This window comes from Streptomyces sp. NPDC017529 (assembly GCF_044329785.1).
GTDB lineage: Bacteria > Actinomycetota > Actinomycetes > Streptomycetales > Streptomycetaceae > Streptomyces.
The window spans coordinates 1-57,671 of record NZ_JBIRJY010000010.1; the positions used below are offsets into that span (position 1 = coordinate 1).

Here is a 57,671-nt window from a genome sequence, read left to right on the forward strand (position 1 = left end):
CATCGGTCAGTTCATGTCGCCGCACCATGCCCGACGCCTGCCCGACCCGAAACCTGATCCACCCCGCCCGACAAGAGCCGTCAGAAATGGCCTAGGTGACGGGTGACGCGCAGGGTGTCGATGCGGTGCGGCTCCAGAAGTCCGGCTGCCGGCAGCACAGGTCGCGGTGCAGTTGGGCCCAGCCCGAGCCGACCATGTCAGGGAGATGGAGATACCCGAGCCGGTTGCTAGATGCCTCGTGCACGTAGGCCCGCCGATCGGCGCCCCAGGGGTGGTAGCGCAGCGAACGTTCGTCGTCGATCGGGATGACGACGGGGTGGCGCGGGCCGCCGCCGCCCGCCGGTCGGACGGTGAGTTCCACGGGCTGTCCCGCCGAGCCGACCAGGAGCGGGCCCGGCCCGGTGGCGGGGGCGACGGGCCTGCCGCCTGCCCAGCGTGTTCCCGGGGGCAGGGCCGGACGCCGGTACGGCGGCGGCCAGCAGCTCCGGCGACCAGTACAGCCGCCGGGGCATCACGGGATGGACGGGCCTTGCTGTTCAGCAGCAGGTCACCGGCTCGACACGCCTACATTCACCAGCCGGGTATGTCGTGCCACCGCTGGCATGTGGCGCGGCAGGAGAGCCGCGATCGGGCATGGCGTCTGCGTGCGCGCCTTGGTGTGCGCTACAACCGGAATATGAATGATCCATTTGTGGTGGCTGAGGTGAATGCACTTTTGCCTCGGCTGGAGGACAAGCAGCTGCTGTCGTCTTCCGGGGCAGGCGATCGCGGTACGGGGACAGCGGTCGGGGCCGTGGTGAGGCCGAGGTTCCTCGGGGCAGCCACTGACCTGATCGGGGCATGCGGTACCTGTTCCCCTGATCGGTGAGCACCGGGGCACGGTGCATCGTTCGACAGCGGATGCGGTGGCCGGGTAACTGCACGGTGCTGGGCACGGCAGCGTCAGAGGGTTCATTGTGCTGCTGTGTGCAGCCCGTCGAGCAAGTGCGGCCATGCCTCGGGGGGAAAGTGGTGGCCCATGCCGGGGATGACCCGCAGCTGTGCTCCAGGGATGGCGCGTGCCGTTGCCCGGGCGCTGGCGACGGGTAGGAGGGGGTCGTGGGTGCCGTGCAGGACCAGGGCCGGCAGGCGCAGCTGTGCCAGGGCCCTGGTGCGGTCGGCCGCGGTCAGGACGGCTGCCATCTGGCGGTGGGTGCCGTCGGGGTCGATGCCTCGGGCGTGGCTGCGGTGCAGGAGGGTCCGCGTGCCGTTTTCGTCGAAGGGCAGGTGGGGGGAGGACAGCTTGCGCAGCATGGCCGTGCTGGTGCGGATGTAGCCGTCCAGGTCGGTGGGGTGGCGGCGCAGGAGGTAGGGCAGGAGGGTGGGGTCGGTGCGGCGGCCGATGGTCAGTGCGTGGGGTGTGGACATCATCGACGTCAGGGAGAGCACTCGGTGGGGGTGCCGGAGGGCGAGTTCCTGGGCGATCATGCCGCCCATGGACGCTCCGACGATGTGAGCCGCGGGGATGTGGAGGTGGTCGAGGAGCCCGAGGGCGTCTTCGGCCATGTCGGTGAGGGCGTAGGCCGGCCGGGTCAGGCGCAGCGCGGTGCGCAGGAGGTGTGGTGGGGTGGTCAGGTGCTGTGAGCGGCCGCTGTCGCGGTTGTCGAAGCGGATGACGAAGAAGCCTTCGGATGCCAGTTGGCGGCACAGGGCGTCGTCCCACCAGATCAGTTGTCCGTACATGCCGAAGATCAGGAGAAGGGGGCGGTTCCCCGGGCTTCCGATCGTCTCGTAGCAGAGGCTGATCCCGTTGCCGGTGGCGAAATGTTCAGTCATACAGGCTCCCGGGGTCTTTGGGGAATCGCCGCTGTCCGGGGGACGGGGAGCGGTCAGGTGCGGCCGGGGTGGTGTTCTGCGGTGGTGGCGAGGTCGCCGAGGCTGTCGTGGATGTGCTGGGCGAGCAGGTCGGGGTCGGCGATGACGTCGGGGTCGATGTTGACGGTGACGTGGCAGTGGTCGCGGTAGGACAGCAGGGTGACGGCTACGGCGAATCCCATGACCGGTGCGATGGCGTAGATTTCCTGGGCGCGGACGCCGCCGACGGACAGGGGGGTGCGGGGCCCGGGCATGTTGCTGATGCCGAAGTCGTGGGAGGCGCACAGGCGCAGGAAGCCGGTCTCGAACCAGCGCAGCGGCAGCAGGGGGCTGATGCGGGCGACGGCGCCCATCCAGTCGGCGGCGTCGCGGTGGTAGGCCCCCTGGACGGCGGTGCGTACTTCGCTGATGCGCCGGCGGGCGTCGGGCTGGTCGGCGCGCAGGGTGAAGCGGACGATGAACCAGTGGTTGCCCATCGGGGCGAAGGGACGCCGGCCGGTGAGCGGTGGCCGGGCGTACGGGGAGAAGACGCGCAGGCGGGGGCGTTGGATGCCGCGGGCCCGGTGGTATCGGTGGCAGCCGTGGGCGACCGCGGCGACGAGCGCGTCGTGCACGGTGCCGCCGCCGGCGACGGCGACGTCCTTGAACGGGGCGGTGGGCACCTTGGTGGTGTAGTAGCGGCGGGCGAAGCGGGTTTTCTTCGGCGGCACGGGGTAGGGCCGGTCGCGGATGTCGGTCAGGGCTTGGGCGGCGAACTGGGCGGCCTTGCGCAGACGGCGTGCCATACCGACCGGTCGGGCGATACGGCGTTCGGAGGCGGTGGCCGGGCCCGTGGCGGCCGGCGGAGCGGTGGGTGGGGCCGGCTGCTGGGCGGCGGCTTGGCGCAGGAACATCTCGCGCAGGCGGACGCCGTCGGCGATGCTGTGCGAGATCTTGAGCATGTAGGCGGAGCGTCCGTCGTCCAGGCCGTCGATCAGGTAGCCGTTCCAGGGCGGCCTGTTTTGGCAGAAGGGGATTTCGGCCAGCGTCGCGGCGGTGTCGAGGACGTCGCGGCGGGTGCCTTTACCGCCCACGGTGATGTGGTGCAGGTGGTGTTCGAGGCGGAAGTCGGGGTCCGGGGCCCAGTGGGGGCGGCGGAAGGCGGTGGGGGGTTCGTGGACGCGGGCTTGCATGCGGGGCATGCCCGCGCACAGGTGCCCGTGCCAGGCAACGAACTGCTCCCATGGCAGCCGGTCTTCCAGGAACATTACGGCCACGATGATCGGTTTTGCGCGGGTGCCGCTCTCCACGCGCCAGGTCAGGTGGTCTTTGCTGCTCATGATGTCCGTGCCGGACGCGGTGGCGCGGAGTCGGTGCGCGGTGGTCGTGGTCATGATGTCTCCTCGTGTCTCGGTGTGCGGTGAGGCAGCGGTGCGCAGGGAAGGCGCTGTGCCGGACGCTGTCTGCTCTTGCCGGTGCAGGCGGGGCGCGGCTACGGGGTTCAGGTTCTTCGGCGGATGCGGTTGCGGGTCAGGGCGGCGGCCGCTGCGGCCGTCAGGCCGGTGGTGAGCACCGAGCGGGATGTGGGGTGCGGCAGCGGCTGTTTTCCTTTGGGGACACCGAGGTTGGTGCGGGACTGCACGGTGAATTGCCGTGCGGCCAGGTCACCGAGCAGTGCCTGCATTTGGGTGGGGGCCTTCGCGACGGCGGTGAGTCCGTCGATGACCGCCCGTGCGACCTGCTCGGTGCTGAGCACTTCGCTCAGCAGGTCCCGCAGAATGTCGCGCAGTGCCTCATGCAGGGCCTGGGACAGCTTGATGTCGGGGCAGATGCAGCGCACCGAGCCTTCGATGTTGGCCACGGATTTGCCGACGACGGAGACGAGCGGGGTGACCTGGATGCCCCGGCTGGTGGAGTAGCGCAGGACCGCGGTGAGGGCGACGCCGAAGTTGAGCTCGTCGAGGGAGGCGTCGGCCCAGTGCGGCACAGCAGCGGACACATCGCTGATGAAGCCTGCGACGTCGCTCCAGGCAGTTGCCGATCCGAGGTTGATCCACTGTCGGGCCATGCCCGCCCCGTCGTTGTGTGCGAGGGCGAGAAAGGCCCCGAGGAAGGCGGTGCTGGTGTTGCGGTCGATTTTGCCGACCATGCCCCAGTCGATCAGATGTGCGGTGCCGGCCTCGCTGACGAGGATGTTGCCCGGGTGGGGGTCGGCGTGGAAGGTGCGCTGGACGAAGTAGGACCGCAGCATGAAGGTGATCAGGTCGCGTGCCAGTGCGGTGCGCTGTTTGCGGGTCAGGGTGTGGGGCTTGATCTTGTTGATGGGGACGCCGTCGGCGAAGGTCTGCACCAGGACGCGGGGCGTGGCTTCGAGGACTTTGGGCACCGATAGCCGTCTGAAGCGTTTGGCGGCTTTGCGGGCGGCTTTCATGTTCGTGGCTTCGCGGGTGAAGTCCAGCTCGGGCTGCATGACGGTGAACAGGGCTTCCAGCACGGCCTGGGGGTTGACGACTTCCTTGAGGCGGGGAGCGGCCGTGCCCAGGGCGCGGGCGGCCCGGCGCAGGACCTTCATGTCGGCTTCCACGGCCGCACGGGCGCCGGGGCGCTGGATCTTGATGACGCACGGGGTGCCGTCGGCGGTGGTGGCCTTGTAGACCTGGGCGAGCGAGGCCGCGCCCAGGGGCTCGCCGGTGCGGAGGCAGGGGTACCGGCGGCGCCAGTCGGGACCGAGCTCCTCGTCCAGGATCGGTTCGAAGGCGGCGAAGGGCTCTGCGGTGGCCTCGTCGTTGAGCTGGGCGAGCTCCTCGCGGACATGCTCCGGCACCAGGTCGGGCCGGGTGGCGAGGATCTGGCCCACCTTGACGTACAGCGGGCCCAGTTCCTCCAGAGTGGCCCGGATGGTGTGCGCCCGCTGTTGCTGTTGGGCGTGCGCCGTGCCCCGTGAGCTGCTGCCGGAACGCGCCCGTACGGCCCGGACGGCTTCCCCGTACAGGGACCGGGTGAGGATTCGGGCCGTACGGCGCGTGCGTCCCGGCGGCATGCGGTCCTCCTTCACTTCGCTGCGGGCGCTCGGGTCAGGTGCCGTCCGGCCGGCTGTCCGGCGCGGCGGCCCCGGGCTTCGGGCCCGTGCCAGGAGCCGAGATGTGCTGTGCCAGGTGGCGGATTTCCGCGGTCAGGGCGCTGAGGTCCTGGTGTTGCTGCTTGTCGGTCTTCTGGTTCGTCTGCCGCTTGCGGCTGCCGGTGACGGCGTCGAGGGCCGCTTTGGCGGCGTCCTTGCCGTAGTCGAGCACCTGGTCGACGACCATGCCTGCGGTGACTTTCTTCTTGGCCATCTGATTCTCCTCAGTGACGGGTCTGCCATGGAGGGATGCGGCTGTGCTGGTCAGTGCGCGGCAGCCGGTGTGCTGCTCTCATCGGCCTGGCCGCGCTCGCGGGATGCGGGGATGTCCGGAGCGGTGAATCCGCTGCCGGGGATCGACATGCCGCCGTCGACCGCGAGGGCCTGTCCGGTGATGAAGCCGGCCGCCGGGCAGGTCAGGAACAGCACGGCCTGGGCGACGTCGTGCACGCTGGCCCACCGGCCCAGCGGGGTGCGGCTGAGCAGCCAGTGGGACAGTTCCTCGTCGCCTTCGAGCGTTTCGAAGGCGCCGGTGTCCACGATGCCGGGGCATACGGCGTTGACGCGGATGTGTTGTGGCCCCCAGGCCACGGCCAGGCTGCGCACGAGCGAGACTTGCGCGGCCTTGGTCATGGCGTACGCCTCGCCGGCCGGTGCGCCCATCAGGCCCACGGCGGAGGACATCAGCAGCACGGAAGGCTGTGGGGATCGGATCAGGTGGGGGTGGGCGCTTCGGCACAGCTGCAGGGCCGCGGTGAAGTTGACGGCCAGGGCTGCCGACCAGTCCTCGTCTCGGCTGTGCAGCAGGGGGGCCATCCGGAATTGACCGGCGGCGTCGGCCGTGTAGGCCCCGGCGATGTGGATCAGGGCGTCGAGCCCTCCGAGGCTCGTGGTGGCGGCCTCGACCAGCCGCGCAGGTGCGCCGGGATCGCGGAGGTCGCCCGGGAGCAGGTGGGCACCGCGGCCTTCGGCGGCGACCTGTGCGGCCACGTCCTGGAGTCCTTCGGCGTGGCGGCCGTTGAGGGCGAGGTCGGCTCCGGCTTTGGCGAGGGCCTGGGCGGTGGCCTGGCCGATGCCGCAGGAGGCGCCGGTGAGCAGGATCCTGGCGCCGGCCAGTGCCGGGGACGGGGAGGAAGAAGTCATGATGCTCCTGGTGACGAGGCCGGGCGGCGCCTGCCGGGCCGCCCGGCGCGGTGGCGGTTACTCGGCGATGAAGGTGTGGTGGGTCCAGCGGAAGACCGGCACGGTGGCGCCGTCGGTGTCCTGGCGGGTGCCGGCGAAGGCGTAGTGCTCGTAGCGGTTGAGGTGGGGGATCTTCAGGTCGGTGCCGTGGTCGTCCTGGGGCACCGCGCGGCGTCCGGCGAGGTGGTCCGGTCCGCCTTCCAGCAGGGCTTCGGTGGTGTGGGGCATGTGCTTCATCCCTTCTGCGGCAGCGCGAGACGGTCGAGCAGGTCATTGGCCAGGGCGGTCAGGGTGGGTTTGGTCCACAGGGCCGTGCGCGGGATGTCGCAGCGCAGCGTGCGCTGGAGCCGGTTGCGCAGTTCGATGGTCAGCAGCGAGTCCAGGCCCAGGGAGACCAAGGAGGCGCCCGGGTCGATGCGTTCGGCGTCGCGGCTGAGCACGTCGGCGAGCTCGCCGATGATGTGGTCCTGCAGGCGTTCCAGGCGCTGGGTCTGTTCGGCGCGGGTGAGGTCTTCCAGCAGGTCGCCTGGTGACTCGGTGTCGTTGTGGGGCGTGATCAGCGGCTGGAAGAAGGGCGAAGAGGCGGTGGCCGGGTAGGCGGCCAGCCAGTCGTGCGGGTGCAAGGCGATGTAGGCCGTGCGGTGGCGGTCGTGGCGCAGCAGGTGCTCCAGGGCCGCGATGCCCTCCCCAGGGCTGATCATGTCGACGCCGCGGGCCCGCATCTGAGCGCCGCGCCCGACCTCGGCCCAGGGGCCCCAGTTGATCGCGGTGGCGGGCAGATTCTGGGCCCGGCGCCAGGAGGCGAATTCGTCCAGCCAGGCGTTGGCGGCGGCGTAGGCGCCCTGGCCGGGCGAGCCGACGGTGGAGGTGAAGGAGGAGAAGAGCACCCACCAGTCCAGTTCGCGGGCACCGGTGGCCTCGTGCAGCCGCCATGCCCCGTGGGCCTTGGGGCGCCAGACCTGCTCCAGCAGCTGTGCGTCGATACCCGTCGCGGTGGCGTCCTTGAGGTCCATGGCGGCGTGCACCACTCCGCGCAGCGGCATCCCGCCGGCCTCGGCCGCGTGCACCAGGTTCTCGGCGGTGCCGGGAGCGGCGATGTCGCCGCGCACCACCTCGATGCGGGTGCCCGCGCAGCGCAGCTCGTCCAGGACCTCGGCGGTCTCGGCGGACGGGGCCGAGCGGCTGTTGACGACGACGGTGCCCGCGCCGTGCCCGGCCAGCCAGCGGCACACCAGCATCCCCAGGCCACCCAGCCCGCCGGTGATCACATAGCTGGCGTCGGCGCGCACGACCGGCACCTCGGGCGGCGGGGTGACGGCGGTGACCGGTCCGGCGCCGGGCCAGGCCAGCGCCAGGGAGCCGGTGTGCCGGCTCTCGGGGGCGGCGCGCAGCGCCGTGGCGGCGTCGGTGACCGGGTAGACGGTGCACGGCCAGGCCGGCAGGTCACCGCGGGCCAAAGCCGGTCCGACCTCGGCCAGAACGCCGGCGACGGTTTCGGGGGCGCCGGTCAGCAGCTGGCGGGAGTCGAACGTGCTCACGGTGATGCCCTTGCCGAATGCCGTCCACGCCAGCCGCATCGCCTCCGCCCCGGCAGGGGTGACGGCGGCCACGAGGCGGCCGGCAGCGGCGAGCGCATCCAGACAGGCCCGCAGCGCCTGCGCGGTAAGGGCAGAGCCGGTGAAGATGACCTGGAACCCGGCCGTTCCCGCGGCATGCCGGGCTGCGTCGGCGAAGCCGTGCGCACCCGGGGACGGAAGGCAGGAGACGCCGATACCGTTCAGGTAGCGGCGCTGGGCCGCGGTGGCGGCGGTGGCCCAGACGGTGGCCTTGCGGGCACGGGCGATGTGCACGGCAGCCAGCCCGGCGCCGTGCCCGGCGTCATGGACCAGGACGTGCTCGCGGGGTTCGAGCCGGGCCAGGTGCCGCAGGCCGTACCAGGCGGTCAGGCAGGGCAGCGGCAGGCAGGCGGCCTCGGCGGGCCGCATCCCGTCGGGCAGGGGCAGCACCCAGTCGGCGCGGGCGAGCGCGTAGTTGCTCATCTCCGCGGGTTCCAGGACGGCGATCACCTGCTGTCCGGTGCGCACCGTGTGCACGTCGGGGCCCACGGCGCTGACCGTGCCCGCGCACTCCACAGCGTCCGGTCCGGGCTGTTCGCCCGCGGGTGCAGGGAGCGCGGTGCCGGTGGCCTGTACGCGGATCTGCACCTGCCCGGGGCCGGGGCTGCGCCGGGCCCCGCGCACCAGCTCCGCGGTGCTGACGTCGTGGGCCTGGCGGCAGCGCACCGTCAAGGTGTGCGTCTCGAAGCGGCAGTCGGTGTACCGCCGCTCGTGCGCCTCCAACGGAGCGTGGGTCAGGCGCGCGAGGTAGCGGGTGGCGCCGCGCCAGGCGACTTCGTCGGCGCGCTCTTCGGGCCCGGCCAGCACCTCGTCCGCCAGATGCGCCGCGGTGGTGGCACCGTCGGCGTCGATGAGGGTGGGCAGCAGTTCCGGGTGTTCGTAGGTCAGGACACGCAGCAGGCCGCGCACGCCGGCCTGGTCCAGGTGCGGACGGTCGTCGGGCCGGACCCACTGGGCGGCACGCGTGATCACCGTCAGGCGGGGCCGGGCGTCTTCTGCGTGCTCGGCCAGTGCCTTCAGGCTCTGCACGACGTGCGCGACGTGCTGCAGGGCGTGCTCGGCGCCCAGCGCGTCGGGCACCGGCCGCGGCGACGGCAGCCACACGATGATGCCGTCGAGGCAGCCGTCCGCCTGGCTCAGGAACGTGCCGAAAAGGCGGTGCGACGCGGGCGCCGGCGGTGGGGCCGCCAGACGATGGACGGTGGCGCCGCGGGTTTCGAGGGCGTGGGTGAAGGCGGCGGCCTGCGGATCGTCGGCGTCGCTGCTGACCAGCAGCCAGCTGCCACCGGCTTTCGTGTCGGCGGCCAGCGGGACCGGCTCCCACCGCTGCTGCAGCAGCGGCGCGTTGAAACGCTCCTGCGCCGGTGGCGGGGCGCCGTGCGCGAACCGTACGTCTTCGGCTTCGGCGAGGACGGCCCCGCTCTCGTCCAGCAGCTGGAAGCTGCCGGTGGCCGCCCGCGGCCGGGCGGCATCGAGCTGGACGTGGCACCAGCGGGCCCGCGTGGTGTCTGCGTAGGTGCGCAGCCGGCCGATACCGCGGGGGAAGGTGTGTCCGTCGTCGACGTCGGTGGCGTGGTGCCACAGGGCGAGCATCGCCTGCAGGCCGGCGTCCAGCAGCACCGGATGCCATCGGTAGGAGGCCGCGCCGGGCCGGGCCGCATCGGGCACCGTCACTTCGGCCAGGGCGCCGGCCGTGCCCTGCTGCGGGAGGTTGAGGGCCGTCAGGCTCTGGCAGCCGGGGCCGTACTGCAGACCGTGAGCTGTGTGCCAGCGGTCCCTGAGCGGGGCGAGGTCCGCCGGCCGCCGATACCTGGCCCACAGTCCGGCCAGGTCCGCCGGCTCCGGGGGCGGCGTTGTGTCGCAGGTGAGGTGGGCGGTGCTGTGGCGCTGCCAGGGCTCGTCCGCCGGGCGAGAGCGCATCTGCCAGTCGGCACGGTGTTCGTCGACGGGCTCGCAGGACACCGCGACCGGGACCTCGTGCTCCTCGACGGGCAGCATGAGCTGGAAGTCGATGTCGCAGACCTCGGCCCGTCCCGTCTTCCCGGGAAAGACGGTGTCGGCGGCGGCCAGGGCCATCTCGCAGTAGCAGGCGGCGGGCAGCACCGCGAGTCCCTCCAGCTGGTGGTCGGCCAGCCAGGGGATGCGGCCGGTACCCACGGCGCCCTGCCACAGATGGCGCCCGTCATCCTGCGGGTCCGCGACATGCTCTCCCAGCAGCGGGTGGGGCCGCTCGGGGGAGCCCTGCGTCAGCGTGGACGGCTCGACTCGATGGGGCCGGCGTTCGAAGGCGGTGGGTGGGACATCGGCCAGCTGCCCGGCTTCGAGCAGGCGCTGCCAGGGCACCGGGAATCCGGCGCAGTGCGCGGCCGCGAGGCGGGTGGCGAAGGTCAGGCACTCGTCCTCATCGCGCTGCAGGGCCGGCACAGTCCTGGCGTGGGTGTTGCCGGCGCCGGCCAGCGTCGCCTCGACCGCGCGGGCCAGCAGCGGGTGCGCGTTGACCTCCAGGAACAGGCCGTGGCCGTCGCCTGCGGCTGTGGTGATGGCGGAGGAGAAGAGCACCGGGCGGCGCTGGTTGGCGCACCAGTAGGCGGCGTCGAACGCGGCGTCGGCGCGCGGGTCGTCGAGCACCGTGCTGTAGAAGTGCAGCTTGGACGTACGGGGCGTCACCTCCCGCAGGGCCGTCCGCAGATCGTCGAGGACCGGGTCCATCTGCGCCGAGTGCGAGGCGACATCGACGCGTACGCGCGCAACGCCGACACCGCGCTCCTCCCACATCCGCAGCAGCTCACCGACCTGTCCGGCGTCACCGGAGACGACAGTGTTGTGCGGCGCGGCCACCACCGCCACCGAAACCGCATCCGCCCCGGCACGCCGCAGCTCTGCTTCCACCTCGGCCGCGCCGAGCTGGACGGACGCCATGGCACCGCGCCCGGCGGTGCGCTTGAGCAGCCGGGCCCGGCGGCAGATCACGCGCACACCGTCGGCCAGGCTCAGGCCCCCGGCGACGACCGCGGCGGCCACCTCGCCCATGGAATGCCCGACCACCGCGGCCGGCTGCACCCCGTGGGCCTGCCACAGCGCGGTCAGCGCGATCTGATACGCGAAGATCACCGGCTGGACGCGGTCCACCCCGCTGACCACCTCCGGCGCGGCCAGCACCTTGCGCAGGGAGAAGCCGCCCTCCGCCTGCAGCAGCGGCTCCAGTTCGTCGACCGCCGCGGCGAAGGGCGCACTGTGCTTCAACAGGCGCTGTCCCATACCGGCCCACTGGGAACCGTGGCCGGAGTAGACGAACACCGCACCGGCGCCCACATCCCCCACCTTGCCGTCAACCAGACCCGGCGCCGGCTGACCGGTGGCGTGCGCGCGCAGCCGCTCCACCAGAGTGCTGCGGTCGCCGGCCACCACGCCGAGCCGCTGCTCGAAGTGCGAGCGGCGCACCGCCAGCGTGTGCGCGACATCGCGCAGCGCCACCCGGGCCCCCTCGTCCTCCAGCCAGTCCGCCAGCCGGCCGGACGCGGCCCGCAGTGCTGTCCCGGAGCCGCCACTGAGCAAGAACGTAGGCTGCGCCACCGCCGCGGACCCTTCTCCGTGCGCCCGTGCTGCTGCCTTCCGTGACAAGGCGGCCGGTCCCGTGACCGGTGAGGAAGCGGGGGCCGGGGCCTGCTCGACGATGACGTGCGCGTTGGTGCCGCCCACGCCGTAGGAGGTCACCGCCGCCAGCCGGGGCCCGGTCTCGACCGGCCAGGACTGGCACCGGGTGGGGACGAACAGCCGGGAACCGTCGGCGTCGATCTGCGGGTTCCACCGCTGGAAGTGCAGTGTGGCCGGGACACGGCCGTGCTGCAGGCTGACGATGGTCTTCAGCAGGCCGGCGATGCCCGATGCCGGCTCGGTGTGCCCGATATTGGACTTCAGCGACCCCAGCGCACACCGCCCCGGACCAGGGCCGTAGACCGCATTCAGGGCCGCGAACTCGATGGGATCACCCACCGCGGTCCCGGCGCCGTGGGCCTCCACCATGCCCACCTGCCCCGGATCCACCCCGGACCGGACCAGCGCAGCCTCTCCCACCTGCTGTTGCGCCTGTTGTGAGGGGGCCGTGAGCCTCACCGAGCGGCCGTCCTGGTTGACGGCCGAGCCACGCACGACCGCCAGGATGCGGTCGCCGTCGCGCACCGCGTCCTGGAGGCGTTTGAGCAGCACCACGCCGCAGCCCTCGGCCCGCACGTAGCCGTCCGCGGCGGCGTCGAAGGAGTGGCAGTGGCCGGTGGGCGAGAACATGTCCCACCGGGCCTCGGAGATCATCGCTTCCGGACTGAGGACCACCGACGCCCCGGCGGCCAGCGCCGCATCGCACTCCCGCGCCCGCAGACTCTGGCACGCCAGATGCAGCGCCACCAGCGAGGAGGAACACGCCGTGTCCACCGCCAGGCTGGGCCCGTGCAGATCCATCAAGAACGACAGCCGGCCCGCCCCGACCCCGTGCATCGCACCGGTCATCCAGTACGGGCCGGTCTCCTGCGGCGTGCGGTGCGAACGCACCAGGTGATCCGGCACGTACATGCCGGTGAACACCCCGGTGGTCGTGCCCCGCAGCGCCTCCACGGGAATGCCGGCGTGCTCACATGCCTCCCAGGCGACCTCCAGCAACAACCGGTGCTGCGGATCCAGCCAGCGTGCCTCCGGCCCGCTGATCCCGAAAAAGTCCGGGTCGAACGCGGTGATGTCCTCCGTCAGGAAACCGCCACGGCGGATACGGTCCACCGTGTTCGGCGGCAGCTCGGCGTGCAGTCGACGGGTGTCCCAACGGCCCGGCGGCACCTCGATGACGGCTTCCCGCTCCGCCTCCAGCAGCCGCCACAACCCGGCCAGGGTCACCACCCCGCCGGGCAGTCGGCAGCCCGCCCCGACCACCGCCACCGGCTCATCCGGACCGGCCGCCTCATCGCGCTTGGGTATCACTGCGCTCACTGTCTCTCCTTGCTAGCCGTCGATGCCTTCGTCGCACCCACCACTGCCGCGCACCTGAGCTCTAGGTGCAGACCTGCACCCGTACGGCTTCTGGCGCCGCCACGTGCGTTCGGCAAGGTCGTAAGCCCCCGCGCACGGCGGCACCCCACGGGGCCCGGCCCGTACCCCGGCGCCCACGGTGTGCTGCACTGCCCCGCGGAAGGCTTCCGTTCCGGCCGCGCATCGGGACAGACAGCCGGCGGCGGCGGGTATGGGCTTACGACTCACCCACCACCGAAAGACCTAACGTGCGGGCACGCATCACACGGACAACGCTTGTGACCTTGTGAGCAGCCCGGTCGGCAGGGAGGTGACGTGTCGGCTACCGGATCCAACCCTCGCCTGACCGCGCTGCTGGCCGAGGCCGGCTGGTCCGACGCCGCCCTGGCCCGGGCCGTCAACGCCCTGGCCGCTGCACAGGGTCTGCAGCTGAACTACTCCCGCGCGTCCGTGGCCCACTGGCGCCGCGGATCCCGGCCTCCTGCCCCCGTACCAGCCCTGGCAGCACAAGCCTTCACCCGACGCATCGGCCGCCCCGTCAGCTCCCACGACACCGGCCTCGCCCAGCTCACCGCCCACGAAGCCGCTCAGTCACCACCCCAGGCAGACCACCGCTCACCCGTGCAGCAGCTGCTCACACTCACTCGCAGTGACATCGACCCCGTGCACCGCACCGACTTGCAGCGCGCCGTCTACACCCTGAACCCCACAGCACACACCGCTTTCGCGCGCCCGCTACCCCAGCACGCCAAGCCCAGCAGTGCCGACGACACCGCCGCTCCACAGGCGCTCTTGCAAACGTTCACCGACCTGACCCAGCGCCACGGCGGACGCTGCGCCCGCACCGCCCTGGCTGCCTACCTCGCCGACGACATCTGCACCCTGCTCACCCAGCGCGCCGACCGCCCTGAGCAATCCCGGCTCCTCACCTGCGCCGCCCAACTCACCCACCATCTCGCGGTCATGACCGACGACGCCGGCCACCACCGCCTGGCTCACCGCTACTTCACCCTGACGCTGGGCCTCGCCCACCACGCGGGGTGCCGAAAGACCTACGCCATCACCCTGCGCACCATGAGCGCCCAGGCGCTCCGGCTCGGCCACCTCCACCACGCCCGGGTCCTGGCCGAGAACTCTGCCCGCACCGCCGAATCCACCGGCCCCACCGCGCTGACCTCATTCATCCTTATCCAACAAGCCTTGATAGCCGCACACGGCCGACGCCCCTCACTTGCGCGCGAGCTGATGCAGGCGGCGGAAAACCACCACGAACAGTCTGCTGCGCCGCAGGATTTCTTCAACACCTATCCGCTCGCCGCTCTGCATTACCAACGAGCCGCCGTCCTCCGAGAACTGGGGCAATACACCGGCTCCCTGACAGCCCTGCAAGACTCGACGCGCCATCGAAACCCTGGCGACCATCGGTCCCTCGCGCTCTCTCATGCGCACTCCGCCGATACCCACTTGCGTCTCAGAGATGTGGACGCCGCCTGCACGCACTGGCACAGGTTCCTCACCTTCTACGGCTCCTTGCGCTCCTGGCGCGCCGACCAGTGCCTAAACCGCCTACACCAAAGTCTGCTGCCACACAGAAACAATCCATCTGCAAAAGACGTACTGGGACGTGCCCAGCACATATCCCGGAACGCCTCCTCGGAACGCTCCACGGTGTGAGAGCCGCTGAGACGCCACCGGGACATGAGTTGCAAAGTCGAACATGACTTCGCCGAGACTCTTTCGGTTGCCGGGGCGGAGGGTGCCATCACAAACCAGCGCCAACTTGGCTGCCCGGCACGGCCACAGCAGTCGAGGAGCCTGGCCTGGCTCCCTCGTTGCCCTGTGCAACGCCCTGGCGAAGACGACGCAGACCAAGATGCCGGGCAGCGGAGGCGAACCAGCGCGGAAGACCCACGCGCCGCCCGACACCGATGAATCATTCACCAGAGCCACGGCGCACAACAAGGGCGTACCGGCGCGAACGACGGCGGGACGCCAGCACGGGTGCGGCCCCGGCCGTACTCGTCCCGTTCACGGGCACCGGGGCCTGTCCCACACACTCCATACCGGTGCAGACTGGACGAATTGTAGTGCGCTCAGGAGGATGACGGTGCCAACTGCGACCTCGGCGCGCCGACCGCGGTCTCCAGTTCACGGAGCGCCCGTAGCGCCCGTACGTGGACCTGTCCTGTTGATTGCGGTGCGTCACGGAAGCAACAACACAGGCTTCAGACGGTATTCAGGATGCCCAGCGCGAAGGACGGCCGGCCCCCAGCGGGGACGCGTGCCGGCACAGTTCCCGGCGCACGATCTGCTGCCCTGAGCCCGACCCGTGTGCGGACCATGGAAACCCGGCGGAGCCAGCATCAGGGAGTCCCGTGATTGTCACGGTGACTCCGTGAGGCGAGAACCGCGACTGCGTCAACCCCTCGGTACGTACAGACGGGTGAGACACAACGCCCCGGAGACAGGTTGACTAACTACATAACGGGTGTGAGCGCCCGCAGCGGTTCCAGGTCGTCGAGCGGGGCTTCGGGATCGACGGTGTCGAGGACGGCGGCCCGTTCTCGGAGCCGGTCGGCGAACCGGTGCGCGGGGCCGTTCGGCTGGTCGGGGGCGTGGCTGGACATGCCGGAGGCTCGTTTCTCGTCGGCGTGGGCGGGAGCCGGGGTACACCACCATGTCGGCGGTCTCCTCCGGCTCGATGCGGCGTTGCAGCAGCGACTGCGGGCGGTGCACGCGCATGAATTCGCGCTGGGCAGCGTCCCACGGCGGATCGCGGTCGACCAACTGATATACGAAGTCCTCGACGCCACCGGCGTGCGTCGGCCCGGCGATCACGGAGTTGACCACGAGGATGTCGGCGTGCGGCACGGCCGCCAGGAGCCGCGCCGCGCCGGGCGCCGCCTCCCGCAGCCGCTCGGCCGCGTCGTCCAGCCGCGCGGGATTCGATGGGCGCGTGGTGCGTGTGATGCGTCTCTTTCACGAGGCGCATGAGGACTCGTGGGGCGGGTAGCCGCTGTTTTGCAGCGGAAGTACTGGTGTGACGGAAGGGGAAGAAGATGCTGTTGGCGCACCCGGTGGTGTTGGGTAACCTCGTCGAGCAGTACGAGACCTTGCGGGTGCTGCGCGCTGAGGACGGCAGTCCTGAGCTGCGCCAGCGGATGGACGATCTCGCTTACTCGTTGTGCATATCCACCGGAACGAAGGATGTTGATGCGGCACTGGTCGCGGCCAGGTACCGGCTGCCCGGCACGGGCGTGCGGGAGGACTCCCTCCTGACCGCCTGAAGCACAGCCCCCGCAGTTCCGGCCCCGTTGTAGTTTCCGCATCCGCTCCCGCCACGGGCGGGGGCGCTGCGGCTGAACCGTTCAAGGATTGACCCGAGATGACCGCTGCACGTCTGCCCGCAGGCCCCCCGATCTACGACAGTCTCATCGAGGAGCACGGCGACGTGCTGACTCAGGTCCGCCAGCTGGCCAAGGAGACCGAGCGCGAGGCGAACGAACTGCTGGACTGGAGCGAACTCCGCTCCGGCCGGGACTGACCCGGCCGCTCGTCTCGCGGGACGGCCGGGGTGCCGGCACAGGCTCTCAGCCCCGGCCGCTCTCGGGCGGCGGCACGAGCCGGGGCAGCAGATGGCGGGTCAGGTCGTTCAGCGCCTCCACGGTCGCCAGGCTGGTCTGCACGTGGTGCAGGGACTGTGCGAGACAGGTGTTGGCGCCGGACACGGTGTCGTGCGCGTTGTCGCGGATCTGGCCGATCAGGTTCTCCAGTATGTCCAGCGCGGCGAAGAGGTCGGCCAGCGCGGACCGGTTCGTCTCGGTGAGCTTGAGCGCGTACTGGTCCAGCGGCCGGCTCGGGTCGAGGGAGATCCGGCGTCCGTTCCAGCACAGCGTCACGGTCGGCTCCTGCGGCCTGGTCGGCATGGGCGGTCCTTGCGTGGAGTGGGGTGAATGTCTGTTCTGTCGGCGTGCCGCGCTCAGAATTACAGCATGTTCCCCGTCGGGCGTGATGTCTCACTCTGAGACGGTACGGCGGTAACTGCCCTGCGCTGGGCGGACTTTCGACGCCCCTACACGGAGGGCGGCGCCGGAGGAACGATTAAGCCCGGCCACGGGGATCGCGGTTCCGCGCCCGGGGCATGTCTGCACCATGGATTTCCGGGAGACCCCAGAACGGGCCGTCATGCGAGCGCGGGAGCGCATGCTCGGCGGCGCCCAGGAACCGGCGGCGCGCGGGCCGGAGGGGCACGGTACGGCAGGCGCCTTCGCTCCCGGCGTCCCGCGCCCGCGGGCCAGGGACTCGATCCTCTCCTCCTGGAAGCGCTGCCGGCTGCACGCGGTCGACGCCGACCGGCTGCACGTCCCGCTCGTGGAGAAGCACATCGACTGGGACAGCCGCTTCCTGGCCGCGGCGGCGCCGGTGCTCGACCGCTTCGAGCGCAACCTCGCCGACTGCACGGCCGGAGTGGTCCTCGCCGACGCCGAGGCCCGCGTCCTCGCGCGCCGGGGAGGGGACCCGGCGGTCACCCGTCTGATGGACCGGGTGCACCTGGCGCCCGGCTTCAGCTACGCCGAGGACGCCGTCGGCACGAACGGGATCGGCACCGCGCTGGCCGAGCGGCGCCTGAGCACCGTCTTCGGCCCCGAGCACTTCGCCGAACCGCTGCAGCGCGCCGCGTGCGCCGGCGTCCCCGTCCGCAACCCGTTCACCGGCCGGCAGGAAGGCGTGGTCAACCTGACGTGCCTGCGCCAGGACGCCTCACCGCTGATGGCCGCGCTGGTACGGCAGGCGGCCGCCGACATCGAGGAACGGCTGCTCGACCGCTACTCCGGCAACGAACGCGCGGCCCTCGACGCCTTCCTCACCGCCGGCCGGCGCTCCCGCGGCCCGGTGCTCATGGTGACCCCCACGCTGCGAACGGCCAACGCCGACGCGCTCCGCCTCCTGGAACCCCTGGACCTGCGCCAGTTGGGGGCGCTCGCCGCCGACCTGCTGGCCGCACCGCCCGGCAGCCGCCGGCAGCACCTCGACACCACGCTGCGCCTGGCCGGCGGCCCTGACGTACGGGCACGCTGCACGCTGGTCGGCCCCGCCGACCGGCCGATCGCCTGCCTCGTCGCCCTGGCGACGCGGGAGGACCGGGCCGCCGCGGGCCCGGCCGGCCGGGTGCCGGAACCGCGGACCGCGTCGCGCTCGTCCCCGCCGCCGCTGCCCGCGCTCCTGCCGGGGCTCGCCGGCGGCTCCCCGTCCTGGCGTGCCGCGAGCCGGGACGTCGCGGCCGCCTGCCGGCAACGGCTGCCGACGCGCGTGGTGGGCGAGGCGGGCGTGGGCAAACTGGCGCTCGTCCGCGCCGCCCACCAGTGGGTACGGCCCGAGGCCCGGCTGTGGATCCTCGACCTGTCCGCAGGCCGTCGGGTTCCGCACGTACTGGCCCGCGTGGAGGAGGTGCTCCGGGACGAGGACGGCACGGTGGTCCTCCAGCACCTCGAACTGGCGGGCCCCGAGCTGATGGCCCGGCTGGAGACGCTGCTCGCCGGCGCGCGCCGCGACCGCGGCACCGGCCCGTGGGTGGCCGGCCTGTACACGGTCACCGGCCAGGGCCCGCCGCCGCTGACCGCCTCGGCGGGCGCAGCCCTCCCGGCCCTGGACAGCTCCGTCTTTCCGTGCACGGTGTCGGTGGCGCCGCTGCGTTACCGTCCCGACGACATCCGCGACCTCGTTCCCGCGCTGCTGGCCCGGCACGGGCGCGGCGGCACCGTGTCCTGCTCGCCGGCCGCGATGCAGGTGCTCACCCGCTTCGACTGGCCGGAGAACGTACGGCATTTGAGCCGCGTGCTCCAGCAGGCGGCGCGCGGCCGCCGGCAAGCCGACCTGCGGCCGCACGACCTCGCGCCGGAGTGCCACAGTTCCTGCCGCCGTACGCTCACGCCCTGGGAAGCCGTCGAACGCGACGCGATCGTACGGGCGCTGCACGACGCCGAGGGCAACCGTGACGCGGCGGCCAGGCAACTCGGCATCTCCCGGGCCACCATCTACCGGAAGATCCGGCTTTACGGCGTGACCGTGGCCCCCACCAGAGCGCGCTGAGCGAGCCGGGCGCGGCGAACGGCAATTGCACAGTTGGACGACCCCGCTCGCGGCGCGGTGCCGGATAACATGGCCGTGCCGTGATGCTGTTCGAGCATTGAGCGGAGCGGGGGCCGCGTACATGCGAAAGCCCGGATTAACCGATGTCTGGCCGCTGACGGCCATGCAAATGGGTATGTTCTATCACGCGGGTTACGATCCGCAGGCAACCGACGTCTACCGCAGCCAGACGGTTCTGGATTTCGAGGGACCGGTCGACCTCTCTTTGCTGCGGTCCGCTTTCCAGCAGGTGACGCGCAGGCACGCACCCTTGCGGGCGGGCTTCCGTACGCTGGAATCCGGGGAGACCGTGCAGTTCGTGCTGCGCGAGGTGGAAATCCCGTGGACGGAAATCGACCTCACCGGAGCGGACGAAGCCGAATTGCAGCGGCTGCTGGACCGGGAATGGCTGCGCCGCTTCGATCTCGGCGCGGCGCCGCTGGCGCGAATCCTGGTGATCCGGCTGGCGGCGGACCGGCACCGGGTCGTGCTGGCGCTGCACCATATTCTCTGCGACGGCTGGTCGGTCGCCATTCTCCTGGACGAATGGGTGACGTTGTACAAACACGCGGGCGACGACGTTTCCCTGCCGCCCGTGACGCCGTATTCCACCTATGTTTCCTGGCTGGGCGACCGGGACCGGGACGCCGCCGTCGCGGCCTGGCGGCAGGCGCTCGCGGGGGCGCGGCCCACCTTGATCGCGCCGGGTGAGCCGGCCCGCACGCCCACGGATCCCGCCGGGGTCCCGGTCACCCTCGCCGAGTCGTCGGCCGCCGGGCTGGAGCGGCGGGCGCGCGCCCTCGGCGTGACCGTGAGCACCCTGGTGCGCGGCGCGTGGGGCATCCTGCTCGGCCGGCTGACCGGCCGCGACGACGTGGTGTTCGGCGCGACGACGTCCGGCCGGCCACCGGACGTCCCAGGCATCGAGAACATGGTCGGAATGTTCATCAACACCCTTCCCGTACGGGCCCGCTGGGACGAGCGGGAGCCGGTGGCGGGCTTCCTCCGGCGGCTGTTCGACGAGCAGGCCGCGCTCCTCGCCCACGAACACCTGGGCCTGCCGGAACTGCACCGGCTCACCGGAGAACCGGCCCTGTTCGACACGCTGATGGTCTACCAGAACTACCCGCTGGGCACGTCCGCCGCCGACCTCGGCAACGGGACCAGGGTCAATCAGTCCACCGGCCGGGCCGCGGCCCACTACCCCCTGGTCCTCAACGCGGAGCCCGGCGACTTCCGGCTGACCTACCGCACCGACCTGTTCGGCAGGACCGCGGCCGAGGCGCTGGCGGGCCGCCTGGCGCGGGTACTGGACCAGCTCGCGGCCGACGCCGCCCCGCGGGTGGGGGACATCGACCCCCTGCTGGACGGCGAACGGGACCGGCTGACGTCCGGGGTGAACCTGGGCCCGCGCGGCGCGGCGCGAGAGACGGTGACCGGCGCGTTCGCGCGGGTGGTGGAGAACTTCCGGGACCGGACGGCGGTCGTGTGCGGGGACACCGGCCTGACGTACGGAGAGCTGGGCGGCCGGGCGGACGCCGTCGCCCGCTTCCTGCGGTCCCGGGGGGTGGGGGAGGGGGACCGGGTGGCGGTGACGCTTGCCCGGTCCCTCGAACTTCCGGCGGTGCTGCTGGGGGTCGTCAAGGCCGGGGCGGCGTACGTGCCGGTCGACCCGGGCGGCCCGGCGGAGCGGACCAAGCTGCTGACCGGGAACGCCGCCCCGGTCTTCGAGGTGACCGCGGCCGTCGTGCGGGACGCCCTGTCCGGCGCGGCCCCGGAAGCGGAGCCCGTGCCGGTCCGGCCGGCGCCGGACTCGGTGTTCTGCGTGATGTACACCTCGGGTTCCACCGGGGTGCCGAAGGGGGTGACGGTGACCCACGGCGGCGTCGCCGCGCTGGCGGCGGACCCCTGCTGGGGCGGCTGCGCCACCGGCCGGATGCTCTTGCAGTCACCGCATACCTTCGACGCCTCCCTGCTGGAACTCTGGGTGCCGCTGCTGAACGGCGGCTGCGTCGTCGTGGCCCCCGAGGGCGTCCCCGACTCCGACCTGGTGACGTCTCTGGTCGCCGAGGCGGGCCTGACCTCCGTGCACCTGACGGCCGGCCTGTTCCGCGTGCTGGCGCAGGAGACCCCGGACTGTTTCGCGGGCCTGCGGCACGTACTGACCGGCGGTGACGTGGTGCCCGCCGAAGCGGTGGCGCACGTCGCCCGCGCCTGCCCGGACGTGGAGATCCGCCATCTGTACGGGCCCACCGAGACCACCATGTGCGCGACCGTCCACGTCCTGCCCGCGGGCGCGGCCCCACCGGACCCGCTGCCGCTGGGCGCCCCGCGCGCCGGTGCCGCCCTGTACGTCCTGGACGAGCTGCTGCGGCCGGTGCCCACCGGCGTACCCGGCGAGCTCTACATCTCCGGCCCCGGTGTCGCGCACGGTTACCTGAACAGGCCCGCGCTCACCGCCGAACGGTTCGTCGCCTGCCCTTACGGCGGGCGCATGTACCGCACCGGCGACCTCGTCCGCTGGAACGACGACGGGCTCCCGGAATTCCTCGGCCGCACCGACGACCAGGTCAAGATCCGCGGCTACCGCGTCGAACCGGACGAGACCGCCGCCGTCCTGGCGCGCTGCCCTGACCTCGCGCAGGCGACGGTGCTCGTACAGGAGGACACGCCGGGCCACAAGCGGCTCGTCGCGTACGTCGTGCCCGCGCTCCCGGGGGCGCCGGTGGCCGAGGCCGCCCGGCGGTTCGCCGCGGAACACCTGCCGGAGTACCTGCGGCCCGCGGCGACCGTCGTCATGGAACGGCTCCCGCTGACGCCGAACGGCAAGGTCGACCGGGCCGCGCTACCCGCCACGGGACCGGCGCCCGCGGCCCCCGGCGACCAGGAACTCACGCCGCAGGAGGAGCTCCTCTGCTCGCTGTTCGCCCAGGTGCTGGAGGCGCCCGGGGTCCGTGCCGACGACAGCTTCGTCCGGCTCGGCGGCGATTCCCTGCTCGCGACCCGGCTGGCGAGCCGTATCCGGTCGGTGCTGGGCGTCGAGGTGTCCAACCGGATGCTGTTCGAGTGCCCGACCCCGGCACTGCTGGCCCGGCGGCTGGACCGGCTCGGCGCGGCCCGCCCGCCGGTCGTCCCGGCGGCCGAGCGGCCGGCGCCGCTGCCGATGTCGTCCGTGCAGCAGCGAATGTGGTTCCTCGACCGGCTGGAGGGCCCGGACAGCGTCAACAACATCCAGCTCTGCCTGCGGCTGAGCGGCGACCTGGACACGGCGGCGCTGGCGGCCGCCTGGGGCGACACGGTCGGGCGGCACGAGACGCTGCGAACGGTGTACGGGGAGTCGGACGGCGTCCCCTACCAGCGGGTGCTGGCAAGGACCACCGTACGGATGCCGACGGTGCGGGTGCGCGAGGACGGACTCGCCGCGGCGCTCACCGCCGAGGCGGGCCGGGGCTTCGACCTGGAGGCGGCGCCGCCCTGGCGCGCCACCCTGTTCGCGACCCGGCCCGGCGAACACGTGCTGCTCGTGGTACTGCACCACATCACCGCCGACGGCTGGACGCTCGGTGTCCTGGCCAAGGACCTGGCGGCCGCGTACACCGCACGCGCCGGGGGGCGCGCACCCGACTGGGCGCCCCTGCCCGCCCAGTACGCGGACTTCACCCTCTGGCAGCGGGACCTGCTGGCGGACGAGGAGGACCCGGAGAGCCTGTTCGGCAGCCAACTGGCCTACTGGCGGCGGGCCCTCGCGGGCCTGCCGGGCGAACTGGCTCTGCCCGCCGACCGCCCGCGCCCGGCGGTCGCGAGCCACCGGGGCCGGATGCTGGCGACACGTACCCGGCCTGGGACGCACCGGCGGCTGCTGGAAACCGCCCGGGAGTGCGGCGCGACCATGTCGATGCTGACGCAGGCGGCGGCCGCGGTGCTCTGCTCCCGGCTGGGCGCGGGCGACGACATCCCGTTCGGCGCGCCGGTCGCGGGCCGCGTCGACGAGGCCCTCGACGACCTGGCGGGCTGCTTCCTGAACACGCTGGTGCTCCGTACGGACGTGAGCGGCAACCCCACGTTCGCCGGGCTGCTCCGGCGGGTCCGCGAAGCCGACCTGGCCGCCTACGCCCACCAGGACCTGCCGTTCGACCGCCTGGTGGAAGTGCTCAACCCCGACCGCTCGCTGTCCCGGCAGTCGGTGTTCCAAGTCGGGTTCGCCTTCCAGAACACACCCGATACCGCGTTCTCCTTCCCCGGGCTGACCACCGGGTACGAGCCGCTCGGCATCTCCTCGACGCGGTTCGACCTGTCCTTCCTGATACGGGAGCTGCACGATCCCGACGGCGCCCCGGCGGGCCTCGCCTGCCACCTGGAGTACGCCACTGACCTGTTCGACGAGGACACGGCACGAGCCGTGGCCGACCGCCTGGTGCGCGTGCTGGAACAGGTCGCGGACGACCCGGAGGTACGGCTCGGCGACATCGACGTACTGGCAGAGTCCGAGCGGTCCCTGCTGCTGCACGAGTGGAACGGCGCCACGCGGCCGCTGCCCGAGGGCACGTTGGCGGACCTGTTCCGGGCACGGGCGGCACAGGCGCCGGACGCCGTGGCGCTGCGCTGCGGCCCCGAAGCCGTGTCGTACGCCGAACTGGACGCCCGCACCAACCGGTTGGCGCGGTACCTGGCCGGGCTCGGGGTGGGCCCGGAGAGCCGGGTGGGGCTGTGCCTGCCGCGCGGGACGGACATGGTCGCGGGGATACTGGCCGTGTGGAAGGCCGGCGGCGCGTTCGTGCCGCTGGACCCCGAGTACCCCGCGGACCGGCTCGCCTTCATGGTTGCCGACAGCGGCGCGGCCATCGTCCTGAGCACGTCGGAGGCGTCGGCCGGGCTGCCGCGGGACCCGGCGCTCGTGGTGGCGCTGGACGAGGTGGCGGAGGCCGTGGCCGCCGAGTCCGCCGCACCGCCGCGACGGCGCCCGGTGCCGGGCCAGTTGGCGTACGTGATCTACACGTCCGGCTCGACCGGCAGGCCCAAGGGCGTGGCGGTACCGCACCTGGGCGTGGTGAACCTGGCCGAGGCGCTGCGGCCGGTGCTGGGCGCGGGCGGGGGTGTGGTGGGCCTGCAGTTCGCGTCGTTCGGATTCGACGCGTCGGTGCTGGACGTGGCGGTCGCGCTGGCCGCCGGCGGCACCCTGGCGATCGCCACGACCGAGGAACGCGCCGATCCGAAGGTGCTGGAGGAGATGGTCCGAGCCCGCGGCGTGAGCGCGGTGTCCCTGGTCCCGTCGCTGCTGAGCGCGCTGGGCCCGGCGGCCCTGCCCGGCGTACGCAACCTGGTCCTGGGCGGCGAGCTGCTGACCGCGGACCTGGCGAGCCGGTGGGCCGGGCGGACGCGGCTGTGGAACACCTACGGCCCCACCGAGGCGAGCGTGGTCACCACGACAGGGCGGGTGGAGCCGGACATCGGACCGGGCGACCAGGCGCCGCCGATCGGCCGCCCCGTCGCCAACGTCCGGATCTTCGTACTCGACGGCTTCCTGCGGCCGGCCCCGGTGGGGGTGACGGGCGAGCTGTACATCGCGGGCCCCGGCCTGGCCCGCGGCTACGCCAACCAACCGGGTCCGACCGCGGAACGGTTCGTGGCCTGCCCGTTCGCCCCGGGTGAGCGGATGTACCGGACGGGCGACCGCGCCCGCTGGACCGCCGGGGGACGGCTGTACTTCGAGGGCCGCACCGACGACCAGGTCAAGGTCCGCGGGTTCCGGGTCGAGCCGGGCGAGGTCGAGGCGGTGCTCGCCGCGCACCCGGCGGTCGCCCAGGCCGTGGTGGCCGCCCGCGAGGACGGCGCCGGCGACCGGCAGCTGGTCGGCTACGTCGTCCCGGGCGGGCGGCACGACGGCGCCGGCGCCCCGGACCCGCGGCTTCTGCGCGACCACGTGGCCCGGGTCCTGCCCGCCCACCTGGTCCCGTCCGTGATCGTGCCCCTCGCGGAGCTTCCGCTGACCTCGAACGGCAAGGTCGACCGGGCGGCCCTGCCCGCCCCCGGCCGCGCGCGCCCGCCGGCCGACCGCGGCCCGCGCACCGCGACCGAGGCCGCCGTCCACCGGATCTGGCGCCAGGTGCTGGGGCACGCGGGGTTCGGCATGCGCGAGAAGTTCTTCGACGCGGGCGGCACCTCGCTGAAGCTGATGACCGTACGCAGCGAACTCGCCCGGTACTGCGGCCACGCTCTGCCGGTCGCCCTGTTCTTCGAACACTCGACCATCGAGGCGATGGCGGAGACGGTCGACCGGCGCCTGCCGGCCACCGCCACCGCCGCCGCCGACCACAGTTACGAGCTGTAGCCCGGGGCCGGCCCCGGACGGCGGCGGAATCGGAGAAGACGGATGAGGACGGGCGACGTCGCGATCATCGGGGCCGCCGGGATCTTTCCCGACGCGGCGGCCCTGGAGACCTTCCACGACAACCTGCGCACGGGCCGGGACAGCGTCGGCAAGCCGGGCCCCGAGCGGCTCCCGGCCGGCGACGACCCCGGCGAACGGTATGTCTCCATGGGCTACCTGGACCGTGTCGACCTCTTCGACCACGAGCTCTTCGGCATCCCGCGGCGCGAGGCCGAACTGCTGGACCCGCACCAGCGGCTGCTGTTGCAGCTCACCCACCAGGCCATCGAGTCCGCCGGGTACGCCCCTGCCGCGCTCCGCGGCTCGGCCGCCTCCGTACTGCTCGCCTCCGTGGACACGGGTCCCGGCGAGGCGGCGGACGCCGACCGGGACGTGGAGCAGATGCTCGGCACCTCGTCGGCCGCGCTCGCCGCCCGCCTCAGCTACCTCTTCGATCTCCGGGGCCCCGCCCTGGTGGTCGACACCGCGTGCAGCAGCGGGCTCACCGCGCTGAGCCTCGCGGTCCGGCAGCTGCGCCACGGTGAAGCGCCGCTGGCGATCGTCGGCGGCGTCAACGTCCTGCCCCCGCCGGTCCGGCGGGCCGACTGGGTCCCGCTGCCGGGGCTGGAGTCGAGCGACGAGCGGTGCCGCCCCTTCGACGCCGACGCCAACGGCATGACCGCGGGGGAGGGCGGCGGCGTCGTCGTGCTGAAGCCGCTGTCCGAGGCGGTCGCCGACGGCGACCACGTGCTGGCCGTGCTGAAGGGCGTCGCCGTCAACCACAACGGCTACCGCGCGGCCGGCATGGCGGCGCCGAGCCAGGCGGCCCAGGCGGACGTACTGACCGAGGCCTGGCGGGACGGCGAGGTCGCGGCCGAGACGATCGGCTACGTCGAGTGCCACGGCTCGGGCACGCCGCTCGGCGACGTCGTCGAGGTGGACGCGCTGCGCCGGGCGTTCGCCGGCGCGGGCGTGGCCGGGCCGCAGTGCGCCATCGGCTCGGTCAAGGCCAACATCGGGCACCTCGGCAACGCGGCCGGCATCGCCGGCCTGTTCAAGGTCATGGCGGCGCTCCGGTACGGCACCCACTACCCGGCCGTCAACTTCACCTCCCCCAACCCGCTGATCGACTTCGGCGGGCCGGTGTACGTGAACGACGAGCCGCGGCCCTGGCAGCCGGACGCGCCCGCGCGGCGGCGCGCCGGGCTGAGCAGCTGGGGCATGACCGGCACCAACGTGCACGCCGTACTGGAACAAGCCCCCGACGCGCCCCCGGCGGAGACCGCAGCGCCGGAAGCGGAACTGGTCACGGTGTCGGCCAGGTCGGCCGGCGCCCTGGACCGCTACCGCACCCGGCTGGCGGACTTCGCCGAGCACACCGACCAGCCCCTGCGGGCCGTAGCGCACGTGCTGAACCGGGGCCGCGACGACCATCCGTACCGGCTCGCGGTGACCGCCGGGACGACCGGCGAACTGGCCGCGCGGCTGCGGACGGCGGCCGTACCGGCGGCTCCGGCGCCCGACGCGCCGCGACCCGTCCTGCTGTTCTCCGGGGACGCGCTCCTGGACGACGCGGCGTGGGCGCGGCTGTGCGCGCAGTTCCCCGTGCCCGCCGCGTGCGCGGAACTCGACGCCGCGACAGCGGACCGGGCCGGCCGCACCGTGGTACGGCAGTACGCCCTGCACCGCGTGGCGGAGTCGCTGGGACTGACGGACGCCGCCCTGATCGGCTCCGGAGCGGGCAACCTGGCCGTCCGCGCCGTACGGGGCAAGCTCACGCTCGCCGACGCCGTCGCCGAGGCGGTCCGGCAGCAGCCGGACGCGGCACCCGACCGGGCGCGGCTGGAGACGGTGGTGGCCGGGCTCGCCCGCGACGGCGCCCTGTTCGCGGAACTCGCCGCGGACGGCGTGCTCGCGCGCGAGATCGGCGCGGCGCTCCCCGGACGAACCGTGGTGGACTTGGCGGGGGACGGGTCCAGGAGCGATGTCCTGGCAGGCCTCGGCCGGCTGTACGCGCTCGGCGCCACCCTCGACTGGGAACGCCGCTACCGCGACGCCGGCGTCCCGCGCATCGAGGCACCGACGTACCCGTTCGAACCCACCCGGTGCCGCTTCGGCCGCCCCCGTACCGAACGGCCCGCCCCGGCCCCCGGCCCCAGTGCACCGGTCACCGCGGCGCCCGGCCTCGCGGAGATCGAACGGCGCGTCGCCGAGGTGTGGGCGGACCTGCTCGACCAGCCCGGCACCGGCCCCGACTCCGACTACTTCATGCTCGGCGGCACCTCGCTCGTGGGCGTCGGACTGCTCCGCCGCCTCCACCTGGACTTCGGCGTGGAGGTCACCTTCGCCGACCTCTACGCCCACCCCACGGTCCGCGCCCTCGCCGGACGGCTGCACGCCCTCACCGAGGAAGCGGGGCAGGCCGGAGAAGCCGGGGAGGCGGGGGCGGACGCCACCGCGCCCGCCGACCGGCCGATCCCGCTGGCCGGGCGCGACGGCCCGCTGCCGCTCTCGTTCGGCCAGGAACCCCTGTGGTACCTCGACCAGGTCAACCCGGGCAGCCCGCTCTACAACGTCCCCGCGCAACTGCACCTGACCGGCCCGCTGGACCCGGCCGCCCTCCAGGACGCGCTGGCCGACATGGCAGGGCGGCACGAGGTGCTGCGCAGCGTCTTCCTGACCGACGACGACAGCGCACCGTACGTGGCGTTCACCGCCCCCGAACCGCTCATGGCCGTCATGGACGTCAGCCGGATACCCGAGGAGCAGCGCGGCCACCGGATCCGCGCCCTCATCGGGGACGCGGTCGCCCAGCCCTTCGACCTCACGTGCGACACCCTGCTGCGGGTGCTCCTGATCAAGCGGGCCGAAGACGACCACATCCTGGTCCTGACCTATCACCACACCGTCTTCGACGGCGGCTCCACCGCTCTGTTCGCCCGCGACCTCGCCGAGTTCTACCGGGCACGGAGCACCGGCACCGAGGCCAGGCTGCCCGAACTGCCCGTCCAGTACCAGGACTACGCGGCCTGGCAGCGCTCCCTGCCGGCCGGCCGGCGGTGGCAGCGCAGCCTGGAATTTTGGCGCGCGGAACTCGACGGGCTGGACCGCGGGGAGCTGCCGCTGGACCGCCCCCGCCCGGAAGTCCAGTCGTACGAGGGCGAAGTGCTCCCCTTCCTCATCGACGCCGCCACCGCGGGACAGGTACGCCGGTACAGCCGCCGGCACGGCGTCACGACCTTCGTCACCATGCTCGCCGCCCTCGACGCGCTGGTCCACCTGTGGTCGGGGCGGCGCGACATCGTCATCGGCGTCGCCACGTCCGGACGGGTGCACCCCGACGTCCAGGACCTCGTCGGCTACTTCAACAACCTCCCGCCGTTCCGCACCGGCACCACCGCCGACCTGTCCTTCGACGCGCTGGTCCGCCGGTGCGCGAACACCGTCGCGGGAGTCCTGGACCACGAGGAGATCCCGGTCAGCCGGATCGTCTCGGCGAGCGGCGCCCGGCGCGACCTGGCCCGGCACCCGCTGTACGACGTGACGTACACCTACCAGAACGTGCCGCAGTACGAAGGCGGCCTGGCCGGCGTGCGGATCTCCCGCTACGCCGACACCGACGTCGGCGGCGTGGTGCCGGGCACCGCGAAGTTCGACCTGTCCTTCGGCATCGTGGACGCCGGGGACGGGCCGATGACCGGCGAACTCGGCTACGCGACCGCGCTGTTCGACCGCGCCACCGCCGAGCGTCTCGTACGGTGGTTCCCCGCCCTGGTCGCGGCGGCGATGGCCGAACCCGGCAGCACGATCGGGGAACTGGGCGCCCCCGGCAGGCAAGCGGCACGCCCGGGGAAGGAGGCGCCCGCTCCCGCCGCCGTGGCAACGCCCGCCGCGCCGGACGCACCGCCGGCGGCAGCCCGCGACGCGCAGGCGATCCTGCGCGGGCTGTTCGCCGAGCTGATCGGCACGGACGCGGTCGGCGCCGACGACGACTTCTTCACCGTCGGCGGGGACTCGGTCACGTCGATCCAGCTGGTGGCCCGCGCCCGCCGGGCCGGCGTGACGATCTCGCAGCGCGACGTCTTCGAGCACCGGACGGCCGCGGCGATCGCGGCGGCGGCCGGTGCCCGGTCCGTGCCCCCGCCCCCGGCCGCCGACGCCGGGACGGACCGCCGGATCCCGCTCACCCCGGTGATGCGGGAGTTTGCCGAACGCTCGGGCATGCCGGGCCGGTTCACCCAGTCGGCGGCCCTTGCCGTGCCCGCGGGGCTGGACCACACCACGCTGACGGCCGCCTTCCAGGCGGTACTGGACCGGCACGTCATGCTCAGGGCCCGGCTCACGGGTGACGCCGGCACCGATCCGGCCACCTGGTCGCTGACGCTGCCGGAGGGCGCGCCGGACGGTACGGGCGCCGAGGTCCGCCGGGTGGACGCGGCGGGGCTGGGCGACCGGGAGCTGGCCGGTCTCGCCGAGCGGGAGAGCAGGGCGGCGGCCGGGCGGCTCGACCCCCGCGCCGGCGTCACCACCCAACTCGTCCTGCTGGACCGGGGGACGGCCGAGGAGGGCAGGCTGCTGTTCGTCGTCCACCACCTCGTGGTCGACGTCCTGTCCTGGAAGGTGCTGCTGCGCGACCTGGAAGCCGCGTACACGGCACTCGCCGACGGACGGCCCGCGGCACTCCCGCCCGTACCGACCTCTTTCGGGCAGTGGGCACGGGCCCTGGCGGCGTCCGCCGGCACCCCCTCCTGCCGGGCCGAACTCCCGGTCTGGGAGAAGATCCTCGCACCCGGCGAGCCGCCGCTCGGCGGGCGGCCCCTCGACCCGGACCGCGACACCCCGGCGAACGCCGTACAGGTGTCCGCGACGCTGCCGCCCCCGGTGACCGCCGGGCTGCTGACGGACGTGCCGGCGGCCTTCTACTCCGGCACCGGCGACCTCCTGCTGGTCACCCTGGCCGCGGCGGTGGCCGAATGGCGGGCGGCGCGCGGCACCGGCCCGGGCCCTGTGGTGGTCGAGGTGGAGGGCCACGGCCGCGAGCCGCTCACCGAGGACATGGACCTGTCCCGTACGGTCGGCTGGTTCACCTGCGCGTACCCGGTACGGCTGGACCCCGGCCCGGCCGACACGGGCGGCATACGGGCCGGCGGGCCCGCCGCGGGGCGCCTCGTCAAGCAGATCAAGGAACAGCTCGGCGCCGTACCCGGCAACGGCCTGGGCTACGGCGTCCTGCGCCACCTCGACCCCGCCGCCGGCCCCGCGCTGGCCGCGCTGCCCACCGCGTCCATCGGGTTCAACTACGTGGGCGGGCTGGTCGGCGGCGGCCCCGGCCGCAACGGCACGTCAGCGGACGGCTGGCGGCTGCTCGGCCTGGGTGGCGAGACGACCGAGGACATGGCCTTCGGCCACATCCTGGAGACGACGGGGTCGGTCCTGCACGGTCCGGACGGGCCGGAACTGCACCTGTCCCTGTGGTGCTCGCGCCACCTGATCGACGAGAGCGCGCTGCGCGAACTGTGCGAGGGCTGGGCGGCGCTGCTGACGGGGCTGGCGGGGTACGCGGGCCGGCCGGACGCGGGCGGGCACGTCCCCTCCGACTTCCCGCTGGTCACGCTCAGCCAGCAGCAGATCGAACAGCTGGAAGCGGGGATCGGGGAATGAACATCGCCCTGCGCGCCACCGCCACCCACCTGCCGGGCCGGACGGCCCTGGCCGACCTGCCCGAACTGGCCGCGCTGCCCGCCCGGGAGCGGGCGGCGTGCCTGGGCCTCGGCATCGAGCGGGTGGCCGTCGGCGCCGGCCTGTCCGCGGTGGACCTGGCGGCCCGCGCCGGGCGGCAGGTGCTCGCCGCCACCGGGCTGGCCCCCGACCGGCTGGCCGGCCTGATCATGATCGAGCCGCGGGCGCCGGAGGCGTTCTCCACCTCGGAGGCGACCCGGCTGCAGCAGCTCGTCGGCGCGGACCGGGCCTGGGCGTTCTCGGTCGGCGGCCTGGGGTGCGCCTCGGTGGTGCCCGCCCTGCTGGCCGCCGCCGGGCAGCTGGCCACCGATCCGTCCGCGGCCGACATCCTGGTCGTGCACGGCAGCAAGCCGGTGGCGGCCCGCCGCTACCGGCACCCGGTGACCGTCAACGGCGACAGCGGTCAGGCGGTCCTGGTGTCCAGGGACGGGCCGCTGCGCGTCCGGGACATCCTGCTGGAGACCAGCGGCACGTACTGGGACCTGTTCCGGGTCGACTACCGCGGCCGGGAACCGGACCGGTGGCGCGAGGAGTGCACCGACATCCCCACCTACGCCTTCCGGCTCGCGGTGGAGTCCAGGAAGCGGATCGCGGGGCTGACCCGGCGGCTGCTGGAGCGCAACGGCGTCGACCGGGACGCGGTCTCCTGCTACGTCGGGCAGAACCTGTCGACCGCCGCCCTGCGGATCGTCGCCGAGTCGCTGGACGTCAAACTCTCCGACGCCTGCGCCGACAACCTCCGCGACAACGGCCACCTCGGCCCCAACGACGCCCTGCTCAACCTCGCCACCGCCGTGGACCGCGGCCAGCTCCCCGAAGGCGGGCTGGCCGTGGTCCTCAACATGAGCCCGGCGGCGGCGTGGAGCGCGATGCTCGTCGAACACGGCACGGCGGAGGGCGGGGCGGTCTGTCTCTAGCGTGCCGCGGCTGCACGCCCTATAGTCTGAACATGTTCGCTGAACGTGTTCAGTCAACTCGCGCTGAACAGAAACGACGCACCACCGCCCGCGTCACCGAGGCCGCCGCACGGCTCTTCCGGGAGCACGGCTTCTCCGGCACGACCGTGCGGCAGATCGCCGCGGAGGCAGGCGTCTCCGTGGGCGCGGTCATGGCGGTGGGGGACAAGGAGTCCCTGCTGAGCCTGGTCTACGACGAGGCCATCGCCGCCCGCATCCCCGCGCCGCCCGCGGCGGGGTCCACGACGTCCGCGGTCGGCTACCTGTCCCGGTACTTCGCCCCGTTCCTCGACCTGTTCGCCGACAACGAGGAACTGGCGCGCGCGTACTTCCGCGCCCTGTCCCGGGGCCGCCCCGAGAACGCGGCCCTCGGCGGGCTGCGCACGCTGACCGAGAGCTACCTCACCGCCGCGATGGTCAACGCCGGGATGCCGGACGACCGCGCCAGGCTCGGCGCGCAGGTGATGTTCGCCGGCTACCTGGGGGAACTGATGCTGCTCGCCGCGGGAACCACCGACTTCCGTCAGGCCGCGACCAGGATCCGGCAGACCGCCGAATTCGTCACCGCGCAAGAAAGGTCATGACCGATGACTCTCTCCGAACTCCCGTCCCCGGTCTGGCCTATCCTGGTCCTGCTCGCGATCCAGGCCGGCGACGCCTTGATGACGACCCGCCCGCCGAAGTTCATAGTCGACTGCCTGGAAGGCGTACGGTTCCCGCGCGACTGGTGGTGGGTGCTGACCACCGTCAAGGCGGCCTCCGTCGCGGGGCTCGCCGTCGGGCTTTGGGTGCCCGGCGTCGCCATGACGACCACCGCGGCGATCGTCGTCTACTTCCTCGCGGCCACCGCGGCCCACCTCCGCGCCAAAGCCCTGAACTCCACGTTCTGGATCAACTGCCTCGGCATGCTGCTGCTGTCCCTGGCCGTGCTCGTGGTGAGCTTCGTGCGCTGGTGACGACGGGGCCTAATCCGGCAGCCGCCGGGCCCGGCCGGCGCGCAGGGCCGAGCCCGCGCGGTGGAGGTCTTCCAAGGCGTCCAGCAGGATCGTGCGCTCATGCCATTCGAGCCACCGGCCCGCCTGCGCGGCCATCCCGTCCAGGGCCGTTGCCTGCGCGCGCGTCAAGGGCTGCTTGCGGCGCGGCAGATGGAGGGAGAAGACACCGACGGTACGGCCCGACGCGGCGACCATCGGCATGCTGTGCGCGGTGCGGCTGCCGACGGAGAGGATCATCTCCCGGGCCGGTTCGGTGAACACCGGATCGGTGGCGATGTCGGCCATGACGCGCTCCCGGTGCCGGGCGGCCTTGGAGCAGGCGGTGTTGTCCGCGTCGACCAGGGCGAAGAAGTCCCGGAACTCCTGGCTGAGCCCGTAGTGGTGCTCCATCCGCAGCCCCGCCGACGGCTCGGCCGACTGGAGGTCGCCCATCTCCGCGTCGGCGCACGCCAACGCCTGGTGCAGCACCCGCTTCAGCACCGTACTGCGGTTGACCTTGTCCGGCCGGTGACCGGGCAGGAACCGCAGCGCGGGAGCCGTGCGGCCCTTACGGGACGGGAACCACGGCCCCCGCTCGTCGTCGGGCCGGGGGACGGACACCACACCGGACGCCAGGACCCGCAGCTTCAGGTTGTGCCGTTGCGAACTGCGCTTCATCAGCTCGAACGCCGTCTGCGCGTCCGGCAGCAGATAGCGCTCCTGGAGGATGCCCTGCGCCTGGGAGATCAGCGGGTGCGCCAGCAGCTTGCCCCGCAGGTCCCGCACCTCCCGGCGGAGCCGGTCGAGTTCCTCCTCCCGGGCGTCCCGCGCGCCGCCTCGGTCCGACCCGGTGGCCTGCTGCTCGTTCCGCCCTGCCGGCGGCGAGTCCGCTGGTTCGTGCATGCTTTCCTCTCGACGTCCCGCAGAGTGAACCTAACCCATCCCCGAAGACGAACCGCAGGCCACTGCCACCGGAAACGGTGAGGGCACCATCACATCCCGCGCGGCGCTCCCCGCGTACGGGACGCCGGGGCCGGCCCGAGCCCGGGACCGCTTCAGCCGACCGCTTCACCGGAAACCATCGGCCGTGTCAGCTCGGTCCGGGACCCTGGAGCGCCCGGCCGCTATTCCAGCCCTTCCCCGAGGGCGGCGATCGCGGCGGCGTCGTGGCCCGCGGCGAGCAGCGGGGCGCGGACGTCGCGCTCCAGGTCCGGCAGGTAGCCGAGGAGCACGTCGGCGGGCCCGTGGACGCGGATGCCGCCGAGGGCGGCGGCCGGCAGCAGGAGGGTCTCGGCCGGGCCCAGGGTCTCCCGCACCGCCCCGCAGGTCACGTCCGTGCCGGCGCCGATGTTGCTGAGCACCACGCAGGTGTCGAACGCGGGTACGGCCGACCCCGGCGCCCGCACCCGCCAGTTCTCCAGCGCGAAGTACGGCCCGGCACACAGCATCCGCCGCTCCGCGCCGTTCTCCGGCGGCATCCGCAGACCGGAATGGAAGTCCGGGCGGTGTTCGGGCCGCCACTGGCGCAGCAGCGCCTCGACGTTGGCGTGCCACTCGGCGTCGTCGATCGGGGCACCGTCCTCCATGCGGTGGCGCATCGCGTGGTGCTGGAGGTCGGAGGTCTGCTCGATCTCGTACACGAGAGTGCCGGGACCGAAGGAGTGCGGCGTACCTCCCGGCACGTACAGGGTCTGGCCGGGGCGTACGGGCAGCCGCCGCAGCACGGCGTCGAAGTCCTGGTCGAGCAGCGCCTGCCGCAGCCGGTCGCGGTCCACGCCTGGCCGTACGCCGGCCAGGGCGGTGGTGCCCGGCGGGGCGTGCAGGATGTGCCAGGCCTCGGTCTTGCCGTTCGGCTCGCCCTCCTCGTCGCGGGCGGCCCTGTCGTCGGGGTGCAGATGGACCGGGAGGGGCCGGCGGGCGTCGATGAACTTGGTCAGCAGCGGGAACCGGGGGCCGCGCCAGCCGCGGCCGACCAGCTCGTCGGGGTGGTCCAGAGCCAGCTGCCGCAGCGTGTGGCCGGCCAGGGAGCCGTTCATCACGTGGGCGGCCTCGCCCTCGACGTCACTGACTTCCCACGTCTCCGCCACCGGACCGCCGGGCAGCGCGGTCCGGCCGAGCCGCTCGGTAATGTCCCGGCCGCCGAACACATGCTGCTTGACCGGGGTGGTCAACCGCATCGGGTACCAGTTCATCGTCCGAGTACACCCCTGTTCCGTGCCGGTCCGGATTCATTACTCCGACCACTGGCGCGCCCCGCGAGCGGGCGATGGGCCGGCGAATAGCGGGTGCCCTGCGGTACGGGCCCCGAATCGCGCGGCGAATGCCGTGCACCGGTTTAAGGTCCGGGTGCACGGGCACGCGACCGACTGTCAAGGAAACGGCTCGAACAGCAAAGGAGCGCGACCATGACTGCCGATAAGAAGCCTTCCACGAAGATCGACCGCGCCAAGGGCGCGGTGAAGGAAACCGTGGGCCGCGCGGTCGGCAATGAACAGATGACGGCAGAAGGCCGCGCGGAACGCGCCAAGGGCGATATGCGCGAGGCGGGCCAGAAGGCCAAGGACGCTTTCAAGCGGTGACGTCCCGGACGTAATCCGGCAATGTCCGCGGCGTCGTCTCCGGCGTAGGCGAAGTGCGCACTCCGGGGTTCCGGGCAATGGCCCGGCGGTTTTTCCGCCGGGCCATTGCTCTGGGCGTCTGCTTTAGGCGTCGGCGTCCTGCGGGTACCAGCGCAGTTCGACCGTGTTGCCGTCCGGGTCCAGTACGTAGAGGGACTGTCCGTCGCCGCGGGCGCCGTAGCGCGGGCCGGGGCCGTCGGTGACCGTGAAGACGCCGGAGTCGACGACCTGCTGCCAGTCCAGCGGTTCGACGACCAGGCAGATGTGGTCGACGTTGGACTCGCCGCGCTCTCCTTCGAGGAGGTCGATGATCGTCTCCGGGCTCACGCGGACGGAGGGGAACGGGACCTTGCCCGCCCGCCACTCCTCGGCGCGCACCGGTTCGAGGCCGAGCCGGCCGCAGTAGAAGGCGAGGGCACGCTCGGCGTCCGCGACGGTGAGGACCAGGTGGTCGAAGGCGATGACACGCATGGGTTCTGTCTTTCTCCTGGTGCGTACGGCGGGTTGCTGACAGCGGTCCGTGCCGGACGATGCCGGACCATTGAACCAGTGCTTTACACCAGCCTCTCAGACAACAGGCGCCACTCCAAGGCCGGTTGGCAGGCCAACGGCTCGGCCGCGTCCACAAGGCAAGGCCAGAGGCAGGACACAGCGATATGGCGAAGAACCGCGCCGTGCGGCACAGAGGGCGCACGCTGGTGCTCGCGGCGGCCGCCGACGGCCCGGACCGCAAGCAGCTCATAGCCGACTGCGCCTCCGGCGAAGGCAAGTGCAGCTTCAACGAACCGGTCCTCGGCAAGGCGTACCTGGGTGACTTCCGGTAGGCGTCCAACTCGCTCTACAACTGCACCACTTCTCCGGCCACCCAGTCGATGGGCTGGTCGGACACGGTGGGCTCGACCGACTCGGCCGGCGTCTCGGTCACCGCGGGCGGGAAGCTCGCGGGCATCATCGACGCGCGGTCGTCGTCAAGGCCAGGAAGATGACGGCCTCGGAGAAGGCGTCGTGCTCCGCCGGCGCGCACAAGGGCGAGACCTTCCAGCTGAAGCGCTGACCGGCGCCGCGCAAGGGCACCGTGTCCGGCTGTGGACACGGTGCCCATACGCGTACGTGTGTCAGCCGGCGGCCCCGTCGTCGATGCGCAGCCGTACCAGCTCGTCCAGACGCTCCAGACTGCGGTCCAGCTCGGCTTCCACCGAGTCCTTGCCGGGGTCGTGCTCCTCGTCGAAGAAGGACAGGTGCACCGTCACCTCGCTGGCGCCGCTGCCGATACCGGAGACCTGGAGCCAGCCGGCGTAGCTGCCGCTGTCCCTGGTGCCCCACTCCAGCCGCATCTGCTCCCGCTGGGCGCGGAACAGGGCGGCGGCGTCCTCGCCCGTACGGTCCTCGTGCACGGTCACGGCCGGCAGCTCCTGCGCCTGGACGTGCAGGTCGCGCGGCAGCCAGGTGTCGAGCTGGCCGACGTTGCCCGCCTGGTCGAACACATGCTCAGGAAGCGCGGGCATCGTGCGGGAACGTTCGTATTCGCTCATGCCATACCAATCCTCGGTCGGAGCCTTCCACCGTTCTCGGTACCCCCCCGGCGCGTCAGTCGTCGAGCGGCACGTTGTAGACGACGCGTCCGTTCAGCTCGGGGTGGGGGCGGACGTAGTTGCGGTACGGGGATTCGTTCGCGACCCAGAGCTGGTCGGTGGAGGGCCAGTAGGAGAGGTTCTCGGCGGCCGCCGGCGTGCGGCTCCACACGCTGACGGGGCCGCCGGAGTCACCGCGGTACAGGCAGTACGGCTCGCCGAACCGCCGGCGGGCGTCCGGGCACATCGCGGTGAAGTAGAACCGTTCCTCCAGCTGGACCACGCCCTGCGGGCCGGCCAGCGGCACGCGGTAGCCGGCGCGGGCGCGCACCAGGCCGTTGCGGTCGCTGTTCAGCAGCGAGGTCGACGGGTTGAGCGGCCACCGCACGACCCGGGAACTGGGCGAGCTGGTCTCGACGGTCACCAGGGACGGCGCGTGCGACGAGCCGTGGTCGATGGACGCGCCGCTGAAGCACGGCGTCTCGCTCGGACTGCTACCGCACCCGTTGCGGCCGACGAAGGTGTACTTGGCGACCTGCGGCAGCGCGGCCTCCTGCCAGTTGGCGCTCACCGCGCCGCGGCGCACCCCCACGTGCCCGGTGGACCTGTTCGTGGCCCACAGGTGCCGCACGTCGAAGACGCGCAGGCGCTCGCTGCTGTAGAGGAACAGGTAGGGGCCGTACCAGGACAGCGTGTCGCCGTGTCCCTTCAGGGCGGTGAAACCACCGCCGTTGCTCCGCGGAATGACGAGCAGGGCGCTGCGGTAGCGCGGGCGCCCGCTGTCGGTGACGTCCGTGAAGGACACCTTCATGAACTGGTCGATCTGCTTGGCGCCGCGCCAGGGGCGGTTGTTGCGGTTGCGCGGCGCGCTCGGGTGGCTGTAGCTGGACGCCCAGCTCGCCGCGACGATGCGCCGCCCCTGCCAGCGGCCCGAACGCGGCTCGGCCTCGCCCGAACCCGTCAGCCCCTGCGGGACGTAATCCCACCCGAGGTCGTCCGCCGACCTGCGCTGCCAGCAGAAGCCGTCGGCGCCGCTGAGCGGCACCCTGGTCGGGCAGTGCGACAGCCGGACGGCGTGCCGCGGCCCGTTGCCCAGCCAGGACGTCAGGCCGACGGGACGCAGCGCCGGGTGGCGCCGCTCGTTGGCGAGCACCCGCCCGCGGTCCGAACCGTCGTAACGGAGCCGGAAGCCCTGGTGGCCGATGGGTGTGATGATCCCCCTGGACCTGCCGCCCGGCATCGCGCTCTGCGGGCGCTGCTCGTGGCGGAAGGCGCGCTGCTCACCCTCGTGGGAGTAGCGGAGCGAGTCCGCGGCGGCGGCCGACGGCGGCTCCTGTGACGTTGCCGCCGGGGCGCCGACCGTGAGGGCGGCCGCCAGGGAACCCACGGCGGCCACAAATGCCGTACACCGAGAAAACTTCAATTCTACCAGCCACTCTTTCGGCACCTCCGTACCCGGAATGGCCGCGCACGGCGGCGCGCCGGCGCGTGGCGGGGTGCGGGAGGCGCAGAGTCACGGGGCTCCCCGATTGGCAGCTCCCTGATTCACAGGAATGGAGAATGGCACTGCCCGGCGGCCATATAGGAGTACATCAGCGTCAACAGGCTGGTACTTCACTCGGTTGAGGGATCCGGAGCGGTGTTCACGCCGGTGCTGCCACGTTCTCGCCCGTCAAGTCTGCCGAGCATTTTATGTACTTGGCGTACGGGGGGAATGCGGAAAAGGCGTCGCCCCGCGGGTGTTCCGCGGGGCGACGCGTACGGGACTGCTCATCCGGCCGGCTGGGCGTCCGCGGCGCACGAAGGGTGTCCCCACCCGTCCGGGTTCTTCGCGATCGTCTCGCCCTTTCCGTACGGCTGCCCGCAGCGGCACTGGCCGGGGAACCGCGCCTTGACCGAGCCGCGCGGACGCGTGCTCTTGCCCGCCCGCGCCGCCGGGACCCGGGCGCCGCCCGGCTGCCGCGTCCGCCCGCCGGCCACCGCGCCGGCGGGCTCCGGCGCCGGGAGGGCGGAGCCCAGCGAGCTGCCGGCGGCCTGCTGGGTGCGGGCGGTGGCGCTGGCCGCCCCGTCCGCCGCCGCGTTCAGCGGGTCGCCGTCCACCTGGTGCGCCGGGACGTAGACGAACTCCACCGCCCGTCCCGCCAGCAACTCGTCGATCCGGACGATCAGGTCACGGTTGGCCACCGGCTTGCCCGCCGCGGTCTTCCAGCCCTTCTTCCGCCAGCCGGGCAGCCAGGTGGTGACCGCCTTCATCGCGTACTGGGAGTCCATCCGCACCTGGAGCGGCGCGGCGGGGTCGGTGGCCGCCAACAGCTCTTGCAGCGCCGTCAGTTCCGCGACGTTGTTGGTGGCGGTCCCCAGCGGACCGGCCTCCCAGCGCTCCACCGCGCCCTCGGCGTCCCCGATGACCCATGCCCAGGCCGCGGGCCCGGGATTTCCTTTCGACGCCCCGTCGCACGCGGCTGTGATCTGTTCTGCCATCCCCCGATACTGCCATCACCACCGCTCGGAGCGATAAATCGACCGAGGGCGCGCGGCCGGTGACCGCGCGCCCGGGAGGCCGTGCCGCCTCAGCAGGGCGGACGCTGGGCGTGCGCCGGGTCGAGCGCGTTCATGACGAGCCCGGTGGCGGTCCTGTCGTAGGTGATGTTGATGTGGGCGGTGGTGTTGAGCAGGCAGTGGCCCTGGAGGGTCTCGTTGGTGACGTTGCGGGCCGGGGCCAGGAAGGCCGAGGTGTACGGGGTCACGACCTCGTCGTACCAGGTGGAGATCACCGTGTAGGTGACGTCCGGGTGCGTCTCGGCGCCCGCGTTGAGGTCCCTCAGGAAGCGCGAGCCGACGACCTGCTGCTCGCAGGCGGGACAGCCGGCGCCGACGACGACGTCCGCGCCGGGGATCAGCCGGGCCAGCAGGCCGATGCCGATCAGCGTGGTGCCGTGGTTGGACGGGACGAGGGCGACCAGCTTGTCGACCTTCGCCGCACCGCCGAGGTTCTTGATGTAGTAGCGCGGCAGCATGCCGCCCTGCGAGTGGCCGACCACGTCCACCTTGGCCGCTCCGGTCGCCGCCTGCACCCGGTCGACGAACGCGCCGAGCTGCGCCGCCGACTTGGCGATGTCACCGGTGCCCAGCACCGGGCCCTGGGTGCCCCCGTAGTCGAGGGCGAAGACGCAGTAGCCGGCGTCCTTGAGCTTGGGGGAGAGGGCGGCCCAGTTGGCGTACCGGTTCTCGGCGGTGCCGTGGACGAGGACGACCGGGCGGGGGTGCGCGCGGTTCGGTTTGCACGACCAGTCGTTCGCGCCGGTGGGGACGACGGACGGCCTGGTGGCGGAGTAGAGGAAGGCGGACAGGAAGTTGGTCTGCGGAGGGCCGACGGGGTCGGCGGTGGTGGTGGAGGCGGCCGGCGTCTGGGCCGCCGGGCGTGCCGCCGCCGGTGTCGCGGTCGCTCCGGCCAGGCCGAGGCAGGCCGCCACCGCGAGTCCGGTGAGTAAGGCGGCCGGCCGTCGCCGGCGTCTTCCGCGCATGGTCCCGTTGCTGCGCATGAATCGTTCTCCTCTTGCCGTTGTTCCGGTACGGACACAAGAAGGGCGGACGTCAGCGCGCCGGACCGGGCCCGGACAGGCGTGTTGCCGGGCCGGGTCCGGGATGCTACCGACGCGTAACGTCGGGACCAACGCTCGCCCGGTGCGGCCGCTGCGCACCAGGGGGAGGGGGCGAATGCCAGGGAAATGTGTCACGCGCGTGACACTTGGAGGGACCGCTGGGTCAGCCGGCGCAGTCCCGGCGGACGGTGCGGATACGGGCCGCTCACCGGGGTGGGCGCCCGAGGCGAGTGCACGAGGCTGGACCCGCGGGGCTGCGAGGGGGCACGATTCCCGGCCCGGGGACACACGTGTGTCCCGTTGCCCACGGTGCGGAGGAGTCACGCGATGCAGAATCCACCGGGTGACACGTTCGCGCGCGGTCCGTGGCATGAACTGCCCGCGGCGCTCGGTGCGTTGATACGCACCCGGATCGACGCCATCGCCGCCGACATGGTCGAGGCCATCCGCCAGGAGGTGCCCGCCTACCGGAGCCCGCTCGACTCCGCCATGGGCCGGGACCTCATCGACTCGGTGTGCCGCGCGATGCGCCAGTTCGCGGAGCTCACGGAGGCACCGGAGAGCTCACAGGACCATCACGTGAGCCACTTCCGGCACCTGGGGCGCGTGGAGTTCCTCAACGGGCGCACCACCGACGGAATCCAGGCCGCCTTCCGGGTCGGCGCGCGGGTGGGCAGCCGCCGCTACGCGGAGGTCGCCCGTACGGCTTCGCTGCCCACCGAGATCGTCCTGCCGCTGCACGAGGCGGTACTGACGCACATCAACGCCCTGGCCAACGAGTCGGTCAAGGGCTTCGTCGCCGCCCAGGCCCGGGCCGAGGGCGAGACGCAGCGCAACCGGCGGGCGCTCGCGCAGGCCCTGCTGGAACGGCCGCGCGGCACGCCCGGGGAGCCGCTGGACACCCTCGCGGCGCGGGCCCGCTGGCCGCTGCCCGCCAAGGTCGCCTGCCTCGTCGTACGCCAAGCCGCCGGCGGCCGGTTCGCTCTGCCGGGGCAGGGCCGGGACGTCCTGACGCTGCCGCGCGGCGCGGACCTCGTGGTGGTGCTACCGGAACCGGACGGCGGCGGGCCGGCCGGGACCGAAGACGTGCGCGCGGCGGTACGCGGCCGGACCGCCGCGCTGGGACCGGCCGTCGTGCCGCACGACGCCTGGCTGTCCCTGGTGTGCGCCCGCCTGGCGCTCAACCACCACCGGGACACGGGCGCGCCGGACGACGGCCTCCTGGTCGTCGGCGACCGGCTGGCCGACGTCCACCTGCTCGGCGGCGCGCACATCGGACGCCTGCTGGGGGACCATGTGCTCGGCGCGCTCGACGGCCTGCCCGCGGGCCGGGCGGCGCGGCTGGCGGAGACGCTCGAAGCGCTCCTCATGTCGTGGGGCCGCACCGCCCCCGAGGTGGCGCGGGCGCTGGGCATCCATCCGCAGACGGCCCGCAAACGCCTGCGGCAGCTGGACGCGCTCTTCGAGGGCCGGCTCGCGGACCCCGGGTTCCGCTTCGGGGCCCTGCTGGCGCTGCGTACGCGCGCCCTGCGCAGATGAGCCGGCCGGCCGCACCGCGGTGCGGCCGTGTGGTCATGCCGGCTTCAGCGGGTCGTGCCCGATGTCCATCAGGCCGTGGCGCCAGTCCCCGCCCCCGGCCTTCGGGTCGCCCGCGTCCGCCCGCTGGTTCCGGACGATCTCGACGACGCGCCGCATGACCTCCGCGTCGCTCTCGGTGAGGTCGGTGCGGCGTTTGCCCAGGATCTCCAGGACGTGCCGCCCGACGGGCCGCCCGGCTCGGTCGGGGACCTCTTCGCTGTCCTCGCCCGCGGCCTCGACGCTCAGCCACTCCCGCAGCTCGCGTGAGGTCATGTTGACGGCCTTGTGGAACTCGTCCCACAGCTCGTCGCCGACCTGCGCTGTCATGGACGCCTCCTGGAAGATCGTGGGGAGAGGGTACGGACACTGGGTGTCCGGCGACGCGGCCGGACAAACACGGCATTCGGCCGTTCCGGTCAGCGCCTCGTAGGCCTCCTCGACCAGGGCCGTGAAGCGGCGGGCGCGGGGCTGCGGCAGACCGACGCGCAGCTCGGCCTTGATGCGGCCGGGGCCGGTGCCGGGCACCAGGGCGCGGGCGAAACCCACGCGCTGTCGCATGCCGCCGGACAGCTCCTTGGGGTAGGCGCTCTCGAAGCCGTCGAGGCCGGCCATGCCGATGGCGCGCCAGGCCCGTTCGCGCCGCTCGGCAGCCCGTACGCCGCGGGCCTGGAGCCCGAGTTCGACGTTCTGCCGCACTGGAGCAGCATCGCGGCGCCGGGGTTGGGGCCGTCGACCGGCGGCCGCGGTAGTGGACGGTGCCGCTGGAGGGCGCCGGCAGGCCGGCGACATGGCGCAGCAGCGTGGACTTTCCCGGGCGCTGCATCGCCTGGGCACGTCCAGCTTCCAGAACCGCTGCCACCGGGTGAGCCCCATCAGCCGGGCCGCCTCGTCCAGCTCCGCGGGCTGGGTGGTCAGGGACTGGTAGAAGGCCAGTGCCATGTTCCACACCAGCGCGGTGAAGACGGCGAAGACCACGGGCGGTCCACGTTCCGAAGACGAAAGTGAAGAGCACCGCGGGCACCAGCCCGGCGAACATCCGCAGCACGGAACGCGGCGTCATACGGCAGCTGGGCCGGATCGGTGGAGACGGCCGGAGAATGCCCCGGCTGGCAAGGCCGGTCGGCGGTGGCACCGACGCGGGCCACCAGATAGCAGAGCGCGACGACTCCGCAGAGAAGGAGGACGTACACGGGGCGTATTCGGGCAGCGTGTATCGCGCCGCCGGACGGAAACCGGCAAAAGTTTGACATGTGGAGGGCCGCGGACCGCTGGGTCCGGTCAGCGGGAGCGGCGGCAAGCGCGACTGGGAGGATCGCCGTAGAGCACAACGACCACCTCCTCGAATTCTTCCGAACAGTGGCGCGGCAGTCTCGGCCGACGCGGCGCCGAAAGGAATGTGGCACGCATTCTGCGGCGGGGACAAAAACTTCCGGGTGGTTTCACGGAATCTGAAAGCATCTTCGGAATTTCCGGCGGGAAACGGTGCGGAGCCGGTGGCCGGAACCGCCGGCCGGCGTCGTTCCGCATTTCTGAAACCGTCTTCAGGGATTCTCCCGGAGGGTTCCGCACGACCGGTCAGGTGGCGGCTCCGCGCCCGGTTCCGGCCGGGACGGGCCCCGGGGCGCCGGCGCGCCTGCGGGAGATGGGACAATGGCGGTGATGATTAAGGAAGACCAGCGCACCGAGAACCAGACCGACCCGGCCGCCACCGAGGACGACGAGGCGAATGCCGTACGGCACCAGGCCCGGCTGACCCTGGCCGGCCAGGCCCGCGACGCCGACGAGCTGAAGATGCTCCTGGAGATGCTGGGCCTGCACCCGTCCCAGGAGGGCGACGCCTGATCCGGTACGCGGGCGGAGCCGGCCGGGTGCGCGGCTCCGCCCGCGTACCGGATCAGCGTCCCTGCAGCGCCTTGACGTTGTTGCCGAACGACCACGCCTTCGACCCGTCCCAGTTGAGCGACCAGGTCATCAGCCCTTTCAGGCCGCCGCGGTAGGTGTTCCACGCCTGGCCCACCAGGCCGGGGGACATGTATCCGCCGCCCGCCCCCGGCTGCGCCGGCAGCCCGGGGACCTGCTTGTCGTAGGGGACCTTGATGGTCGTGCCCTGGATGACCAGCCCCTTGTTCAGGCAGTCCGTCTGCGCCGTGAAGCCCTTGACGGTGCCCGCGGAGTACGCGTCGCCGGAGCAGCCGTACATACTCCCGTTGTAGTACTGCATATTGAGCCACCAGAGGCGGCCGTTGTCCGCGTACTTCTTCACGATGGGCAGGTACGCGCCCCAGATCGAGCCGTACGTCACGCTGCCGCCGGTGACGTAGGCCGTCTCCGGCGCCATCGTCAGGCCGAAGCCGGGCGGCATCTTGGCGAGCACGCCGTCGATGATGCGGATGAGGTTGGCCTGCGAGGCCGACAGGGTGTTGATGTTGCCGCTGCCGGTGAGGCCGGTCTCGATGTCGATGTCGATGCCGTCGAAGTTGTACTTCTTCAGGATCGGCACCACCGTCTCCACGAACCGGTCGGCGACGGTGCTGGAGCTGAGATCGATGCCGGCCGCCGCGCCGCCGATGGACATCAGGATCGTCTGGCCCGCCGCCTTCGCCTCGCACATCTCGGCCGGCGTCGCGACCTTCACGGTGGCGTCCATCCCGTCCTCCCACAGCACCGTGCCGTCCGGGCGGATGACGGGGAAGGCCGCGTTGAGCACGTTGTAGCCGTGCTCGCGGATGCGGGAGTCGGTGATCGGGGTCCAGCCGAACGGCGGGTGTACGCCGTTGGCCGCGCCGTCCCAGTTCTCCCAGTAGCCCTGGAGGACCTTGCCCGCCGGCTTCGGCTTGAGCGCGCACGTGGTGTCCCGTGGTGCGCCCGGCGCCGCCGCGACCAGCAGTTGCGCGGCGAATGCCGTCGCCAGGCCGATTCCGAGCAGGCGGGATCTCCGACCGAACATGGTGTGCTCCTTTCCGGCCGTGACCGGCGGTGACTGAGGGGGCCCGGTGGAGCATGGGTGGGGGTGACGCGCGGGGACGATGGCCAAAACCCGCGCGTCACGCTGCCCGAACCGTAGGGTGACCCCGATGGGCCGTCAATAGGTCTGGACCAAGTCGGGGCGGGGGCGGGCGGAACCAGGCGCCGTCGGCAGGTCGCGGGCCCGCCGGAGCGGGGAGCAGAGCAGGAAGACGGCGGCCGCGGGGGACACGCCGGCCTCCCGGGTGAGGAAGACCACCTGGATCGACTGGTATCCCATCAGCGCCAGGTTGGAGGCGGCGCCGAACAGGACGAGCGAGACCGCCGCGGCCGCCGGTGTGACGGGCCAGCGCCGCAGCCGGTCCAGCAACTCTGCGCCGAGGGCGCCCAGCTGATCATGCGTCAGCTACAGGTCGAGCCAGTCGGTGACGCGCTTGGTGCCGCGCCCGGTCTCCTTCCGAGCCGTGCGGAGAGCCGGGTGATCGGACGTGGGGGCGGCGTAGGGCGCACAGGATCCTCTGCATAGAGACCTCTGCAAGCCGATTGCCGGACGAACTGCCGGGCAAAAAGAAATGCCCCGGACGGATTGACGGCCGGGGTGTTTCTCTGGGTATATTGGGCGTTTCCATGTCTTGCGGAGTTCAAAGCATGGTCCACCAATACAGGACACGATATCCGAGCGGAGCTGAATTGTCAAACGAGGAATTGCGGCAGGAGCAGGAATTCACCGATCTGCTCTACGAGCGCCTCGCCGAACTGCGGACCGGAGCCGAAACGGCCGTACTGGAGGCACTGCCGCTGGAGGGGAACCACTTCCAGGCACGGCTCGAACGCGATGTGCGGGTGGCCGAGCAGTCCGGACTGCTGGCGGCCCTCGACGCGGGGGAGAACGGCCTGTGCTTCGGCCGGCTGGCGTTCCGGGACGGCAGCGACCACCACATCGGCCGCATCGGCATCCGCCGCGACGACGCGGAGCGCACGCCGCTGGTCGTCGACTGGCGGGCCGACGTCGCGCGCCCGTTCTACCTTGCCACCGGCCACACGCCCATGGGGCTGCGCCGCAGGCGCCACATCACCACCGAGGGGCGGCGGGTCACCGCCCTGCACGACGAGATCCTGGACCTCACCGACACCGAACGCACCGGTCACGAGGGCACCGACGCCGACGCGGTGCTGCTGGCCGCCCTGGACGCGGCCCGTACCGGCCGGATGCACGACATCGTGCAGACCATCCAGGCCGAACAGGACCAGATCATCCGCGCCCCGCACCACGGCGTCCTCGTCGTCGAGGGCGGCCCCGGCACCGGCAAGACCGTCGTCGCCCTGCACCGCGCCGCGTACCTGCTGTACGCGCACCGCGAGCAGCTCGCGCGCCGCGCCGTGCTGATCGTCGGGCCCAACCCCGCGTTCCTCGGCTACATCGAGGAGGTGCTGCCCTCGCTCGGCGAGACCGGCGTGCTGCTGGCCACGCCCGCCGAGCTGTTCCCGGGCGTGACCGCGACCGGCACCGACACCGCCAGGGCCGCCGAGGTCAAGGGCGGCGCGGCGATGGCGGACGCGCTCGCGGCGTACGTACGCGACCGGCAGGCCCTGCCCGACCCCGCCCTCGTCATCGACCACGAGGACGGCGAACTGCTGCTGGACGCGGACATCGCGTCCGCCGCCCGCGAGCACGCGCGTGCCACGCGGCTGCCGCACAACCTCGCCCGCCCGTACTTCGCCTTCCACGTCGTCGACGCGCTCACCGCGCAGCTGGCCGACCGCATCGGCACCGACCCGTACGGCGGCCCGAACCTGCTCGGCCCTGACGACATCGCCCAGCTCGGCAAAGCCGTCGCGGCCAGCCCCGACGTGCACGCCGCGATCCAGGAGCTGTGGCCCGAACTCACCCCGCAGCGCCTGGTCGCCGACTTCCTCGCCGACCCCGTCCACCTCCCGGCCGCCGACGCGGACGCCATCCGCCGCGCGGGCGGCCACAGCGGCCCCTGGCCCGCGGCGGACGCGTGGACGCCCGCGGACATCCCGCTGCTGGACGAGGCCGCCGAACTCCTCGGCGAGGACGACTCGGCGGCCCGCGCCGCCGAGGAGGCCGAGCGCCAGGAGCGGATCACGTACGCGCAGGGCGTGCTCGACCTCTCCTACGGCTCCCGCACCCAGGAGTTCGAGGACAAGGATGACGAGGACTCCGAGGTGCTGGCCGCGCACGACCTGATCGACGCGGACCGGCTCGCCGACCGCCACGAGGAGGCCGACCACCGCAGCGCCGCCGAACGGGCCGCCGCCGACCGCACCTGGGCGTTCGGCCACATCATCGTGGACGAGGCGCAGGAGCTGTCCGCGATGACGTGGCGGCTGCTGATGCGCCGCTGCCCGACCCGTTCGATGACGCTGGTCGGCGACCCGGCGCAGACCGCGGAGCCGGGTGGTTGCGGCGCCTGGGAGACGATCCTCGCGCCGCACGTCGGCGACCGCTGGGAACACGTCAGACTGGGCGTCAACTACCGGACGCCGACCGAGATCATGGAGATCGCGGCGGCGGTGCCGCGTGCCACCGACCCCTCCTTCGAGCCGCCGAGTTCGATCCGCTCCACGGGCGTACGCCCCTGGGCGCTCGGGGTCACCGAGGACGGCCTGCCGCGGGCGGTCGCCGACGCCGTCGCCCGGGAGACGGAAGCGGAGCGCGGCGGTGCGGACGGCGGCCGGCTCGCGGTCATCGCGCCGCGCGCCCACCACCGGGCCCTGACCGCCGCACTGCCGGACGCGTCCGCGGGCGACGCGCCCGACCTGACCCGCCCTGTCGTCCTGCTCGACCCCCGGCAGGCCAAGGGCCTGGAGTTCGACACGGTGATCGTCGTGGAGCCGGACGCGTTCGGCGCCAGCGACCTGTACGTCGCGCTCACCAGGGCGACCCAGCGGCTGGGCGTCATATACGCGGTAGCGCTGCCGCCGGCGCTGAAGGCACTGCCGGAAGTGGGGACGGCCGCGGCCGGCCGCTGACCGTACGGTCCCGGAACGCCCGCCGGCCGTACGGTACGGGGGCGCCGCACACCATGTGCGGCGCCCCCGTACCCGGGCGCCTCCGCCGGTCAGGACAGCGTGTCGGCGACCACGGATGCCGCTTCCGCGATCAGTTCGTTGTCTACCGGGGCGTCCTTCTTACCGCGGTGCGAGAGAATGCTGATCACGATGGGGGCGGCGCCGGGCGGCCACACCACGGCGATGTCGTTGCGGGCGCCGTAGAAGCTGCCGGTCCCCGTCTTGTCGCCGACCACCCAGCTCTTGGGCACCCCCGCCCTGATCAGCTCGTCCCCGGTGGTGTTGGTCCGCAGCCACTTCGTGAGCTGTGCCCGCTCGCCCTTGCCGAGCGCGTCCGTGAGGACGAAAGCGCGCAGGTCCGCGGCGAGTGCCCGCGGCGTCGTGGTGTCCCGCTGCTCGCCAGGGACCCACCGGCTCAACTCCGGCTCGTAGCGCTCCATCCGGGTGACGTGGTCGCCGATCCCTTCGAGTGCGGCGTCCAGGCCCTTGGGCCCGCCCAACTGGTCGAACAGCAGGTTGGCCGCGGTGTTGTCGCTGTAGCGGACGGCGGCGTCGCACAGCTCGCCGAGCGTCATCCCGGTACCGACGTGCTTCTCCGTCACGGGGGAGTTGGCGATCAGGTCGTCGGCGGAGTACGTGATCCGCCGGTCCAGCCCGCCCAGCGTGTACTTCCGCAGGACGACCGCGGCCTGCAACGCCTTGAACGTGGAGTTGTAGGCGAACCGTTCGCCGTCGCGGTAGGCCACCTCGCGCCCGGTGCCGGTGTCGACGGCGTGGACGCCCAGCCGCGCGTCGTACGCGCGCTCCAGCTTCGCGAACTCGCGGGCGAACGGCTTCGTGGCCGCTTCCGGCCGGGACTTCCCGGCGGTCGGTGACGCCGAGGCAGGGGAACCGCCGTGGCCGCAGGCCGCAAGCGGGACGAGGACGAGCGTGGCGAGCGCGCCGGCAACGGCGCGCCGGGTACGGCTGAGCTGCATGGTCCAAACCTCCGGAGGTGAGTGCCGCGATCACTCTCGCCCCACGGCGGCCATGCGGTCCACTACGCTCATGCGCTCTCCGACCGCTTCGTACGCGACACCCACCCGGCCTGCGGCACCGAGGCGGGGCCTTTACGCGCGCTCGCGGACGGGCGGACCACCAGCTCGTTCACGTCGACGTCAGCGGGCCGGTCGATCGCGTAGGCGATGGCGTCCGCGATCGCCGCGGCCGGTACGGCGACGGGTCGCCGGCGGATTCCTGGCGCAGCCCTTCGAAAGAGGGCGCGCACCGCGAACTTGGTGGCGCAGTAGACCGCGGCGGTGGGCGACACCTCGTACGCGCCGACCGAGGCGATGTTCACGAAGTGCCCGCCGCCCTGGACCCGCATCAAGGGCAGCGCGGCGGCGATGCCGTGCAGCACCCCGCGCACGTTCACGTCCAGCATCCGGTCCCACTCCTCGGTCCGCAGCGCCTCCAGCGACGGCCGACGTGCGGTCCTTCGTGGACGTGGCGCGCGCCGTCTACGGGCGGGTGGACGTCCTGGTGAACAACGCCGGAGTGATGCCGCTCTCGCTCGTGATCTACCACGCGGAACCCGGCAGCCCCGCCGCCGAGGCGCTTGCCCTCCTCGGTGCCCTGGCCGCCACCCGGCGGCAGGCCGCACACTGACGTAGCCGGCTTCCCCGGAGCAGCGGCCCGGTCAGTCGGTGCCGGTGGGCCGGGGAAGCAGCCCGCACACGTGGTCCCGGATCCGGGCACCGAGCGCGGAGAGCGGCAGTACGGCATCGACGACACCGGTCTCGGCCGCGGCGTGCGGCATCGCGGAGTGCTCGCTGCTGGCCAGGTCCTGGGCGAAGACGGTGCCCTTCTGGCGGGCGACGGCCCGGATGCCGGCCTGCCCGTCCGTACCCGCACCCGTGAGGACCACCGCCACCGCCAGCGGTCCGCACGACACCGCCAGCGTGGCCAGCAGCAGGTCGGCCGAGGGCCGGGCAGGGGGGATGGCCCCGCAGGCGATCAGCGCCAGCCGGGTCGGCGACGTGACGAGCATGTGCTGCCCCGGCGGCGTGACGAGCACCGTTCCCGGCAGCAACGCGTCACCGTCGGCGGCCTGCTTGACGGGGAGCGCGGTGCGCCGGCCGAGCAGCTCGGCCAGCATGCTGCTGTGCCGCGGGTACTGGTGCAGCGCCACCAGTACGGTCGCGGGCAGGCCGGCCGGCAGTGGCTCCAGGACATGGCCCAGCGCCTCGATTCCTCCGGCGGAGGCCACCAAGGCGACGACGGGATGCTGCATGGTCACAGGGAGCTCCGGCTCGGGCGGCATCACAGACCTTCTTTCCCTGTTCCCATCATCGCACTCGGCAACGGCACGCGGACTGACCGCTGCGGTGTTTCCGAGGCCGGCTTGCCGTTGCCGCGACGCCGCCATCAGGGCATGCCGCTGCTCCGGCCCGGGACGACCCCGGACCGGAGCAACGGACATTCACCTGCCCCGGCTTCCCCGGCGCGGACGCCGGATGCCGGAGCGGGAGGCGCCGGGTGCGGTTACTGCACCCGTGCGCTCAGCGGTACGGGCGTCAGGCGGCCGATGGACGCCTGTCCGTCGTCGGACTGCGTGCCCGGCTTGGCGTCCGGGAGCGCCCGGATGCCGAGGGTGTAGATCAGCGCGGTCTTGTCCGTGGCGCCGGTGTTCAGGTGCGGGTTGGAGGACACGACCATCGTCTTGCCGCCGTCCTCCAACTTGGTCTCCAGGTTCCCGGTGACGTACGGCTGGACGTAGTAGTAGCCGTACGAGGCGCCGCCGGTGAAGGCGAAACCGGTGGGGGCGGTGAAGCGCTGCTCGATGGTGCCGGGGTTGACCGGCTGGTTGTTCAGCGAGCGGATCTCCAGGTTGAACGTGGTGGTCTGGCCCGGCGCCGCGGCGGGGACCGATTCCTGGACCAGGCGCAGCGCGGTCTCGTTCTGCGCGCTGCCGGTGATCTTGCCGGAGAGCTGGACGGGGGTGTGCCGGCCTACGCTGGCCGAGCCGTTGTCGTACCTGCCGGGCGCGGCATCGACGCGTGCCTGCACCGGGATGGTGTAGATCACCGAGCCGGTGTCGCTGGTGGTGGTGTTGAGGTGCGGGTTGGCCGTGACGACCAGAGTCCGGCCGCCGTCCTCGATGCGGTGGGCGAGGTTCCCGGCGATCACGCCGTGAATGGTCTCGTAGTACGCGTAGGTGGGGTGACCGGTGAAGACGAAGCCGGTCGGTGCGGTGAAGCGCTGGACGAGCGTGCCGGGGTTGACCGGCTGCCCGGCGGGCGCGGTGTACTTCACGTTGAAGGCGGTGTACTGCCCGGGACCGGCCTCCGGGACGGTGTCCTGGAAGATCGTCAGTGCCGTCTCGTCCGCCACCGGTTCGGGCACGACGACCGTGACGGGCAGCGTGTACGTGTTGTCCTTGAGGTTGAGGTCGCCGCCGTACTGGATCTCCAGTGTCGAGGTGTACGTCCCCGGCGGGGTGCCCTCCGGCGCACTGACCCGGAACACGCCGTCCAGCGTCCCCTGGTGGGGCGTCAGCTGTTGTCCGGTGAACGTGCGGGCGAGGCGGCGCCCGGTGGAGCCGGGACCGCCGATCAGACCGTCGGCCAGCGTCAGTACGACGGTCACGTACTGCCCGTCGGCGGGGTTGGGGCCGCGGCTGCGGACCCGGGCGCCGAGATCGAACTCCTGACCGCGCTGCACCCGGTACGGGCTGACGACCTCGCCGTAGAGGTCGGCGGCCGGCGGGGGCGGCGGGGTCATCTGGGCGACGGCCGAGACACCGCGGATACGGTGGTTGTTGGAGTCGGTGATGTACAGGTTGCCCGACCGGTCCAGTGCCACCGCATAGGGGTAGTAGAGGCGGGTGCCGGCCGCGGGGCCGCCGTCGTCCACGTAACCGGCGGTGCCGTTGCCCGCGACGGTGGTGATGATGCCGTCCGAAGTCACCTTGCGGATACGGTGGTTGTGCCCGTCGCCGATGTACAGGCTGCCGGCCTCGTCCAGTGCCAGGCCCCAGGGGTAGTGGAGCCGGGTGCCGATGGCCGGTCCGCCGTCGGAGACGTATCCGGCGGTGCCGTTGCCCGCGACGGTGGTGATGATCCCGTTCGGGGTGACCTTGCGGACCCGGTGGTTGTACCGGTCGGCGATGTAGAGGTTTCCCTCGCCGTCCACCACCAGCCCCATGGGGTGGTAGAGCCGGGTCGAGATGGCCGGTCCGCCGTCGGAGACGTATCCGGCGGTGCCGTTGCCCGCGACGGTGGTGATGTTGCCATTGGAGGTGACCTTGCGGACGCGGTGGTTGTGGTGGTCCGCGATGTACAGGTTTCCGCTGCGGTCCACGGTCAGGGCGTGCGGGTAGTGGAGCCGGGTGGCGATGGCCGGTCCGCCGTCGGAGACGTATCCGGCCTCGCCGTTGCCCGCGACAGTGGTGATGATGCCGTTCGGAGTGACCTTGCGGATCCGGTGGTTGTTGGTGTCCGCGATGAAGAGGTTGCCCGAGTCGTCCACCGCCACGTCCGCGGGGTAGTGGAGGCGGGTGGCGACCGCCGGACCGCCGTCGGAGATGTATCCGGCGGTGCCGTCGCCCGCGACGGTGGTGATGTTGCCGTTCGGGGTGACCTTGCGGACCCGGTGGTTGTACCGGTCGGCGATGAAGAGGTTGCCGTTCTTGTCGACGGCCACCCCCTGCGGGTGGTAGATCCGGGTCAGCGCGCCCGGTCCGCCGTCGGAGACGAACCCGGCCACGCCATTTCCTGCGACCGTGGCGATGGCGCCTTCGGCCAGGCCCGCGGGCTGCGGGCCGGTTCCGGCGCTGGCTGCGGTTGTCATGATGCCGCTCCTGTCTGGGTCGGTGAATGTGCCCGGTCAGCGGTGGGGGAGCCGGCCGGCCGACGGCGGCCTCGCCGTCGGCGTGGGTTCCCCGCCCCGCGGGGTGCGGAACAGGTCATCGTGTCTCTTCGGGGAGCTCGGAGGGCTTCGGCCGTTCGCCGAGCAGCCAGCCGCAGGCGTCCGCGCAGCGCCGGGCCGCCCGCCCGTCGCCGTACGGATTCCTTGGCGGGAAGGGCCGGTCGGCGTCGCCTGACAGCGCGCCCTCACGGGCGAATTCCTTTTCCGCCGCCGTCACGATCTCCGACTCCTGGGTACCGACCAGCCGGGCGAGGCCGGAGTCGATTCCCTCGGTGCGCTCGGTGTTGTCACGGGTCACCAGAACCGGTAGCCCGAAGGCGGCCGCTTCTTCCTGAATTCCGCCCGAATCCGTGATGGCCAGTAGGGAGCGCGCGAGCAGCCGGGCGAAGGTGTCGTACGGAATGGGACCCGGCAGGTGCACATTGGGGCGGTCGCGCAAGCAATCCTCGATCGCGGTACGGACCAGGGGATTCATGTGCGCCGCCACCACGAAACCGACTTCCGGGTATTGCCGGCTGAGGGTCGCCACCGCCGCCCCGATGCGCCGGATCGGCGCGCCCCAGTTCTCTCTGCGGTGTGCGGTCACCAGGACCAGCGGAGCACAAGTGCGTTCGATGCGGCGCAGGGCCGGATCGTGATGTACGGGCGGGCGGCGGCTCGCGGAGACGACCGCGTCGATCACGGTGTTGCCGGTGACCAGGATCCGCTCTGCCGCGATGCCCTGTGCGCGGAGGTTCCGCCGGGCGGCACGGGTGGGCGCCAAGTGGAGGTCGCTCAGCTCGGCGATCATGCGGCGGTGGGCCTCCTCGGGGAACGGACTGCGCAAATCGCCGGAGCGCAGCCCCGCTTCCACGTGCACCACGGGGATGGCAGAGAAGAACCCGGCCATGGCCCCGGCCAGGGCCGACGAGGTGTCGCCCTGCACCACGACCGCTTGGGCCGCGGGCGTACTGAGCCCCTTGCCGAGACCGCTCAACAGCCCGGCCGTCAGCTCGGAGACCGAGTGCGCGCCCGGTGGCAAGGTCAGCTCGACCTGCGCACGCAGCCCGAAACAGGCGAGCGTCTCGTGCACCACCGGGCCGTGCTGCCCGGTGGTGACGAGGACCGGTCGCGCCCAGCGCATTCGCTGCAACTCCTGTACTACAGGGGCGAGTTTGATGGCCTCGGGGCGGGTGCCCACGACTACCGCAATGCGCTGTCGGAAGCTCAACGCGTTATGCTCCCCGTCCGTCGTACGGAAGAATTTCCCTCGCCTTGACGGCATTGCGAAGGATTTGCCGGCGCACCGGATCACCACCTGTCGCATAGCAGCACGCAAGATCAAGCGAATGACGCGAAAGTTGAATGGCCCCCGGTTGCTCGAACCTCGGTGAGCGGCCCGCCGATGAAGTTAACTCCGGTGTCCTGGTCGTGCAACGGTCCGGCTCCGACGGGAATGGCCGGATCCGGGCAGCGTTCACAGCAGGCGAGCGGAAAGGCCCTGGTGTACTCGTCGAACAGGGAAATCCGTTTCTCGTGGGGACGGCGCGAAACCGCCTCCGGCGCCTCATTCCTGCCGCAAGGAGGTCTGGCCACCAGCCGGTTTCTCGGCGAGAGTGGCCGGGCCCCGTCCCGTGCCCATTTCCCGCTCCTGCCTGGGAGGTTCCACCGCGCCATGTACATGGGATTCACCTGGCCGCTGGTCGGCGGTATGGCGGCGGCCAGGGCAGGGGCGGGGGCGGCGCACGGACGCGGTGCCCTGCTCGCGGCGTTCGGCGCGGTGGCGCTGCCGGCGGGCTTCGTCCTGGGACGAGAGGTGCAGCGCCGGCTGACCGGAAAGAGACGGCCGGCACCAACCCCCGGAACTGGAACACCCCACCCCTTCGTACCCCGCCCACCCGTACCCCGCCCGGCTGCGCCCGGCCGCAGCCTCCCGGCGGCCGTCGCCCCCGCGGCACTGCCACGGCCGGGCCAGGAAAGCGAGGACGCCCACCGGTGAAACGCGCCCTTCTCAAAGCCGCTGACGCCATCGGCTACACCGTCATCGGCATGTCAGCGGGCTACCTCGCCGTCGCCATGGGGGCCGGCCTCCTCGAACTGCGCCGCCAAAGAGCCGCGTTACGCACCCAGGGCGACACCGCATACGGGAGCCCGCACCTCGGTCGCCGCGACCATCGCCACCTGTACGTTCTCGCCCCCTGCCTCAACGAGGAATCGGTGATCGGCACCACCGTCACCGGGTTGCTCGGACCCCGTACCACCGTCATAGTCGTCGACGACGGGTCGGACGACGCCACCGGCGAGGTCGCCGAACAGGCCGGGGCCCGGGCGCGGGCCGCCGGACGGGAAGGCGAAGTGGCCGTGCTGCGCCGCGAACTCCCCCACGCGCGCCAGGGGAAGGGCGAAGCACTCAACCACGGCATCCGGCTGATCCGCGACCGGGTCGCGGCCCGGGGCCAGGACCCCGCCGAGACGGTCGTCTGCGTCATGGACGCCGACGGCCGCCTGTCGGACCGCGCGCTGGCCCACGTCCTGCCGCTCTTCGACGACCGCAGGGTCGGCGGCGTCCAGCTGGGAGTACGTATCCGCAACCGCCACGCCAACTTCCTGACCTGGTTCCAGGACTACCAGTTCTGGGCGATGGCCGCCGTCACCCAGTTCGGCCGCAACCTCACCTCAACCGTCAGCCTCGGCGGAAACGGCCAGTTCACCCGCCTTTCGGCGCTGGACGCGCTGGGCGAACGGCCCTGGTCCCAGTCACTGACCGAGGACCTGGACCTGGCCATCAGCCTGGCCGTACGGGGCTGGCGCCTGCGCACCACCGCCCACGCCTCCGTCGACCAACAGGGGGTGAGCGACCTGCGGCGCCTCATCCGCCAGCGCACCCGCTGGTACCAGGGCCACATGACGTCCATCGTGCGGATGGGCGAAATCTGGCGGGCGCCCCGCATGCGGCACCTGGCCGCCCTGGAGATGTTCGCCTACCTCCTCGTCCCCTGGGTCCTCGACCTGCCCTGGTCCCTGCTCTTCCAGTACTGCCTGATCTGGTTTCTGCGCAGCCCCAACGTCCTGGTCCTTCGCGGCAGAAGGACCTCGGCCCTCAACGCCACCTGGCTGAAGTGGCCGGCCAACCTCACCGCCTGGTACCTCCTCGCCTTCGCCCCCGCCCTGGCCACCTCCTTCACCTACCTTCGCCGCGACAGGCAGGTCGGCCCCGGCCGGGCCCTCCTCCTGGGCCACTCCTTCGTCGTCATGAACTACCTGTCGTTCCTGTGCGCCTGGCGCGCTCTCTTCCGCATGCTCCGCGGCCACACCGGCTGGACCAAGACCACCCGCGAGTCCGAGCCCGGGGCGGGCAGTCCGGCGGATCACGGGACCCGGAACGCTCGCCGGTAGGCGCCCGGGGTCGTGCCCGTTGCGGAGCGGAAGCGGCGGCGCAGGTTGACCGCGGAGGAGAGGCCGACGCGGGCTGCGATCGCCTCGACCGGCAGTTCCGTCTCCTCCAGCAGGGAGCGTGCCGCGGCCACCCGACGGGAGAGCAACCACGCACCCGGGCTCGTGTCGAGCTGGTCGGCGAAGCGCCGGGCCAGGGTGCGGGACGAGACACCGAGGTACGCGGCCAGGTCGGCTACCGACAGCGGTGTGCCGAGGCGCTCGTCGACCCACTTGAGCAGGCCGTCGAACGCGTTCCCGGGCGGTGGGGGCGGCGCGTACGGCGCTCGGCCGGCCTCGCGGTGTGGCGGCAGCACCATGTGCCGCTTGAGCACAGCGGCGTACGCGGCCCCGTGATCCTTCCGGACGAGGTGCAGGCACAGGTCGAACCCGGCGCCCGCGCCGGCGCTGGTGGCGACGTCACCGTGATCCACGTAGAGCCTGTCCGGTTCCACGCGCACCCGGGGGAACTCACACCGCAGTTGCTCGGCATGCGCCCAGTGCGTGGTGGCCGAGCGGCCGTCCAGTAGTCCGGTGCGGGCCAGTGCGAACACCCCGGAGCAGATCGTGACCAGCCGGGCCCCACGCGCGTGCGCCCGCAGCAGTGCCCGGCACACCGGGTCGGAAAGCGGCTCCTCCACCGGAAGCCAGCCCGGGACGATCACGGTGTCCGCGGTCTCCAGCGCCGAGAGGCCCTGCGACACGGTCATCGCGTAACCGCCCGTGGTCGGCACGGGACCGGGTGTCTCCGCGCACGTTTCGAATGCGTAGTACTGCGGCACCCCGGGCCGCTTCGTGCCGAAGACCTCGACGGCGCAGCCGAGCTCGAAGACCGACTGCACCGGCCGTACCAGAGCCACCACGCGATGCATGGCAGGAAAGTACCCCATGGCGTCATCACAGTCTCTGTCTGCCGCGGCCCGCGCACGGCACCGTTGCAGGCATGCACCTTGAGATCCTCACGCAGGAGGGCTACACCTCCGTCTCTGTCGACGCATCCCCGGTCCGTGAGCTGTTCCCCGGGATCCGGCTGCGCCCGTTGTGGCGGGGGCCGAC

40 protein-coding genes and 5 pseudogenes (1 of these 45 running past the window's edge) are annotated in these 57,671 nt (G+C 72.4%); 18 read left to right on the plus strand and 27 right to left on the minus strand.

Features of this window, described 5'->3' with window-relative positions; all coding sequences use genetic code 11:
• Nucleotides 1-157 precede the first annotated feature (157 nt).
• The 8 genes and pseudogenes from ACH4K4_RS24345 to ACH4K4_RS24380 all read right to left on the minus strand — a co-directional run.
• Nucleotides 158-427, minus strand: a pseudogene (locus ACH4K4_RS24345) (protease); the annotation flags it as partial.
• A 524-nt stretch (nt 428-951) separates the two neighbouring features.
• Nucleotides 952-1,815, minus strand: coding sequence for an alpha/beta fold hydrolase (locus ACH4K4_RS24350; protein ID WP_398170030.1), 864 nt, complete (start codon nt 1,813-1,815; stop codon nt 952-954).
• A gap of 53 nt (nt 1,816-1,868) precedes the next feature.
• Nucleotides 1,869-3,227: a wax ester/triacylglycerol synthase domain-containing protein gene (locus ACH4K4_RS24355; protein WP_398170031.1), complete on the minus strand. Its 1,359-nt coding sequence runs from the start codon at nt 3,225-3,227 to the stop codon at nt 1,869-1,871.
• A 107-nt stretch (nt 3,228-3,334) separates the two neighbouring features.
• Nucleotides 3,335-4,873, minus strand: a complete 1,539-nt coding sequence (locus ACH4K4_RS24360) for an ABC1 kinase family protein (protein ID WP_398170032.1) — start codon at nt 4,871-4,873, stop codon at nt 3,335-3,337.
• Between the two features lie 34 nt (nt 4,874-4,907).
• A complete protein-coding gene (locus ACH4K4_RS24365) occupies nt 4,908-5,165 on the minus strand; it encodes a hypothetical protein (protein WP_125045537.1) in 258 nt (85 codons plus the stop codon).
• A gap of 50 nt (nt 5,166-5,215) precedes the next feature.
• Nucleotides 5,216-6,094 carry an SDR family NAD(P)-dependent oxidoreductase gene (locus ACH4K4_RS24370; RefSeq protein ID WP_398170033.1) on the minus strand — a complete coding sequence of 293 codons (879 nt, stop codon included), beginning with the start codon at nt 6,092-6,094 and terminating at the stop codon, nt 5,216-5,218.
• 57 nt (nt 6,095-6,151) lie between these two features.
• Nucleotides 6,152-6,361 (minus strand): DUF5988 family protein, encoded by a 210-nt coding sequence (locus ACH4K4_RS24375; RefSeq protein WP_244955176.1) that lies wholly within the window; start codon nt 6,359-6,361, stop codon nt 6,152-6,154.
• 5 nt (nt 6,362-6,366) lie between these two features.
• The gene (locus ACH4K4_RS24380; protein WP_398170035.1) at nt 6,367-12,723 is read right to left on the minus strand and encodes an SDR family NAD(P)-dependent oxidoreductase; all 6,357 of its coding nucleotides are present in this window, start codon (nt 12,721-12,723) and stop codon (nt 6,367-6,369) included.
• Between the two features lie 354 nt (nt 12,724-13,077).
• Between ACH4K4_RS24380 and ACH4K4_RS24385 the strand changes: the two genes are divergently transcribed.
• Complete coding sequence (locus tag ACH4K4_RS24385) at nt 13,078-14,436, plus strand: hypothetical protein (RefSeq protein WP_398170036.1); 1,359 nt, start codon at nt 13,078-13,080, stop codon at nt 14,434-14,436.
• A gap of 803 nt (nt 14,437-15,239) precedes the next feature.
• Here the strand turns inward: ACH4K4_RS24385 and ACH4K4_RS24390 are convergent.
• Together ACH4K4_RS24390 and ACH4K4_RS24395 are read right to left on the minus strand one after the other, a co-directional pair.
• A complete protein-coding gene (locus tag ACH4K4_RS24390; RefSeq protein WP_398170339.1) occupies nt 15,240-15,389 on the minus strand; it encodes a hypothetical protein in 150 nt (49 codons plus the stop codon).
• A 31-nt stretch (nt 15,390-15,420) separates the two neighbouring features.
• A pseudogene (locus ACH4K4_RS24395) lies at nt 15,421-15,615 on the minus strand (oxidoreductase); the annotation flags it as partial.
• Between the two features lie 206 nt (nt 15,616-15,821).
• Here ACH4K4_RS24395 and ACH4K4_RS24400 point away from each other — a divergent pair.
• Both ACH4K4_RS24400 and ACH4K4_RS24405 read left to right on the plus strand, forming a co-directional pair.
• Nucleotides 15,822-16,049, plus strand: a complete 228-nt coding sequence (locus ACH4K4_RS24400) for a DUF5133 domain-containing protein (protein ID WP_398170037.1) — start codon at nt 15,822-15,824, stop codon at nt 16,047-16,049.
• Between the two features lie 98 nt (nt 16,050-16,147).
• A complete protein-coding gene (locus ACH4K4_RS24405) occupies nt 16,148-16,306 on the plus strand; it encodes a hypothetical protein (protein WP_360132894.1) in 159 nt (52 codons plus the stop codon).
• A gap of 46 nt (nt 16,307-16,352) precedes the next feature.
• Here ACH4K4_RS24405 and ACH4K4_RS24410 read toward each other — a convergent pair whose 3' ends face one another.
• Nucleotides 16,353-16,688 carry a hypothetical protein gene (locus ACH4K4_RS24410; RefSeq protein ID WP_398170038.1) on the minus strand — a complete coding sequence of 112 codons (336 nt, stop codon included), beginning with the start codon at nt 16,686-16,688 and terminating at the stop codon, nt 16,353-16,355.
• A 259-nt stretch (nt 16,689-16,947) separates the two neighbouring features.
• On the opposite strand from ACH4K4_RS24410, the gene ACH4K4_RS24415 reads away from it, so the two are divergent.
• From ACH4K4_RS24415 to ACH4K4_RS24440, 6 genes are all read left to right on the plus strand, one after another.
• Nucleotides 16,948-18,852 (plus strand): sigma-54-dependent Fis family transcriptional regulator, encoded by a 1,905-nt coding sequence (locus tag ACH4K4_RS24415; protein WP_398170040.1) that lies wholly within the window; start codon nt 16,948-16,950, stop codon nt 18,850-18,852.
• A gap of 121 nt (nt 18,853-18,973) precedes the next feature.
• Nucleotides 18,974-25,219 (plus strand): amino acid adenylation domain-containing protein, encoded by a 6,246-nt coding sequence (locus ACH4K4_RS24420; RefSeq protein WP_398170042.1) that lies wholly within the window; start codon nt 18,974-18,976, stop codon nt 25,217-25,219.
• A 42-nt stretch (nt 25,220-25,261) separates the two neighbouring features.
• Complete coding sequence (locus ACH4K4_RS24425) at nt 25,262-30,919, plus strand: condensation domain-containing protein (RefSeq protein WP_398170043.1); 5,658 nt, start codon at nt 25,262-25,264, stop codon at nt 30,917-30,919.
• Nucleotides 30,916-31,914 (plus strand): 3-oxoacyl-[acyl-carrier-protein] synthase III C-terminal domain-containing protein, encoded by a 999-nt coding sequence (locus ACH4K4_RS24430; RefSeq protein WP_398170045.1) that lies wholly within the window; start codon nt 30,916-30,918, stop codon nt 31,912-31,914. The genes ACH4K4_RS24425 and ACH4K4_RS24430 overlap by 4 nt, the downstream gene beginning before the upstream one ends.
• A gap of 32 nt (nt 31,915-31,946) precedes the next feature.
• Nucleotides 31,947-32,537 carry a TetR/AcrR family transcriptional regulator gene (locus tag ACH4K4_RS24435; protein WP_398170046.1) on the plus strand — a complete coding sequence of 197 codons (591 nt, stop codon included), beginning with the start codon at nt 31,947-31,949 and terminating at the stop codon, nt 32,535-32,537.
• Nucleotides 32,538-32,540: 3 nt separating this feature from the next.
• Nucleotides 32,541-32,909, plus strand: coding sequence for a DoxX family protein (locus tag ACH4K4_RS24440; RefSeq protein ID WP_398170047.1), 369 nt, complete (start codon nt 32,541-32,543; stop codon nt 32,907-32,909).
• A 9-nt stretch (nt 32,910-32,918) separates the two neighbouring features.
• Here ACH4K4_RS24440 and ACH4K4_RS24445 read toward each other — a convergent pair whose 3' ends face one another.
• The gene (locus tag ACH4K4_RS24445; protein ID WP_398170049.1) at nt 32,919-33,830 is read right to left on the minus strand and encodes an ANTAR domain-containing protein; all 912 of its coding nucleotides are present in this window, start codon (nt 33,828-33,830) and stop codon (nt 32,919-32,921) included.
• Between the two features lie 221 nt (nt 33,831-34,051).
• Nucleotides 34,052-35,119 (minus strand): type I phosphomannose isomerase catalytic subunit, encoded by a 1,068-nt coding sequence (locus ACH4K4_RS24450; protein ID WP_398170051.1) that lies wholly within the window; start codon nt 35,117-35,119, stop codon nt 34,052-34,054.
• A 213-nt stretch (nt 35,120-35,332) separates the two neighbouring features.
• Here ACH4K4_RS24450 and ACH4K4_RS24455 point away from each other — a divergent pair, with 213 nt between their 5' ends.
• Nucleotides 35,333-35,506, plus strand: coding sequence for a CsbD family protein (locus tag ACH4K4_RS24455; RefSeq protein ID WP_398170052.1), 174 nt, complete (start codon nt 35,333-35,335; stop codon nt 35,504-35,506).
• 123 nt (nt 35,507-35,629) lie between these two features.
• Here ACH4K4_RS24455 and ACH4K4_RS24460 read toward each other — a convergent pair whose 3' ends face one another.
• Nucleotides 35,630-36,016, minus strand: a complete 387-nt coding sequence (locus tag ACH4K4_RS24460; RefSeq protein WP_398170053.1) for a VOC family protein — start codon at nt 36,014-36,016, stop codon at nt 35,630-35,632.
• A gap of 185 nt (nt 36,017-36,201) precedes the next feature.
• Between ACH4K4_RS24460 and ACH4K4_RS24465 the strand changes: the two genes are divergently transcribed.
• Nucleotides 36,202-36,369 (plus strand): hypothetical protein, encoded by a 168-nt coding sequence (locus ACH4K4_RS24465; RefSeq protein ID WP_398170055.1) that lies wholly within the window; start codon nt 36,202-36,204, stop codon nt 36,367-36,369.
• Nucleotides 36,370-36,660: 291 nt separating this feature from the next.
• On the opposite strand, the gene ACH4K4_RS24470 is transcribed toward ACH4K4_RS24465, so the two are convergent.
• The 4 genes from ACH4K4_RS24470 to ACH4K4_RS24485 form a co-directional block, all read right to left on the minus strand.
• Entirely contained in the window at nt 36,661-37,077 is a 417-nt protein-coding gene (locus tag ACH4K4_RS24470; RefSeq protein WP_398170057.1) for an SRPBCC family protein, read from the minus strand.
• Nucleotides 37,078-37,132: 55 nt separating this feature from the next.
• Complete coding sequence (locus tag ACH4K4_RS24475) at nt 37,133-38,503, minus strand: hypothetical protein (protein ID WP_398170058.1); 1,371 nt, start codon at nt 38,501-38,503, stop codon at nt 37,133-37,135.
• 383 nt (nt 38,504-38,886) lie between these two features.
• The gene (locus ACH4K4_RS24480; protein WP_398170060.1) at nt 38,887-39,597 is read right to left on the minus strand and encodes a ribonuclease H; all 711 of its coding nucleotides are present in this window, start codon (nt 39,595-39,597) and stop codon (nt 38,887-38,889) included.
• An 89-nt stretch (nt 39,598-39,686) separates the two neighbouring features.
• On the minus strand, nt 39,687-40,658 hold the full coding sequence (locus ACH4K4_RS24485; protein WP_398170062.1) for an esterase/lipase family protein: 972 nt from the start codon (nt 40,656-40,658) through the stop codon (nt 39,687-39,689).
• 387 nt (nt 40,659-41,045) lie between these two features.
• Here ACH4K4_RS24485 and ACH4K4_RS24490 point away from each other — a divergent pair, with 387 nt between their 5' ends.
• On the plus strand, nt 41,046-42,257 hold the full coding sequence (locus tag ACH4K4_RS24490) for a helix-turn-helix domain-containing protein (protein WP_398170064.1): 1,212 nt from the start codon (nt 41,046-41,048) through the stop codon (nt 42,255-42,257).
• 33 nt (nt 42,258-42,290) lie between these two features.
• Here the strand turns inward: ACH4K4_RS24490 and ACH4K4_RS24495 are convergent, their stop codons facing one another.
• Complete coding sequence (locus ACH4K4_RS24495; protein WP_398170066.1) at nt 42,291-43,271, minus strand: DUF3140 domain-containing protein; 981 nt, start codon at nt 43,269-43,271, stop codon at nt 42,291-42,293.
• A gap of 684 nt (nt 43,272-43,955) precedes the next feature.
• On the opposite strand from ACH4K4_RS24495, the gene ACH4K4_RS24500 reads away from it, so the two are divergent.
• The gene (locus tag ACH4K4_RS24500; protein WP_398170068.1) at nt 43,956-44,138 is read left to right on the plus strand and encodes a hypothetical protein; all 183 of its coding nucleotides are present in this window, start codon (nt 43,956-43,958) and stop codon (nt 44,136-44,138) included.
• A 52-nt stretch (nt 44,139-44,190) separates the two neighbouring features.
• On the opposite strand, the gene ACH4K4_RS24505 is transcribed toward ACH4K4_RS24500, so the two are convergent.
• Both ACH4K4_RS24505 and ACH4K4_RS24510 read right to left on the minus strand, forming a co-directional pair.
• On the minus strand, nt 44,191-45,243 hold the full coding sequence (locus ACH4K4_RS24505) for a chitinase (protein WP_398170070.1): 1,053 nt from the start codon (nt 45,241-45,243) through the stop codon (nt 44,191-44,193).
• Nucleotides 45,244-45,378: 135 nt separating this feature from the next.
• On the minus strand, nt 45,379-45,630 hold the full coding sequence (locus ACH4K4_RS24510) for a hypothetical protein (RefSeq protein WP_398170071.1): 252 nt from the start codon (nt 45,628-45,630) through the stop codon (nt 45,379-45,381).
• Between the two features lie 335 nt (nt 45,631-45,965).
• Between ACH4K4_RS24510 and ACH4K4_RS24515 the strand changes: the two genes are divergently transcribed.
• Nucleotides 45,966-48,257, plus strand: a complete 2,292-nt coding sequence (locus tag ACH4K4_RS24515) for a HelD family protein (protein ID WP_398170322.1) — start codon at nt 45,966-45,968, stop codon at nt 48,255-48,257.
• 89 nt (nt 48,258-48,346) lie between these two features.
• Here ACH4K4_RS24515 and bla read toward each other — a convergent pair whose 3' ends face one another.
• Both bla and ACH4K4_RS24525 read right to left on the minus strand, forming a co-directional pair.
• Nucleotides 48,347-49,273 carry a class A beta-lactamase gene (gene bla / locus ACH4K4_RS24520; RefSeq protein WP_398170073.1) on the minus strand — a complete coding sequence of 309 codons (927 nt, stop codon included), beginning with the start codon at nt 49,271-49,273 and terminating at the stop codon, nt 48,347-48,349.
• A gap of 68 nt (nt 49,274-49,341) precedes the next feature.
• Nucleotides 49,342-49,752 (minus strand): annotated as a pseudogene (locus ACH4K4_RS24525) (SDR family oxidoreductase); the annotation flags it as partial.
• A gap of 5 nt (nt 49,753-49,757) precedes the next feature.
• Here ACH4K4_RS24525 and ACH4K4_RS24530 point away from each other — a divergent pair.
• Both ACH4K4_RS24530 and ACH4K4_RS24535 read left to right on the plus strand, forming a co-directional pair.
• Nucleotides 49,758-49,847, plus strand: a pseudogene (locus ACH4K4_RS24530) (oxidoreductase); the annotation flags it as partial.
• Nucleotides 49,848-49,943: pseudogene (locus tag ACH4K4_RS24535) on the plus strand (transcriptional regulator); the annotation flags it as partial.
• A gap of 31 nt (nt 49,944-49,974) precedes the next feature.
• On the opposite strand, the gene ACH4K4_RS24540 reads toward ACH4K4_RS24535, so the two are convergent.
• From ACH4K4_RS24540 to wecB, 3 genes are all read right to left on the minus strand, one after another.
• Nucleotides 49,975-50,568 (minus strand): chemotaxis protein CheB, encoded by a 594-nt coding sequence (locus tag ACH4K4_RS24540; RefSeq protein WP_398170323.1) that lies wholly within the window; start codon nt 50,566-50,568, stop codon nt 49,975-49,977.
• 251 nt (nt 50,569-50,819) lie between these two features.
• Nucleotides 50,820-53,126, minus strand: coding sequence for an NHL repeat-containing protein (locus ACH4K4_RS24545; protein ID WP_398170074.1), 2,307 nt, complete (start codon nt 53,124-53,126; stop codon nt 50,820-50,822).
• A gap of 115 nt (nt 53,127-53,241) precedes the next feature.
• The gene (gene wecB / locus ACH4K4_RS24550) at nt 53,242-54,510 is read right to left on the minus strand and encodes a non-hydrolyzing UDP-N-acetylglucosamine 2-epimerase (protein WP_398170075.1); all 1,269 of its coding nucleotides are present in this window, start codon (nt 54,508-54,510) and stop codon (nt 53,242-53,244) included.
• Between the two features lie 668 nt (nt 54,511-55,178).
• Here wecB and ACH4K4_RS24555 point away from each other — a divergent pair.
• The gene (locus tag ACH4K4_RS24555; protein ID WP_398170076.1) at nt 55,179-56,579 is read left to right on the plus strand and encodes a glycosyltransferase; all 1,401 of its coding nucleotides are present in this window, start codon (nt 55,179-55,181) and stop codon (nt 56,577-56,579) included.
• Here the strand turns inward: ACH4K4_RS24555 and ACH4K4_RS24560 are convergent.
• Nucleotides 56,552-57,487: a GlxA family transcriptional regulator gene (locus ACH4K4_RS24560; protein WP_398170078.1), complete on the minus strand. Its 936-nt coding sequence runs from the start codon at nt 57,485-57,487 to the stop codon at nt 56,552-56,554. The two genes, ACH4K4_RS24555 and ACH4K4_RS24560, sit on opposite strands and share 28 nt — an antisense overlap.
• A gap of 71 nt (nt 57,488-57,558) precedes the next feature.
• Between ACH4K4_RS24560 and ACH4K4_RS24565 the strand changes: the two genes are divergently transcribed.
• Nucleotides 57,559-57,671 carry the 5' portion of a cupin domain-containing protein gene (locus tag ACH4K4_RS24565; RefSeq protein ID WP_398170079.1) on the plus strand. 223 nt of this gene lie beyond the right edge of the window, so only the first 113 of its 336 coding nucleotides appear in the window; the start codon lies at nt 57,559-57,561; its stop codon lies off the right edge, out of view.

What these genes read in the sequence shown, in the direction of transcription:
- ACH4K4_RS24390 (WP_398170339.1), bottom strand. Translation starts at nt 15,389, where the DNA reads ATGTCCAGCCACGCCCCCGACCAGCCGAACGGCCCCGCGCACCGGTTC.
- ACH4K4_RS24540 (WP_398170323.1), bottom strand. Translation starts at nt 50,568, where the DNA reads ATGCAGCATCCCGTCGTCGCCTTGGTGGCCTCCGCCGGAGGAATCGAG.
- bla (WP_398170073.1), bottom strand. Translation starts at nt 49,273, where the DNA reads ATGCAGCTCAGCCGTACCCGGCGCGCCGTTGCCGGCGCGCTCGCCACG.
- ACH4K4_RS24410 (WP_398170038.1), bottom strand. Translation starts at nt 16,688, where the DNA reads ATGCCGACCAGGCCGCAGGAGCCGACCGTGACGCTGTGCTGGAACGGA.
- ACH4K4_RS24500 (WP_398170068.1), top strand. Translation starts at nt 43,956, where the DNA reads ATGATTAAGGAAGACCAGCGCACCGAGAACCAGACCGACCCGGCCGCC.
- ACH4K4_RS24485 (WP_398170062.1), bottom strand. Translation starts at nt 40,658, where the DNA reads ATGCGCAGCAACGGGACCATGCGCGGAAGACGCCGGCGACGGCCGGCC.
- ACH4K4_RS24460 (WP_398170053.1), bottom strand. Translation starts at nt 36,016, where the DNA reads ATGCGTGTCATCGCCTTCGACCACCTGGTCCTCACCGTCGCGGACGCC.
- ACH4K4_RS24420 (WP_398170042.1), top strand. Translation starts at nt 18,974, where the DNA reads ATGCGAAAGCCCGGATTAACCGATGTCTGGCCGCTGACGGCCATGCAA.
- ACH4K4_RS24365 (WP_125045537.1), bottom strand. Translation starts at nt 5,165, where the DNA reads ATGGCCAAGAAGAAAGTCACCGCAGGCATGGTCGTCGACCAGGTGCTC.
- ACH4K4_RS24560 (WP_398170078.1), bottom strand. Translation starts at nt 57,487, where the DNA reads ATGCATCGCGTGGTGGCTCTGGTACGGCCGGTGCAGTCGGTCTTCGAG.
- ACH4K4_RS24425 (WP_398170043.1), top strand. Translation starts at nt 25,262, where the DNA reads ATGAGGACGGGCGACGTCGCGATCATCGGGGCCGCCGGGATCTTTCCC.
- ACH4K4_RS24450 (WP_398170051.1), bottom strand. Translation starts at nt 35,119, where the DNA reads ATGAACTGGTACCCGATGCGGTTGACCACCCCGGTCAAGCAGCATGTG.
- ACH4K4_RS24430 (WP_398170045.1), top strand. Translation starts at nt 30,916, where the DNA reads ATGAACATCGCCCTGCGCGCCACCGCCACCCACCTGCCGGGCCGGACG.
- ACH4K4_RS24505 (WP_398170070.1), bottom strand. Translation starts at nt 45,243, where the DNA reads ATGTTCGGTCGGAGATCCCGCCTGCTCGGAATCGGCCTGGCGACGGCA.
- ACH4K4_RS24440 (WP_398170047.1), top strand. Translation starts at nt 32,541, where the DNA reads ATGACTCTCTCCGAACTCCCGTCCCCGGTCTGGCCTATCCTGGTCCTG.
- wecB (WP_398170075.1), bottom strand. Translation starts at nt 54,510, where the DNA reads ATGCGACAGGTGGTGATCCGGTGCGCCGGCAAATCCTTCGCAATGCCG.
- ACH4K4_RS24370 (WP_398170033.1), bottom strand. Translation starts at nt 6,094, where the DNA reads ATGACTTCTTCCTCCCCGTCCCCGGCACTGGCCGGCGCCAGGATCCTG.
- ACH4K4_RS24400 (WP_398170037.1), top strand. Translation starts at nt 15,822, where the DNA reads ATGCTGTTGGCGCACCCGGTGGTGTTGGGTAACCTCGTCGAGCAGTAC.
- ACH4K4_RS24465 (WP_398170055.1), top strand. Translation starts at nt 36,202, where the DNA reads ATGGCGAAGAACCGCGCCGTGCGGCACAGAGGGCGCACGCTGGTGCTC.
- ACH4K4_RS24415 (WP_398170040.1), top strand. Translation starts at nt 16,948, where the DNA reads ATGCGAGCGCGGGAGCGCATGCTCGGCGGCGCCCAGGAACCGGCGGCG.
- ACH4K4_RS24355 (WP_398170031.1), bottom strand. Translation starts at nt 3,227, where the DNA reads ATGACCACGACCACCGCGCACCGACTCCGCGCCACCGCGTCCGGCACG.
- ACH4K4_RS24350 (WP_398170030.1), bottom strand. Translation starts at nt 1,815, where the DNA reads ATGACTGAACATTTCGCCACCGGCAACGGGATCAGCCTCTGCTACGAG.
- ACH4K4_RS24445 (WP_398170049.1), bottom strand. Translation starts at nt 33,830, where the DNA reads ATGCACGAACCAGCGGACTCGCCGCCGGCAGGGCGGAACGAGCAGCAG.
- ACH4K4_RS24480 (WP_398170060.1), bottom strand. Translation starts at nt 39,597, where the DNA reads ATGGCAGAACAGATCACAGCCGCGTGCGACGGGGCGTCGAAAGGAAAT.
- ACH4K4_RS24375 (WP_244955176.1), bottom strand. Translation starts at nt 6,361, where the DNA reads ATGCCCCACACCACCGAAGCCCTGCTGGAAGGCGGACCGGACCACCTC.
- ACH4K4_RS24360 (WP_398170032.1), bottom strand. Translation starts at nt 4,873, where the DNA reads ATGCCGCCGGGACGCACGCGCCGTACGGCCCGAATCCTCACCCGGTCC.
- ACH4K4_RS24545 (WP_398170074.1), bottom strand. Translation starts at nt 53,126, where the DNA reads ATGACAACCGCAGCCAGCGCCGGAACCGGCCCGCAGCCCGCGGGCCTG.
- ACH4K4_RS24455 (WP_398170052.1), top strand. Translation starts at nt 35,333, where the DNA reads ATGACTGCCGATAAGAAGCCTTCCACGAAGATCGACCGCGCCAAGGGC.
- ACH4K4_RS24490 (WP_398170064.1), top strand. Translation starts at nt 41,046, where the DNA reads ATGCAGAATCCACCGGGTGACACGTTCGCGCGCGGTCCGTGGCATGAA.
- ACH4K4_RS24405 (WP_360132894.1), top strand. Translation starts at nt 16,148, where the DNA reads ATGACCGCTGCACGTCTGCCCGCAGGCCCCCCGATCTACGACAGTCTC.
- ACH4K4_RS24470 (WP_398170057.1), bottom strand. Translation starts at nt 37,077, where the DNA reads ATGAGCGAATACGAACGTTCCCGCACGATGCCCGCGCTTCCTGAGCAT.
- ACH4K4_RS24435 (WP_398170046.1), top strand. Translation starts at nt 31,947, where the DNA reads ATGTTCGCTGAACGTGTTCAGTCAACTCGCGCTGAACAGAAACGACGC.